We start from the raw sequence: 56066 nt of genomic DNA on the forward strand, positions 1-56066 counted from the left end.
CTGAGAAAACTGGACGGACATCGGAGGGGCCCGGGTGCGCTGAACGCACCCGGGCCCCTCCGATGTCGGTCCGCTGTCACCAGGACGTGCCGCCCGCCCGCTCCGCGGGAGCGATGAGCTGGTCGGTGAGGGAGGTGAGCCGCTGCTGGGTGTCGGCGCTGTAGGCGAGGCGGTGTGCCTTGGCCCGGCGGCTCTCGTTGTAGTACTGGCCGCTCGCGCCCCGTGCGCCCTCGTCGAGGGCGTGCAGCACGGCGGCCGTCCCCTCGGCCACCGAGGACCAGGGACGCACGCCGGCCTCGGTGACCATCGTGGTGTCCATGTAGTTCGCGGGGTGCACGCAGTTGACCCGGATGCCTTCGCGGGCGTAATCCTCCGCGATGGTGAACGTGAAGGCGGCGAGCGCGAACTTGCTGCGGGTGTACGCCTCCATGCCGTCGTAGCGTCGGGTGAACTGGACGTCGTCCGGGTCGAAGGGGCTCTGCCCGATCGACCCGATGTTGAGCACCTGTGCCGTACCCGCCGCACGCAGAGGTGAGCGCAGCGCGCGGGTGAGGAGCACCGGCGCCAGGTAGTTGACGGCGAACCTCAGTTCGTAGCCGTCCCGGCTCAGTTCGCGGCGGCGTGCGTCACGCCCTGCGCCCACTCCCGCGTTGTTCACGAGCAGCCCCAGCGAGGGGTGCTCCGCGGCCACCCGCCGGCCCAGCCCGGCGGCCTCCTCCAGGGAGGCGAGGTCCGCGACGTACGGGTAGGCCGTACCGCCCGCCGCGCGCAGCTCGTCGACGACGGCGGCGCACCTGTTCTCGTCCCTGCCGTGCACCAGGACGATCCAGCCCCGGTCGGCGAGGGCCCGCGCGAGGCTCCGGCCGAGACCGGAGGTGGCGCCGGTGACCAGGGCGGGGGCGCGCGGCGGCTGTTGTCCTGCTGAGCGCTCGTGTCGGCTCATGAGTTGGGTCCTTCCTCCGGCGCGGTGGGCGTGCGGAGTTCGATGGCGACCATGACGAGAGTCCGGTCGGAGAGGTTGTGGACGTAGTGCCGCATGGGCAGGGACTCGCCGCGGTTGTGCACCACCTGTCCCGTCTCCAGCGACACCGCTTTGATCAACTCGCCGTTCTCGTCCAGGGATTCACCGTGCGCCCCGGAGAGCACGACGGTCACCCAGGGGTGGCGGTGGGTGTGGGCGGGCCGCTGCTCGCCGGGGGGCACGGTCTCCACCCAGCATTTGACATGCTCCTCGTCGATGAGCAGTTCGGCCCCCAACTCCTCCCAGGGCTCAAGCGGCATCCCGCACCTCCGTGCGCTCGCCGGAGGGGCGGGGCGCGGCGATCCGCGACAGCAGCCGCCGCGGGTTGTCGACCAGGAGGGTGCGCACCGTCTCCTCGTCGACGCCCGGCTCCTTCAGGAGAAGCGGCAGGACGCGCTCGAAGAGATGGACGTAGCTCCAGCCCGGATACGTGCGTTCCCGCTGCTCGGCCGTCAGGTAGTCGATGTGCACCGGGTGGTCCTGCGAGACGAGCAACTGGGCCGTGTGGCCCGCCCGGACGAGCGCGGCCAGGGTGGCGTTGCGCTGCTCGTCGGCGGCGAAGGGTGTCATGCCGTAGCGGTCGTAGCCCAGGACGCAGCCGGTGTCCGCGAGGGCGCGCAGGCCCTTCAGGTCGGCCGAGTCCCCGGCGTGCGCGACGACCACGGAGCCCGCCGCCACGCCCTCCTTCTCCAGGAGCCGCACCAGGTGGACGCCGTTGCCCTCGAACGGGTCGCAGTGCACCACCACCGGTACGCCGGTGTGCCGGTGCACCTCGGCGACGACGGCGGCCATCCGGTGCGCGGACGCGTCCGGCGGGGTGCGCTCGCAGGCGAACTTCACCAGGCCCGCCCGGACTCCGCTGTCCGCGATGCCGGTGGTGACGTCCCGCAGGAGCAGCTCGATCAGCGGGTCGTCCGCCTCGATGGCGGCGCCGGGGCCCCGGAAGCGGGCGAAGAGCGGTATGCCGTCGACGCTGTAGACGCCGGTCGCGAGCACGATGTTCACCGGAGTGCGCTCGGCGACGGCACGGACCAGGCCGATGTCGCGCCCCTGTCCCAGCACCGTCATGTCCACCAGGGTCCGCACCCCGGCCGCGTACGCCTGCTCCAATTGACGCACGGCCTCGCGCACTCCGGCCTCACGGTCCCACAAGTGGGGGAAGTTCGCCTGGAATTCGGAACTCAGCACGAAGAGATGCTCGTGCGCGAGCGTGACACCCAGGTCCGCCGCGGCGACCGGCCCGCGCACCGTCGGTACGGGGTCGTGCGGGAGGGGACTTTCCGTACGCACAGGGAACCGCCTCGGAATATCGGAAGAACCGCCATGGTGCCGAGCAGGTCGATGCACCCGGCAACAACCCATGGTGGCCCGCCCGCGAAGGCCTAACCAGGTGGTGTTCCAACTAGCATGAAACCCCGTCTCCCTGCCTCTGGCGCGAGCTGGCAGCGTCGATTCCGGCCGGGCGGTCATCTCCGGGCCGGCCGACACGCATCCCGTTCGCTCGTCACCAGGAGACAACCTTGTCCGCTTCCCCCTCTTCCCTCTCCGGCGCCCGTGTCGTGGTGATCGGCGGCTCGTCCGGCATCGGCAAGGCGGTGGCCCGGCAGGCCGCCGCCGCGGGTGCCCAGGTCGTCGTCGGCTCCCGCTCCCAGGACAAGCTGGAGCAGACCGCCAAGGAGATCGACGGCATCACCACCGGTGTCGTGGACGTGACCGACGAGGAGAGCGTCGCCGCCTTCTTCGCGGACATCGACTCCCTCGACCACCTCGTCGTCTGCCCCGGCGACATGGCCGTCGGCTCCGTCTACGACGTGTCCCTCGACTCGGTACGCGCCGCCCTCGACACCAAGATCGTCGGCCAGCTGCTGAGTGTTCGGCACGCCGGCAAGAAGATCTCGGGCCAGGGCTCGATCGTGCTGATCGCCGGTGCGGCCGGCTTCAAGTCGTACGCCGACATGAGCGCGACCGCCGCAGCCAACGCGGGCATCGGCGGCATGGGCCGCTCCCTCGCCGTCGAACTCGCCCCGGTGCGCGTCAACGTCGTCGTCGGCGGTCTGATCGACACCCCGCTCTGGTCCTTCCTGCCCGAGGAGGCCCGCGCGGGCCTGTTCGAACAGACCGCGCAGAGCACCCCGGTGGGCCGCGTCGGACAGCCCGACGACGTCGCGGCGACGGTGCTCCACCTGCTGGAGAACACCTTCGTGACCGGCGCGGTGCTGCACGTCGATGGCGGCGGCACGCTGTGAGCGAGGCGGCGCACGGCGGCGCGACGGGCCTCGCGGGGCCTGCCGCGCCGCCGCGGCCGCGGGTCGGCCGGATCACCGTGCTGCTGCTCGCGGCCGCCTGCGGTCTGTGCGTGGCCAACCTGTACTATCTCCAGCCGATCCTGCCCGAGCTCGCGGCCTCGCTGCACCGCACGCCCGGCTCGCTCACCTCCTCCGTCTCGGCCACCCAGTTCGGTTACGCCCTCGGCCTGTTCGCGCTGGTACCGCTGGGCGACGCCGTCGACCGCAGACGGCTGCTCACCGTCCTGGTGACCACGGCGGCCGCGGTGCTCGCGGTGATTCCCTGGGCCGACGGCGGGCTCCTCGTCGGCCTGTTCTTCCTGCTCGGCCTGGTGAGCGTCGCCGCCATGGTGATCGTGCCGCAGGCCGCGGGCATGGCACCGCCCGAACGGCGCGGGCAGGTGGTGGGCACCGTGATGACCGGCGTCATCCTCGGCGCGCTGCTGTGCCGGACCTTCGCCGGAGTGGTGGCCGACCTCGTCGACTGGCGGGCCGTGTTCTGGGGTGCGGCGGCCCTGATGCTCGGGGTGGGCCTGATGCTGCGCCGCATCCTGCCCCCGCAGCCCGCCGGAACGCCCCTGACCGCGCGCGGGTACGGCCGGCTCATCGGCTCGCTGTTCTCCCTGGTCCGGGCACGGCCGGTGATCGTGGAGCGCTGCCTGTACGGCGCCCTGGGGTTCGCCGCCTTCACCGTGCTGTGGACCGCCGTGCCGCTCCGCCTGATCCAGGGGCCCTACCACTACGGCTCCGCCGCGATCGGCGCGATGGGGCTGCTCGGTGCGGGTGGTGCCCTCGGCGCCAACCTGGCGGGCCGGTTCGCCGACCGGGGACGTCAACGGGCCGTCACTGCCGCCGCGTTCGCGCTCATCGCCGTGTCGTTCGCCGTGGTGTCGGTCCTGTCCTCTTCACCGCTCATGCTCGGCGCGGCGATTCTCCTGATCGACTTCGCGGTCCAGGCCGCGCACATCTCCAACCAGACGACGGTCTTCGCCCAGGTCGACGACGAGATGCGCAGCCGCGTCACGACCGTCTACATGACCTGCTACTTCCTCGGCGGTGCAGCGGGCTCCGCGCTGACGGGTCCCCTCTGGGCGCACGGCGGCTGGCCGGACACCGCCCTGCTCGGCTGTGCCGCGGGCGCCTGCGCCCTGCTCCTGCTCCTCGGCCACGCGGCGGTGCGCCGCGCAGTGACCTCACGAAAGGCGACGGCCGCCACCGATGACTGACACATCCGATTCCGTCTTCGTTGTGCCCGGCATCCCGGCACAGGGCGTGTCGGCGATCACCCCCGCCGACCCCCGCTACCCCTCCCTCACCACGCGGTCACGCAACACGCGCTTCACCGGCCGGCCGGACCGGGTCCATGTGCCGCGTACCGCCGAAGAGGTACGCCGGGCTGTCACGGCCGCCGTCCACGGAGGGTCGCGGCTGGCGGTACGCGGCGGTGGCCACGGCCTGGAGGGCCTGGTGGACGACCCGGCGGTGCGCACCCTCGTCGACCTGTCCGAGCTCGACGACGTGACGTACGACGAAGGCCGGGCGGCTTTCGGCATCGGCGCGGGCGCGCTGCTCGGCTCCGTCTACCGCTCCCTGTACCTGAACTGGGGCGTGGCCCTGCCCGGCGGCACCTGCCCCTCGGTCGGGCTCGGCGGCTATGTCCAGGGCGGAGGCTTCGGCGCGCTGTGCCGACGACACGGGCTGATCGTGGACCACTTGGAGGCGGTGGAGGTCGTCGTCGCCGACGGCTCGGGTGAGGCCCGCACCGTGGTCGCCTCCCGGTCCCCCTCCGACCCGCACCACGATCTGTGGTGGGCGCACACCGGCGCGGGTGGCGGCAACTTCGGAGTGGTCACGCGCTATTGGTTCCGCTCCCCGGAAGCGGAATCGGACGCCCCGCGGGATGTGCTGCCCCGGCCTCCGAAGACGGTTCTCTTCGCTTCCGCGGAGTGGCCCTGGGAGTCGCTGAGCGAGCGGGACTTCGCCAGGCTCGTCCGCAACCATGGCGACTGGCACAGCACGGAGGACGGCACGGACCCGACGTACGAGAGTCTGTACAGCGCGTTGTACCTCAACCAGCACGCGGTCGGCCGGATCACTCTCAGCGCGCAGCTGGACGGCTCGGCTCCCGACGCACACGACCGGCTCGAGGAGTACATCGCTGCCATAGGCAGCGGCGTACGGACCCCGTGCCGGATCACCTGCACGGGCATGCCCTGGCTGAGGGCCACCCAGCGGGACGTGGAGAACCGAGGAGAGCTGACACGCTCCAAGAGCAAGGGCGCCTATCTGCGCCGGCCGTATTCGGCCGCGGAGACCGAGCTGCTCTTTCGGCGTCTCTCCGACCCGGACTACGACGGTCATACAACGGTGGTGCTGTTCTCCTACGGCCGGAAGGTCAACACCGTGGACCCCACGGCGACCGCCGTCGCCCAACGGGATTCGGTCCTCAAGAGCTATCTCGGCACGTATTGGACCGATCCCGCCGACGACGAGCGGCACATCCGCAGAATCCGGGAACTTTACCGGGATCTCTACTCGGAGACAGGCGGAGTGCCCGTCTCCGACGCACGTACCGACGGCTCGTACATCAACTATCCGGACGTGGATCTGGCCGATCCGCGCTGGAATACCTCAGGCGTTCCCTGGCACACGCTGTACTTCAAAGGGAATTACCCCCGACTCCAGCGGGCCAAGGCCGTATGGGATCCGCGGAATGTCTTCCGGCACGCTCTGTCGGTACGGGCGTCCGACTGCCTCCGGCCGAACGGAACCGCACCCTGATCCGCTCCTCGACCAGATCGCGGAAGCGGTCGATCAGCCGGCTGTCCAGAACGGGCTGGTAGACGACGAGGGTGGCGTCCACACCCGCGAGCCGCAGCTTCACATAACCGAGTTCAATCCGCCCCAGAGTCGGGTGGTCGAAGCAGCGTACGGACGGCACGGACGGAGCGAGGTCGAGCCGCTCCCACAGTTCCTGGAATTCCGGGTGCTCGACCTGTAGGTCTTCGATCATCCTCGCGTATGCGGGATGGGCGAGTTGATCGGCGGCCTGCGCGCGGAAAAGTGCCACCGCTTCAAGGGCGTCCTGCTCCCAGTTCGGGTACATTTCCCGGGCCTGCTCGTCGAACATCATCAAGAGAGTGTTGCGACGACTGTGCCCCAAGGATTCGAAATAGGGAAACAGTGCGCAGAATCCCTGATTCCAGGCCAGTACATCGAACCGGTGATTCACGATGAAGGCGGGCAGTGGATCCTGGAATTCGAGGAAGGTCAGATACTGCTCCGGAATATGCTCCCGAGAGCAGGGCGCCCGCCCCGCCGGCGGTAACTCACCGGCCAGTCGGAACAGATGCCCGGTCTCCGTCGTATTGAGCTGCAAGGCCCGCGCGAGACCGTTCAGGACCTGGCTCGACACTCTGATCCTGCGGGCCTGTTCGAGCCATGTATACCACGTCACACTCACCCCGGCGAGCTGGGCGAGCTCCTCTCTGCGCAGGCCCGGCGTACGGCGGCGCCCGTACGAGTTCTTGATACCGACAGCCTCCGGCGCAACCCGTTCGCGTCGGTTACGAAGGAAGGCGGCGAGCTCTTTTCTTTGCTGTTCGGTGATTGTCATAATGCGCTCCCCCTCAGCATCATCCTCCCCATCGGATTGCAACGGGGCACCCCGACCCTACATCCTTCAGTCATTACGTGGGTGCAATGGACACGGATCGCGACGCCCAGTAGGCATTCCACTTTTGCGGGCTCTTTTGGAAGATTTTTGACTTGCCGCCCGGTGGAACTCCGTCTTAACGCTCCCGACATCTTCGATTCTCGCGGAGCGAGATTCATGTTCGAGATCTGAGACAAGATTTTACGCACACGGGGACCGGCACCCGAGCCGTTCGCCGGCCAGGGCTCCGGCGTCTTCCTCGGGTGTCCGGTTGATCATGTGATGCCGTAGCGGCAAAGGGTGCGATGGCGTTCGGCGTGGGCTCGGCGTCCGGCGGCGGTGTTGACGTGCCCGGCGGTGATGGCCGCCGCCGCACGCCTCTGGCAAGAGGACGCCCACCACAGACCGGACCACCCCCAGTCTGGACGGCATTGGTCCGGTCGTGGAAGCCCTGATCGGGACCCCGGTGCCGATGGGATCGCACGTGACATCGCTGCCACGGCCATGCTCCGGTGGGCGCCGTCGGCCCGGCCCGGTCAGCCCGTCCCGCGGCCGCGGTTGCCGGGGCGGGAGGCGACCCAGGCGAGGACGGTGTCGACGTACCAGTAGCGTCTGCCGCCCTCGACGCGGTCGGGCGGGGGCAGCAGCCCGTGCTTGCGGTAGGAGCGCACGGTGTCCGGCTGCACGTTGATGTGCGCCGCGATCTCCTTGTAGGACCAGAGCCGTCGGTCGGGCATGGATGTACCTCCCCGTGTGGCCGGGCGGCGGCCGGGAGGCCGTCCGGGGGAGCCCGGCGTCACGCTGGTGATCATCCGGTCCCTTGCCCGGCGGACGACCCGGACGTGACCTTCCGGAGGCGCTTGTTGACGGAACGTGACGTCGGGCTCGCGCATCCGTGACGTCCGTGACGGACGTGTCACGCCCCGCAGGACCGCAGGAAGGCCCGGGTCCGCTGGGCGATCGGCAGGGGCCGGTCCGGCTCGCACGGGTACATGTCCTGCTCGACGATCGCGAACAGGTCGACGTCCAGCTTCCGCGCGGCCTCCAGTACCGGGCCCAGCTCCGGCACCCCGGACGGCGGTTCGCACATCACGCCCTGGGCGACCGCGGGCCCGAACGGGGTCCCCTTCGCCCGCACGTCCGCCAGGATCTCCGGGTCCACCTGCTTGAGGTGCAGGTAGCCGATGCGTTCCCCGTAGGTCTCGATCAGCTTGACGCTGTCGCCGCCGCAGTACGCGTAGTGCCCGGTGTCGAGGCAGAGCGACACCGAGCCGGAGTCCGTGCCGTCCAGGAAGCGGGCGACGTTCTCCTCGCTGTCGATGTGGGTGTCGGCGTGTGGGTGGACGACGATCCGCAGGCCGTACCGCTCGCGCACCTCCCGCCCCAGCCGTTCGGTGAGCGAGGTGAGGTCGCGCCACTGCTCGGGCGTGAGCGTGTCCGGCTCGAGCACCTCGCCGGTCTTGTCGTCCCGCCAGAAGGAGGGGATGACCACCAGGTGGGAGGCGCCCACCGCCTGGGCCAGGGCCGCGTTGTCGGCGACGTGCGCCCAGGTCCGGTCCCAGACCGCCGCGCCGTGGTGCAGCCCGGTGAAGACCGTGCCCGCGGACACCTTCAGTCCGCGCCTCGTCGTCTCCTCGGTGAGGACGGCCGGGTCGGTCGGCAGGTACCCGTAGGGGCCCAGTTCGATCCACTCGTAGCCGGAGAGCGCCACCTCGTCGAGGAAACGCCGCCAGGGCACCTGCCGCGGGTCGTCGGGGAACCAGACGCCCCAGCTGTCGGGGGCCGAGCCGATCCGGATACGGGACAGTGGGGGCTGAGGTGACAACGACGTCATGGGCGTCAGCGTGCGGTCTCCCCGAAAGGGTGTCAAGCGCTGGTCCGAATGTCCGGACAAAGCATTGACAGGGTCCACCGCGGGGGACTACAAAGCCGTGAGGAGCCGGTACGGCGGCACGCCCGGCAGGCGCGAAGGCGTGCAGCCGACACGAAGGGATCTCGATGGCGTACGACCTGATCACCATGGGGCGGATCGGAGTGGACCTCTATCCGCTGCAGACGGGGGTCCCGCTGCCGCAGGTCACGTCCTTCGGGAAGTTCCTCGGCGGGTCCGCGACCAATGTCGCCGTCGCCGCCGCCCGCCTCGGCCGGCGCACCGCGGTGATCACCCGTACCGGTGACGACCCGTTCGGCACCTATCTGCACCAGGCCCTGCGCGACTTCGGCGTCGACGACCGCTGGGTCACCCCCGTCCCCGGCCTGCCGACCCCGGTCACCTTCTGCGAGGTCTTCCCGCCGGACGACTTCCCGCTGTACTTCTACCGGCAGCCCAAGGCGCCCGACCTGGAGATCGACGCCCACGACCTCGACCTCGACGCCGTCCGCGACGCCCGCGTCTTCTGGGTGACGGGCACCGGCCTGAGCCAGGAACCGAGCCGCACGGCGACGCTGGCGGCCCTCGCCCACCGTGCCAAGGCCGGCACCACCGTCTTCGACCTCGACTGGCGGCCCATGTTCTGGACCGACCCGGACGCGGCCCGCCCCTTCTACGCCGAGGCCCTGAAACACGCCACCGTCGCCGTCGGCAACCTCGACGAGGTGGAGGTCGCCACCGGCGTGCGCGAACCGCACGCCGCCGCCCGCGCCCTCCTCGACGCGGGCGTCGACATCGCCGTCGTCAAACAGGGGCCCCAGGGCGTCCTGGCCGTCAGCCGCGCGGGCGAACACGCCGAGGTCCCCCCGCTCCCGGTGACCGTCCTCAACGGCCTCGGCGCCGGGGACGCCTTCGGCGGCGCCCTCTGCCACGGCCTCCTCGCGGGCCGCGACCTGGAGACGGTCATGCGGTACGCCAACGCCGCCGGCGCCATCGTCGCCTCCCGCCTGGAGTGCTCCTCGGCCATGCCGACCCCCGACGAGATCGAGGCGGCGCTCACGGCGGGAGCCGTGCGGTGAGCGTCGACGTCGCGGAACTCGTGCACACCCGCACCCACCACCCCGAGGCGATCGCCGAGGCCGCCGCCCGCCGCACCCGACGGCCCCTGCTGGGCACGAGCGGCCGACTGATGATCGTCGCCGCCGACCACCCCGCCCGCGGCGCGCTCGGCGCCGGCGGCCGCTCCCTGGCCATGGCCAACCGCGCCGACCTGCTCGAACGCCTCTGCCTGGCGCTGTCCCGGCCCGGCGTCGACGGCGTCCTCGCCACCGCCGACATCCTCGACGACCTGCTTCTGCTCGGCGCCCTCGACGGCAAGGTCGTCATGGGCTCGATGAACCGCGGCGGCCTCCAGGGCGCCCGCTTCGAACTCGACGACCGCTTCACCGGCCACCGCGCCGAGGACATCGAACGGCTCGGCTTCGACGCGGGCAAACTGCTCCTGCGCATCGACTACGACGACACGGGCTCCCTCACCACCCTGGAGTCCACCGCCCGCGCGATCGACGGCATGGCCGCACGCCGGCTCCCCGTCTTCGTCGAGCCGTTCATCTCCCGCCGCGCCCCCGACGGCGGGCTCCGCAACGACCTGTCCGCCGAGGCCGTCACCCGGTCCATCGCCATCGCCTCCGGCCTCGGCGGCACCTCCGCCTACACCTGGCTCAAGGTGCCGGTCACCGACAACCCCGACGACATGGCCGAGGTCATGGAGACCTCCACCCTGCCGGCGGTCCTGCTGGGCGGCGAGGTCGGGGGCTCCGCCGAGGACCAGGCCGGCGCGTACGAGAAGTGGCGGGGCGCGCTGCGCCTGCCCACCGTCCGCGGCCTGGTGGTCGGCCGTTCGCTGCTGTACCCGGCGGACGGGGACGTGGCCGCCGCCGTCGACACCGCCGTAGGACTGCTGTGAGGGCCGCCGCATGACACACACCGAGCCGCAGCGCCCGTCGCGCACCGAGCCGCAGCGCCCGTCGGGCACCGAGCCGCACCACCGCCCGTCGGCCACCGAGCCGCAGCGCCCGTCGCGCACCGAGCCGCAGCGCCCGTCGGCCACCGAGCCGCACCACCGCCCGCCGGCCACCGAGCCGCAGCGCCCCGCGGACCACGACCTGTACGTCCCGCGCGGCGCCACCGCCGACGCGCAGCACGTCCTCGACATCGGCCCGGAGCGGGCCGGCTGGACCCACAGCAGTCTGCGCGTCGTCGAGCTGGCGCCCGGCGGCACGCACACCCTCACCGCCGGGGACAGCGAGTGGATCGTGCTTCCGCTGGAAGGCGCATGTACCGTGCGAACGGCTGATGAAGAGTTCCAACTCCTGGGCAGGGAGAGCGTTTTCGCGGCGGTCACCGACTTCGCGTACGTTCCCCGGGACGCCCGGGCACAGATCGCCTCCGGCGCGGGAGGCCGCTTCGCCCTGGCAGGAGCGAAGTGCGAGCGACGACTCCCCGCCCGCTACGGCCCCGCGCCGGAGGTACCCGTCGAGGAACGCGGCAGCGGCACCTGCGCCCGCCTGGTGCGCAACTTCGCCTCCGCCGACGCCTTCGACTGCGACAAGCTGATCGCCGTCGAGGTCGTCACCCCCGGCGGGAACTGGTCCTCGTACCCGCCGCACAAGCACGACGAGCACCGGCCCGGCGAGGAGTCGGAGCTCGAGGAGATCTACTACTTCGAGATCGACGGGCCGAACGGGTTCGGCTACCAGCGCGTGTCCCCCTCCCGTGCGGGCGGATCCGACGTCCTCGCCGAGGTCCGCTCCGGCGACGCCGTCCTCGTCCCCGACGGATGGCACGGCCCGTCGATCGCCCAGCCCGGCCACACCATGTACTACCTGAACGTCATGGCGGGGCCCGGCGGGACACGGGAGTGGCGGATCTGCTTCCACCCGGACCACGTCGAAAGCACAGGGGGTTACCGATGACCACGAGGCTCACCGTGGCCCAGGCGCTGGTGCGCTTCCTCGCCGCCCAGTACACCGAACGCGACGGCGTACGGCAGCGGCTGATCGGCGCGACCTGGGGCATCTTCGGCCACGGCAACGTCGCCGGCCTCGGCCAGGCGCTCGTCGAGTACGCCGACGTCATGCCGTACCACCAGGGCCGCAACGAGCAGTCGATGGTCCACGCGGCCGTCGGCTACGCCCGCCAGTCGAACCGCCTGTCCACCCACGCGGTGACGACGTCGATCGGCCCCGGCGCGACGAACCTGGTCACCGGTGCTGCCCTCGCCACGATCAACCACCTCCCGGTCCTCCTCCTCCCCGGCGACGTCTTCGCCACCCGCCCGGCCGACCCGGTGCTCCAGCAGCTGGAGCTCCCTTACGCCGGTGACGTGTCCGTCAACGACACCCTGCGCCCGGTCTCGAAGTACTTCGACCGCGTCACCCGCCCCGAGGCGCTCGTCCCGGCCGCGCTCCAGGCGATGCGCGTGCTGACGGACCCCGTGGAGACGGGCGCGGTGACCCTGGCGCTGCCGCAGGACGTCCAGGCCGAGGCGTACGACTGGCCCGAGGCGTTCTTCGCCGAGCGCACCTGGGCCGTCCGCCGGCCGGGCGCCGACCCGGCCGAGCTCGCCGAGGCGGTCCGGGCGATCCGGGCGGCCCGGCGGCCCCTGGTCGTGGCGGGCGGCGGCGTCCACCACAGCCGCGCCGAGGCGGCCCTCGCCGAGTTCGCCGAGGCCACCGGCGTCCCGGTCGCCTCCACCCAGGCCGGCAAGGGCTCCCTGCGCCACGACCACCCCCAGGACGTCGGCGGCGTCGGCCACACCGGCACCGCGACCGCCGACGAACTGGCCCGCACCGCCGACCTGGTGATCGGCGTCGGCACCCGGTACACCGACTTCACCACCGCCTCCCACACCCTGTTCGCCGGCGAGGGCGTCCGTTTCCTCAACCTCAACATCGCCGCCCACGACGCTCACAAGATGGCCGGCCTCCCGCTCGTCGCGGACGCCCGCAGCGGCCTGACGGAGCTGACGCAGGCCCTCGAACTCCACGCCCACCGCGTCGCGGACGCCTACGTCGCCGAGTACACCGACGGCAAGGAGCGCTGGGAGCAGCGCGTCGACGCCTGCTACGAGGCCGACGAGGTCGACGTACCCCCCACCCAGCCGCAGGTGCTGGGCGCGCTGGACGCGATCGTCGACGAGACGGACGTCATCGTCAACGCGGCCGGCTCGCTCCCCGGCGACCTGCACAAACTGTGGCGGACGCGCTCGCGGGACCAGTACCACCTGGAGTACGGCTACTCCTGCATGGGCTACGAGATCCCGGCCGCGCTCGGGGTGAAGCTGGCGGCGCCCGACCGGCCGGTGTGGGCGCTGGTCGGCGACGGCACGTACCTGATGATGCCGACGGAGATCGTCACGGCCGTGCAGGAGGGCATCGCGATCAAGGTCGTCCTCGTGCAGAACCACGGGTACGCCTCCATCGGCGGGCTGTCGGAGGAGACCGGCGGCGAACGCTACGGCACCGCCTACCGCCACCGGGCCGACGACGGCACCTTCACGGGCGCCCCCCTCCCCGTCGACCTGGCCGCCAACGCCGCCAGCCTCGGGATGCGCGTGCTGCGCGCCCGGACCGTGCGCGACCTGCGCGCGGCCCTCGCCGAGGCCCGGACGGCCGACACCCCCACATGTGTCTACGTCGAGACCCGAACGGCAGACACAGTGTCGGGCGCGCCCGAGGCACAGGCCTGGTGGGATGTACCCGTGGCCGAGACCGCGACCCGCCCGTCGGCGGTCAAGGCCCGTGAGCTGTACGAACGGCACGTCTCCACCCGACGCCGCCATCTGTGAAGGAGCAACTGGGCATGACGAAGATCGTCAACCACTGGATCGGCGGCAAGACCGTCGAGGGCGCGTCGGGAACGTTCGGGCCGGTCACCGACCCGGCGACCGGCGCGGTCACCACGAAGGTCGCGTTCGCCTCGGTCGACGAGGTCGACGCGGCGGTCGCGGCCGCCAAGGACGCCTTCGCGGCCTGGGGCCAGTCCTCGCTGGCCCAGCGCACCTCGATCCTGTTCCGGTTCCGCGCGCTGCTCGACGCCCACCGTGACGACATCGCCGGGCTGATCACCGCCGAGCACGGCAAGGTGCACTCCGACGCGCTCGGCGAGGTTGCCCGCGGCCTGGAGATCGTCGACCTGGCCTGCGGCATCAGCGTGCAGCTGAAGGGCGAGCTGTCCACGCAGGTCGCGAGCCGCGTGGACGTGGCGTCGATCCGCCAGCCGCTCGGTGTCGTCGCGGGCATCACGCCGTTCAACTTTCCGGCGATGGTCCCGATGTGGATGTTCCCGATCGCCATCGCGACCGGCAACACCTTCGTGCTGAAGCCGTCCGAGAAGGACCCGTCGGCGTCGGTGCGGCTCGCCGAACTGCTGGCCGAGGCCGGTCTGCCCGACGGCGTCTTCAACGTCGTCCACGGTGACAAGGTGGCCGTCGACCGCCTCCTGGAGCACCCGGACGTCAAGGCCGTCTCCTTCGTCGGCTCCACCCCGATCGCCCGCCACATCCACGCCACCGCCTCCGCGCACGGCAAGCGGGTCCAGGCCCTGGGCGGGGCCAAGAACCACATGCTGGTCCTCCCGGACGCCGACCTGGACGCGGCAGCGGACGCCGCCGTGTCCGCCGCCTACGGCTCGGCGGGCGAGCGCTGCATGGCCATCTCGGCCGTGGTCGCGGTCGGTTCGATCGGCGACGAGCTGGTGGAGAAGATCCGCGAGCGCGCCGAGAAGATCAAGATCGGCCCCGGCAACGACCCGGCCTCCGAGATGGGCCCGCTGATCACCGCCGCCCACCGCGACAAGGTCGCCTCCTACGTCACGGGCGCGGCGGCCGAGGGCGCCGAGGTGGTCCTCGACGGCACCGGCCACACGGTCGACGGCTTCGAGGACGGCCACTGGATCGGCATCTCGCTGCTGGACAAGGTGCCCACGTCGGCCAAGGCCTACCAGGACGAGATCTTCGGTCCGGTGCTGTGCGTGCTGCGCGCGGACACCTACGAGGAGGGCGTGGCGCTCATCAACACCTCCCCCTTCGGCAACGGCACCGCGATCTTCACCCGGGACGGCGGCGCCGCCCGCCGCTTCCAGCTGGAGGTCGAGGCGGGCATGGTCGGCGTGAACGTCCCGATCCCGGTCCCCGTCGGCTACCACAGCTTCGGCGGCTGGAAGGACTCCCTCTTCGGCGACCACCACATCTACGGCAACGACGGCACGCACTTCTACACCCGCGGCAAGGTCGTCACCACCCGCTGGCCGGACCCTGCCGAGGCCCCGGCGGGCGTGGACCTGGGATTCCCGCGCAACCACTGAGGACCACCGGGTCCGTCGGCGCCCGGCCCCTCCACGGGGGCAGGGCGCCGACGTGTTCACCGCGTGCTGCCGGTCAGCTCCTGGACCCGCTCGGTGCGGTCGCCGGTCCGAGCGGCCGGACTCCAGCAGCCCCCACCGACACGTCCGCCTGCCGGACGGCCGCACCTTTTTCGGAGCACGTCCTGCGGTTCCCGCACCTCCCAAGGCGGCCGAACGGCTTGCGGGAAACCGCCGTAAACGCCATTACAGGCCCTTGGCGGCTACGGATTCCGTACTCAAACACCTATTGACGCGCTGCTTTTCGTCGGGGTTCGATGCACCGCCGGGAGCGACCAGGAGAACGTACAGCGATCCGCCGGAGGCGATAGCGCTCCCGACCCCACCTCTGCCGCACGAGTCGATCGGAACCGCCGCATGACCGACACGCTCCGCCCTGTCGAAACCGCCCTTCCCCAGGCGCCGGACAGTCCCCAGAAGCTGAAGCGCTCCATCGGTGTCGTCGGCGGCACCCTCCTCACCCTCTCGTGCGTGACGCCCGCCTCCACCCTCTTCGTCGTCGTCCCCGACCTGTTCGGCTCGCTCGGCACCGCGACCGCCCTCACGATCGCGATCGGCTCGCTCCTCTGTATCGCGGTGGCGTTCTGCTACTCGGAGCTGGGCACCCTCATCCCCAGCGCGGGCGGCGAGTACGCCATGGTGTCGACGATGGCCGGACGGCTCGCGGGCTGGCTCGTCTTCGTCCTGTCGCTCCTGGTCGTGATGATCGTCCCGCCGGTGATCGCCATGGGCACGGCCGACTACCTGGCCCCGGTCGTCCACCTCGACCCGTCGCTCGCCGGCGCCGGCGTCATGCTGCTGGCCACTCTCGCCGGCCTGCTCGACCTGCGGGCCAACGCCTGGATCACCGGTGTCTTCCTGGTCCTGGAGGTCATCGCGGCGGCCGTCGTGGCGGTGCTGGGCTTCGCCCACGCCGAGCGCGGTCCGGGCAGCCTGGTGTCGATGGAGGTCGCCGGTGCCGACGGCCGGCCGGACACCGTCACCGCCCTGCTGGTCGTCTCCGGTCTCGCCATCGCCCTCTTCGTCACCCAGGGCTTCTCCACCGCCGTCTACCTCTCCGAGGAACTGGAGCACCCGCGCCGCACCGTCGCCCGCACGGTCCTCGCCACCCTCGCCATCTCCACCGTGATCATCCTGGTCCCGGTCGCCGCGATCACCCTGGGCGCCTCCGACCTCGCCGAGCTGACCGGCGGCGACATCGGCTCCATGGTCACCGCCTGGTCCAGCTCCGCCGTCGGCACCTTCGTCAGCCTCTGCGTGGCCCTCGCGATCATCAACGCCGGCATCGTCATGGTCATCCAGAACTCCCGCGTCCTGTTCGCCTCGGCCCGCGACAAGGCCTGGCCCCAGCCGGTCAACGACGCCTTCGCCCGGCTCGGCCGCTTCGGCTCCCCCTGGGTCGCCACCCTCGCCGTCGGCGTCCCCGGCGCGGCCCTGTGCTTCGTCGACCTCGACACGCTGTACGGCGTGACGGGCGTCTCCGTGACCGGCATGTACCTGCTCGTCGCCATCGCCGCCCTGCTCGGCCGCCGCGGCGCCCACCGCCACACCCCGGCCTGGCGCATGCCGTTCTGGCCGGTCGTCCCGGCCCTGCTGATCGTGGTCCTCGCCTACATCCTCACCCAGCAGGAGACCGCCTACCTCCTGTGGACCGGCGGCATCACCGCCGTCGCCACCCTCTACTGGGCCCTCTACCTCCGCCCCCGCCGCGACACCCGCTGGCTGGTGTCGATCCCGGAGGACGCGCGGGCCTGACACGTACGGCGGCGGGGTCGCGTACCGCGTCCGCGGTACGCGACCCGGCCGCCGTACGCCGGAGGTAGGCCGGGCGGTTCCGCCTCCGGTCGACATCTCCCCGACAGTTTCACCCCGTACCGTTGCAGCATGGATCTTCGACTGCCCCGGCTGCGGGGACTGCGGCGGCCGCGGCGGCTGGTGGCCGCCGCGGCCGCCGTCGTCGTCCTCGCGGGCGCCGGGACATGGACGGCCGTCGCCTCAGACGACCCGCCGCCCGTCAAGCGCAGTGACCGGGTGCTGGCCGTGGACGGGGTGCGCCTGGACACCTCGTACTTCACGTCCGGGACCGGCCGCCGCCCCGCCGTCCTGCTGGGGCACGGCTTCGGCGGGAGCAAGGACGACGTCCGGCAGCAGGCCGAGGAACTGGCCCGCGCCGGATACGCCGTGCTGACCTGGTCGGCGCGCGGCTTCGGCAAGTCCACCGGGAAGATCGGGCTGAACGACCCGCAGGGCGAGGTCGCCGACGTCTCGAAGCTGATCGACTGGCTGGCGAAGCGCCCCGAGGTGCAGCTCGACAAGGCCGGCGACCCGCGCGTGGGCATGACCGGCGCCTCCTACGGCGGCGCGATCTCCCTGCTGGGCGCCGGCTACGACGACCGGGTCGACGCCATCGCCCCGTCCATCACGTACTGGAACCTCGCGGACGCCCTGTTCCCCGACGGCGTCTTCAAGAAGCTGTGGGCCGGCATCTTCTTCAACACCGGGGGCGGCTGCGCGAACTTCGAGCCCGCGCTGTGCGCGATGTACCAGCGGGTCGCCGAGTCCGGCACGCCCGACGACGCCGCCCGCGCGATACTCCAGGCGCGTTCGCCGTCCGCCGTCGCCGACCGCATCGACGTCCCCACCCTCCTGATCCAGGGGCAGACCGACTCCCTCTTCACGCTCGCCCAGTCCGACGCCGCCGAGAAGGCGATCAGCGCGGGCGGCGCCCCCGTCGACGTCGACTGGATCGCGGGCGGCCACGACGGCGGAGACCTGGAGACCGACCGGGTGCGAGCCCGGGTGACCTCCTGGTTCGACCGCTACCTCAAGGAGGACGAGGCCGCCGACACCGGCCCGGCCTTCCGTGTCACCCGCACCCTCGGTACCGGCACCAACGACGGCGAGACCCGCCTCAGCGGAGCGAGCGCCGACACCTACCCCGGTCTGGAGAGCGCCGGCCGCTCCCTCGCCCTCAGCGGCCGCGAGCAGAGCGTCGACAACCCGGCCGGCGCCACCCCGCCCGCCGTGTCCGCCCTGCCCGGCCTCGGCGGCTCCGGCCTCTCCCAGCTGTCGAGCCTCGGCGTCGGCGTCTCCCTCGACTTCCCCGGCCAGTACGCGGCCTTCGAGACCGCCCCCGTCCGCGAGGACCTGCGGATCACCGGCTCGCCCACGGTCACCGTGCACGTGACGTCCACGACCGACGACGCCGTCCTCTTCGCCAAGGTGTACGACGTCGGCCCCGGCGGCGGTGCCCAGCAGGTGCTGCCGTCCCAGCTGGTCCAGCCCGTCCGGGTGGAGGGCTCCAAGACCGGCAAGGACGTCACGGTCACCCTGCCCGCCATCGACCACGAGGTGGAGGACGGCCACCGGCTGCGCCTGGTCCTCGCCTCCACGGACCTCGGCTACGCCTCCCCGGCGGCCCCGGCGACGTACACGGTCTCCGTGAAGGGCGATCTGACGGTGCCGACGGCCCTGAGCGGCACGGACGCGGCGGCCCCGCTGCCCGCCCGCGTATGGTGGCTCCCGCTCGCCGGTGCCGTCCTCGCCGCGGCGCTGCTGCTGACCGCCCGCCGCCGCACGAAGGCCCCCGCCGCCCCGGACCCGGCCCTCGCCGACGTCCCGCTCCAGATCACCGGCCTGACCAAGCGGTACGCGAAGTCCGCCGACCGGTACGCGGTCCAGGACCTGTCCTTCCGCGTCGAGAAGGGCCAGGTGCTCGGCCTGCTCGGCCCCAACGGCGCGGGCAAGACGACGACCCTGCGCATGCTGATGGGCCTGATCACCCCGGACGGCGGCGAGATCCGCGTCTTCGGCCACGCCATCGCGCCCGGCGCCCCGGTGCTGTCCCGCGTCGGCGCCTTCGTCGAGGGCGCGGGCTTCCTCCCGCACCTGTCCGGCCGGGAGAACCTGGAGCTGTACTGGCGGGCCACCGGCCGCCCGCCGCAGGACGCCCACCTGGACGAGGCTCTGGAGATCGCGGGCCTCGGCGACGCGCTCGCCCGCGCGGTCCGCACCTACTCGCAGGGCATGCGCCAGCGCCTCGCCATCGCCCAGGCCATGCTCGGCCTGCCCGACCTGCTCATCCTCGACGAGCCGACCAACGGCCTCGACCCGCCCCAGATCCGCGAGATGCGCGAGGTGATGATCCGCTACGCGGCGGCCGGCCGCACGGTGATCGTCTCCAGCCACCTGCTGTCCGAGGTCGAGCAGTCCTGCACCCACCTCGTGGTGATGGACCACGGGCAGCTCGTCCAGGCGGGCCCGGTCCGGGAGATCGTCGGCTCCGGCGACACCCTGCTCGTCGGCACCTCCGCGCCGGTGGACGATCCCGTCGTCGAGAAGGTCGCCGCGCTGCCCGGCGTGGCCTCGGCCGACCGCGCCGACGACGGACTGCTGGTCCGCCTCGACCCCGACGGCACCCCGGCCCGCCTGGTCGCCGACCTGGTCCGCCTGGAGGTCCCCGTGGAGTCGGTCGGCCCGCACCGCCGCCTCGAAGACGCCTTCCTCACCCTGATCGGAGACTCCGCATGAGCACGCTCACCGACCGCGCGGAGGTCGCCGACGGCTACCGCGCCGGCCGTACGCTGCCCGTCCGGGTCGAGCTGGTCCGGCAGCTGAAGCGGCGCCGCACGCTGGTCATGGGCGGCGTCCTGTTCGCCCTGCCGTTCGTGCTGCTCGTCGCCTTCCAGGTGGGCGGCGGTCCCGGCGCGGGCAACGACCGGGTGAACCTGATGGACACCGCCACGCTGTCCGGCGCGAACTTCGCCGCGGTGAACCTCTTCGCCTCCGCGGGCTTCCTGCTGGTCATCCCGGTGGCCCTGTTCTGCGGCGACACCGTGGCGTCGGAGGCCGGCTGGTCCTCCCTGCGCTACCTCCTCGCCGCGCCCGTGCCCCGCGCCCGCCTGCTGTGGTCCAAGCTCGTCGTCGGACTCGGCCTCAGCCTGGCCGCGATGGTGCTGCTGCCGGTCGTCGCCCTCGCCGTCGGCACGGCCGCGTACGGCTGGGGGCCGCTGCAACTGCCCACCGGCGGTCTGCTGCCGGCGGGCACCGCCGCCCAGCGCCTGCTGATCACCGTCGCGTATCTCTTCCTGTCCCAACTGGTCACCGCCGCCCTGGCGTTCTGGCTCTCCACCCGCACCGACGCCCCGCTCGGCGCGGTCGGCGGCGCGGTGGGCCTGACCATCGTCGGCAACGTCCTCGACGAGGTCACCGCCCTCGGCGACTGGCGCGAACTCCTGCCCTCGCACTGGCAGTACGCCTGGCTCGACGCCGTCCAGCCGACGCTCCAGTGGACCGACATGATCCAGGGCGTCTCGGTGTCGGTGACGTACGCGCTCGTGCTGTTCGCCCTGGCCTTCCGGGGGTTCGCCCGCAAGGACGTGGTGTCGTAGGGGAAGAAGGAGGCTCGCCCCACGGCCCCGACGCACCCGCGCCGTGCCCGCTCGTCCGGACCGTCCCGGTCCGTGACGGCCTCGGGCACGGCGCTTCGCCGTGTTGCCGCGGCACCCCTGGTGCAAGTTCTTACTCGTGAGTAAGGTGCCGTCCACCGCCTGCCAGCCCCCTCTTCCTCCCAGGAGCCGCCATGGGCATGCGCAAGGACCTGAAACGGGCCGCACGCCGTACCGATCTGGCCGCCCGCACCCACGTGGACCTCGTCAGGGACGGGACCGGCACCGTGCGGGAGGCCCGCACCGCCCCCCTCGTACCGCTCCTCACCGGCGGCAGCACCGCCGACCTGCCCTTCACCAACGCGGCCGAGGCCCCCGACGCCGTCGTCCTGCGCCGCAGGGACCCGGGCGGCGACTGGCGGCCGGTGACGGCGGCCGCCTTCGCCCGCGAGGTCACCGCCGTCGCCAAGGGACTGATCGCCGCCGGCCTGGAACCGGGCGGCCGCGTCGCGGTGATGTCCCGCACCCGCTACGAGTGGACCGTCCTGGACTTCGCGATCTGGGCGGCCGGCGGCCAGAGCGTCCCCGTCTACGCCACCTCCGCCGCCCACCAGGTGGAGTGGATCGTCCGCGACTCCGGCGCCCGCTTCGTCGTCACCGAGACCGCGGCCAACACCGCCACGGTCACCACGGCCACGGCCGGCCACCCCGGCCGGCCCCGCGTCTGGGAACTGGACGCGGACGCCCTCACCGGCCTCACCGCCCTCGGCCGCGACCTCCCCGACGAGGAGGTCGCCAAACGCCGCGCCGCCCTCACCCCCGACACCCCCGCGACCCTCTGCTACACCTCCGGCACCACCGGCCGCCCCAAGGGCTGCGTCCTCACCCACGCCAACCTGCACGCCGAGGCCGCCAACACCCTCGAACTCCTCCACCCCGTCTTCCAGGAGGTCACCGGCCAGACCGCCTCCACCCTCCTCTTCCTCCCCCTGGCCCACATCCTCGGCCGCACCCTCCAGATCGCCTGTCTGACGGCCCGCATCGAGACCGGCCACTTCCCGAGCGTCAGGCCCGACGAACTCCGCCCCGCCCTCAGGGAGTTCCGCCCCACCTTCGTCGTCGGCGTGCCCTACCTCTTCGAGCGCATCCACGACACGGGCCGCGCCACCGCCGAGAAGATCGGCCGCGCCGCCTCCTTCGACCGTGCCGAACGCGTCGCCGTCCGCTTCGCCGAGGCACACCTGCGGCGCTTCCTCGGCACCGGCAAGGGCCCCGGCCCCGGCCTCCGGGCCGCGTGGGCCCTGTACGACCTGCTGGTCTACCGCCGCATCCGCACGGAGCTCGGCGGCCGCCTGCGCTACGCCATCAGCGGCGGCTCCCCCCTCGACCGCTCCCTCAACCTCTTCTTCTACGCCGCCGGCATCATGGTCTACGAGGGCTACGGCCTCACCGAGACCACCGCCGCCGCCACCGTCGTACCCCCGCTGGGGCCCCGCCCGGGCACGGTCGGCCGCCCGGTCCCCGGCACATCCGTCCGCATCGCCGACGACGGCGAGGTCCTCATCCGCGGCGGTGTGGTCTTCGGCGGCTACTGGAACGCCCCCGACGCCACGGACGCCGTCCTCACCGACGGCTGGTTCGCCACCGGCGACCTCGGCTCCCTCGACGAGGACGGCTACCTCACCATCACCGGCCGCAAGAAGGACCTCATCGTCACCTCCGGCGGCAAGAACGTCTCCCCGGCCGTCCTCGAGGACCGGCTGCGCAGCCGCACCCCGGTCGGCCAGTGCATGGTCGTCGGCGACAACCGCCCCTTCGTCGCCGCCCTGATCACCCTGGACCCCGACGCGGTCGCCCACTGGCTCGCCGTACGCGGACGCCCCGCCGGCACCCCGCTCGCCGAGGTGATCCACGACCCCCTGCTGCGCGCCGACGTCCAGAAGGCGGTCGACTACGCCAACGAGGCCGTATCCCGCGCCGAGTCGATCCGCGCCTTCACCCTCGTCGAGGGCGAGTTCACCGAGGACAACGACCTGCTCACGCCCTCCCTGAAGGTCAAGCGCCACACGGTGGCGGCCCGCTACCGCGCGGAGATCGACGAGCTGTACGGCGTGTGACAGCACGACGGCGGGCCACCGGGGGAACCGGTGACCCGCCGCGGCGGTACGTCAGACCGAGGATCAGCCGTTGCCCGTGCCGTTGCCCGCCAGGACGGAGATGTCGTCCAGGATGTGCGACAGCGGCTCGTCGCCCTTGGCCTGGGTGCTGTTCTCGACGCACTGCTGGTTCTGCGGGGCCGACAGGATCGGGATGTCCTGGACGCCGATGTTGATGAGCCCGACGAGGGACTGGGCGTTGACCTTGGCCGGCAGGCCGACGCACGGCTTGTTCAGCGAACCCTGCACCAGCGAGAGCTGCGGGCTCATGTCGCCGAACGTGGCCGAGTTGCCGAACGCCTGGGAGGCGCCGTTGCCGCTGGCGGACGTGGTGCCGCTGTCGTCACCGATGGCCAGGGCCGGCGACGCGGACGCGACCGCGAGACCGGCCATGGAGGCGGCGACGGCGGCGGTGGCCCACAGCTTCTTCATGTTTTCGTTCCCTTCGAAAAGCGCACTCCGGAGGAGGAGTTGCGTGACCGTCAACGGGCCGCGCCGTGCGGGGGTTGCGGACCGTACCCCGATCGGCGCAGCGCACCGGGCCGACGCCGCACGCCCCCTCGCCGGTACGCGCACGCCCTCCTCGTCCCGTCGACGGACGCGGCGAGCAGAGACGTTTCTCTTCAGTTCAGTGGTGCGGGCACACGACGGAACGGCGGGCCGCCGGTGGTCCGGCGGCCCGCCGCAGGGAGGGGGCCGTTCCGAGGGATCGGGGAACGACCCCGTTCACCTCGTCCTGGCTCAGCCGTTGCCGTCGCCGTTGCCCGACAGGGCCGAGATGTCGTCCAGGATGTGCGACAGCGGCTCGTCGCCCTTGGCCTGGGTGCTGTTCTCGACGCACTGCTGGTTCTGCGGGGCCGACAGGATCGGGACGTCCTGGACGCCGATGTTGAGGAGCCCGACGAGGGACTGGGCGTTGACCTTGGCCGGCAGACCGATGCAGGGCTTGTTGAGGGAGCCCTGGATGAGCGCCATCTGCGGGCTCATGTTCCCGTACGTGGCCGAGTTGCCGAACGCCTGGGAGGCGCCGTTGCCGCTGGCGGACGTGGTGCCGCTGTCGTTGCCGATCGCGACCGCCGGAACAGCGGCGGCGGCGGAGACGCCGACGACGGAGGCGGCGACCGCGGCGCCGGCCAGTACCTTCTTGATCACTTGCTAGTCCCTTCTGAGGAAACCCCGTCCACCGGAGCGCCCTGGTCAACTCCCCCCACCGTGTTTGGTTCCCCCCGTTCACTCCGATGGCCCAGTGGGCGCGGGCGGCGGGGAAAGCGCGGCTCCTATCGGGTGAAGCGCCGCAACCATTCCCGGAGTGCCGGGTTGAGCCGTGGCAGGCACGTGGTCCCGGTGTCGGAGCCGGGACGGGGAAAGGAAAGCGACATGCTGAAGAAGGCAATGGCCGTGGCGGCGGTCGCCGTTTCCGCCGTCGGTGCGTCGGCGGCGGCCGCCCCTGAGGCGCTTGCCATCGGGGACGACAGCAAAACGACGTCCGCCAGCGGCAACGGCGCCTCCCAGGCGTTCGGCAACTCGGCCACGTTCGGCGACATGAGCCCGCAGCTCTCGCTGGTGCAGGGTTCGCTGAACAAGCCGTGCGTCGGCCTGCCGGCCAAGGTCAACGCCCAGTCCCTCGTCGGGCTCATCAACATCGGCGTCCAGGACATCCCGATCCTGTCGGCCCCGCAGAACCAGCAGTGCGTCGAGAACAGCACCCAGGCCAAGGGCGACGAGCCGCTGTCGCACATCCTGGACGACATCTCCGTCCTGGCGGGCAACGGCACGGGCAACGGCTGACGCCCGCGGCTCCCGGCCCGTCCGGCGGCCTTCTCCTCCCTGTCACCGGCGACACGCGTTCATCTGACGGCGTGCCCCTCCCGGCCGCACGGCCGGGCCCCTGGCCGGCCTTGGACCACCGTTCCGCGTCCCGAGGCCGGCCTTTCCCACTTCTTCAAGCAGGAAGACCACGAGATTGCGACAGACCCTGAGCAAGGGAGTGGTCGCGGCTGCCGCCGCGACGAGCATCCTGTCCCTGTGCGGCGGCGGTTCCGCACTCGCCGACACACACGCGGACGGGGCCGCGAGGAACTCGCCCGGCGTCGCCTCGGGCAATGACATCCAGGTCCCGGTGACCGTCCCGGTGAACGCCTGCGGCAACTCGGTCGACGTCGTCGCCGCGCTGAACCCGGCCTTCGGCAACGTCTGCGCCACCGCCTCCGACGCGGACGGGGACCGCGCCAGGCCCGGCGCACCCCACGGCCACGACGACCCCGACGGCTACGGCCACGACGACCCCGACGGCTACGGCTACGGCGACTCCCACGGCTACGGCTACGGCGACGACTCCGACGGCTATGGCTATGGCGACTCCGGCTACGGGGACGACGACTCGGGGTACGGATCCACACCGCCCCCGGGGGGCGGGGATCACACGCCGCCTCCGGGGGACGGGGGCCACACGCCTCCCCCTCCGGGCGATGGGGGCCACACGACCCCGCCTCCCGGTGACGGCGATCACACGCCTCCCCCGCCGGGCGACGGCGGTCACACGACCCCGCCTCCGGGAGACGGGAGCCACACGACCCCGCCGCCGGGCGACGGCGATCACACGCCTCCCCCGCCGGGCGACGGCGGTCACACGACCCCGCCTCCGGGGGACGGGAGCCACACGACCCCGCCTCCGGGCGACGGCGGTCACACCACCCCGCCCCGCACCGGGGGCGAGCCGCCCCAGCTGCCCCACACCGGCAGCGAGGGTCTGTGGGCCGCCTCGGGGGCCAGTGTCGCGCTGGTCGCCGCGGGCGCGGTCCTGTACCGGCGGGGCAGGATCGCGACGCGTCGGTGAACGCACGGGTGCCGGACGCCCCGCGCCCGGCACCCGTATGCCTCACCCGCACACCCCGTCAGGCGGAAGGGGGCGGCGGGAGAGGGCCGTGCGTCAGAGCCTGGTCCTGGTCCTGGTCCTGGTCCTGGTCGTCGCTCGGGTCGGTCGGGTCCGGTGCGCCCGGTGCGGCGGACAGGCCGGTCACGGACGGCGGGGGCGGTGCCGTCCGGCGGACGGACCGGGCGGCTGCGGCGGGGGTGCCGACGGAAGCGCCGGCGGGGGTGCCGGCGGGGCCGGGCCGGCGCAGGCGGCCCAGCAGGCGGCGGGTGACATGGGCGGTCCACAGGCCCCACATCGCCAGGCCGGGAGCGGTGTCGTCACCGGCGTACCAGGCGAGTTCGCGGCCGTGCGGCGCCGGACGCAGGGCGGCCGGCAGCGCGTAGTTCTCCACCACGAACGACCGCCCCGGCCGCGGCGCCCCCTCCGGCAGCGGACGGTGCGTCAGGTCCAGGTGCTGGGCGCGTACGACGTCCAGTCCGGCGGTGTCGGCGAAGAGACGGAACTGGGCGCCGGGGCGCGGGTTGAAGTCGAGCAGGTGGTAGCGGCCGCTCGCACCGCACCGGCGGAAGTCGAGGTCGAAGATGCCGCGGTAGTCCAGTGCGGCGGCGAGCCGCTCGGACTGTGCCTGCACCTGGGGGTTCGCGGTCCACTCGCCCACCGCCGTCAGACCCGCTCCGCGCGGCCAGGAGCACAGCTTGCGCCCGGGACCGCCGCCGCGCACCCGCCCCGAGCGGTCGGCGTACCCGTGGAAGAACCAGTCGCGGTCGGGGCCGGGCGGCAGGAACTCCTGGAGCAGCAGCCGGCTGCCGGCCTCCGCGGAGCGCGCGTACAGGTCGCGCGCCTCCTGGGGGGAACGCACCACGACGGTGCTGCGCAGCCCCGAACCGGCCGGGAGCAGCCAGGGCCTGCTCCACTTCGCCACCACCGGCAGGCCGAGCCGCCGGGCGGCGGAGGCGGCCTGCGCGGCGCTCTCCGGGACCACCGTGTCCGGGTGCGGCAGGTCCGCCGCCGCGCACAGCCCGGCCAGTTCCGCCTTGTCGGCGACCCGCTCGGGCAGCGTGCCGGGCTGCTGCGGCAGCAGGTAGGCGGGCGCCAGCTCCGCGCGCAGCCGGCTCACCGCGACCGCGCCCGCGTCGTCCATCGCGATCAGCACGGCGGGCCGCTCGATGCGGGAGGCCACCCCCAGCAGTACGGCGGCGATGTCGGCGGGGGAGGCGCCGGGCGGCGGCGGAGGATGCAGCCGGCGCGCGAAACGGGACCTGCGGAGGGGACTGCCCGTCACATCGGCGACGACGTGGACGTCGACCCCGGCTCTGCCGAGCGAGCGCACGGCCCCCAGCGTTCCGTGGTGAAAGGGGTTCCGGTCGATCCGCAGCAGTACGGCGGGGACGCGGGTGTCGAGCAGCGACACGGGCTCTTCCTTCGGTTCGGTTCACCGGTGCGGACGATCAGGGCACTCGAAAGCCGTAACGGCGGTGGCGTGCTTCCTTCGCGTGTGACTCTCATATGACTGTGTGTCGGCCACGCGTGGAGGAAGGAGCAGGCATGACCCCACAGCGACGACGCGTCCGGTCGCGGCGGCCGGTCGTCGTGGCGGCGGCCGCCGCGGTGTCGGCGGCGCTCGCGGCCGGTTCCGGATGCGCCGCGGGCGCGGGCGCGGGCGCGGGCGTGGGCGTGGGCACGGGGGCGGGCGTGGGCGTGGGCACGGGGGCGGCGCGGACCGCCGGACCTGCCGTTCCGCTGCCGGCCGTGCCGGCCGTGCCGGCCGCCGGGGGACTGCCCGCGCCCGCCGCCGTCACGCGTCCCGCCGATCCCGGTCCCGCCTTCGGCGCCTACCTCGACTACGGCGCCCGGGGCGTGGCCCGGATGGCGCTGCTCAGCCAGTGGCTGGGCGGCGCCGACCTGCGGGTCGGCCACACCTACCTGCCGGGCGACCGGTGGAGCAACATCGAGGGCCGCTCCGGGTTCCTCGGTGTGTGGGCCGACTGGCGGCGCGAGCGGAGCGACCGGATGCTCGTCCTCAACGTCCCCATGCTGGAGCGCAACGAGGAGGGGCTGCCGGACGCCGAGGTGCGCGCGCTGCTGCGCCAGGGCGCGGCCGGACGGTTCGACCACCACTTCCGCGCGCTGGCCGAGCGGCTGGTCGCGCTGCGGGTGCCGGACACGGTGATCGTGCTCGGCTGGGAGATGAACGGCGTCACGTACACCCATCGCTGCGGACCGGACCCCGAGGCGTGGACGGCGTACTGGCGGCGGATCGTCACCGCCATGCGGGCCGTGCCGGGGCAGCGGTTCCGGTTCGACTTCACGCCGAGCCGCGGGCGGGACGCCATCCCGTGGACCCGGTGCTACCCGGGGGACGACACGGTCGACATCGTCGGCATGGACTCCTACGACCAGCCGGCCGGCCGCTCGTTCGACGAGCAGGTGACGGAACCGTACGGGCTCCGGTTCCACGTCGACTTCGCGAAGAGCCACGGCAAAGCCCTCTCGTACCCCGAGTGGGGACTGTTCCGCAACGGTGACAACCCCGTGTACATGCGGCGGATGCTCGACTGGATGGACCGGCACCGGCCGCTGTACAACACGCTGACCGACTACTGCCCGCACGGTGTGTGGCAGTGCACGCGCAACCCCGAGGCGTCGCGGGTCTACCGCTCGGTGCTCTACGGCCGCACCGACGGGCCGGCCGGGCCGACGGCACCGCAGCCCCCGGGGAGCTGTTCGCCGCTGGGCCTCGGCGGCTGGATCGAGCACTGGATCGGCGGCCGGCCCTGCGTCCGCCCCGACCGGTGGCCGCGCGTCCGCTGACCGGCCCGCCCGCGGCGGCGGGCTCGCGTCAGGTCCCGCCGCCACCGGCACGCCGTTCACCCCCCTGGTGCGCCGTGTGCCCCCCGTCCGCTCCGGCGTCCTTGCGCTCCTCCCAGCGGCGCCGCAGCTCCTTGCCCCGCCGGCGCGCGGCCACGTCGCACACCACGGCCGACATCAGCGGGGCCGTGGGCCGGCGGGCGAGCAGCAGCCGCTGGTTGACGACCGGCTCGGGACGCCAGTGGTGCTTGTACGGCTCGTTGCCGCGCAGCAGGCTCAGCGTGCCGCGCCCGCCGTCGCGGCTGTGCTCGCAGCACGCGTCGAGCAGCATCACCGCCACGTCCGCCTTGCGCTCCCGCAGCCGCGGATGGGCGCCGTACAGGTAGCCGCCCGCCAGGCGGTGGGAGAGCAGCGTCAGGTCGACGGCGACCACGTCGTCGTCGAGCCGGAACTCGGTGACCACCGCGTCCCCGGAGCGCACCATCGGTCCGACGGAGCGCACCAGGTGCTCGGAGAACCGGGCCTGGAGGTGTTCGCCCGTCACCTTCCGGCCCTGCCACTGCAACCGGTGCAGGTCGAGCAGGCGCCGCAGCGCCGGGTCCACCTCGTCGCCGCGGACGACCTGGCGTTCGACGCCGAGCGCGGTCAGCTTGCGCAGCTTGGCCCGCACCCGCTGGGCCTTCGCCGAGGGCAGCCGGGCCACCAGTTCGTCCATCGGGACGGCCGGCAGTTCCAGGCACACCGAGTCGCTCACCCGTCGGCGCGGTCCGTGCCAGCGCTCGTACACCCGCTCCGCCGCGCCGCCCGGCCGGACCTCGCGGAAGTCGATCAGCGCGGTGCGGGCGGCGGCCTCGAGCCCCTCGGTGAGCGCGGCGACGGCCCGCTCCCCGTGCTCGTCGTCGACCAGCACGTCCCCGTAGTCGGAGATCGCCCCGCCGAGCGGCACCAGCGCGGGCAGCGGTCCGCGGACGGCCATCAGCGGGGCGGCCGCGACGAGCTCGCCGCCGGAGCGCACCAGCAGCAGCCGCAGCCGGCCGCGCCTGCCGTACGACAGCCACCACGAGTGCAGCCAGGCGTGGCTCTGGAACGGGGTGGCCGTCCCGCACCGCCGGTACAGCCGCCCCCAGACGGGTGCGAGGGCGGCGAACTCCTCCTCGTCGGTGACGAGTTCGATGGTGTACGCCGGCATCACGGCGCTGGGCGGGCGTCGACGGCGACGGCGACGGCCGGTCCGGGCACGGCGGCGGTACGGCCGGACTCCTCCCGGTCGCCCCTGGGCCGCACGAGCAGGGCCAGCGCGCCGAGCAGTCCGCCCGCGCTCGCGCCGACCAGCCCGGTCACCGCGGGGGACGCCGACGACGGCTCGGCCGGCTCGACCGCCCGGGCGAACTGCTGGAGTTCGACGTGGGTGGTGGCCTGGGAGTCCCTGGCGTGCCGGGTCAGGGCACGGGAGACCGCGTTGGCCATGTCGGCGGCCGTGTCGGCGCGCGAGGACGTCCCCGTGATCGCGACCATCGGGGCGTCCGGCGAGGTCGCCGTCCGTACGCCGCTCCGCAGCGTCTCCACCGGCACGCCCGCCCACACCTGCGCGTCCCCGAGCACCGCGAGCTGGGTGGCGACCCGGCCGTAGGCCTGGGCGAAGCCCAGGGCGGACGCCGTGTCGGACTGCTCCGTCGGCACGGCGACGACGTAGGCCGTGGCCGAGTAGACGGGCGGCTGGAGGACGCCGTACGCGCCGCCGAGGAGGCCGCCGGCGAGGGTGCCGGCGGCGACCAGGGACCACGGCGGGAGCGCCCTGACGCGGTGCGCGGGGCCGGACGGCCGGTGCGGCCGGTGCTGCCGGTGCGGCCGGGCGGAGGTCTCGGTCATGACGGAGTGACTCCCTGAGGTGAGGGGGACGACGGGGCCGGCAGGGGCTGCCGGGACAGGGTGGCCGCGTACACGTCCATGAGCCGGGCGGCACTGCGGGCGATGTCGTAGTGGTGGGCGGCCTCGGGCGCGGTGCGCGGGCGCGGCCCCCGCGCGCGCGTCTCGGCCAGCGCCCGCGCGAACGCCGCCGCGCCGCCGGACACGCGGCGTGCGCCGGGCGCGGCGTGCGCGGGCAGGTCCTCGATCGCGGGGCAGGAGGCGTACACCACGGGCAGACCGCAGGCGAGCGCCTCCACGACCGCCAGGCCGAACGACTCCTCCGGGGACGGCGAGACGAGCACGTCCATCGCGCAGGCGAGGGAGGGCAGGTCGGGGCCGGGGCCGCCGTCGGGGAGGTAGGGGCGTTCACCCGTGAACAGGACGCGGTCGGCGACCCCGGCGTCCCGGGCGGTGCGGCGCAGCGCGTCCTCCTCGGGGCCGGCCCCGACCAGCAGCAGCCGGTGGTCGGCGGGGAGGGCGGCCAGGGCGCGGACGGCGACGTCCAGGCGTTTGCCGGGGTGCAGACGGCCGACCGCGCCGACGACGTGGGCGTGGTCCGGCAGACCGAGCCGGCGGCGGACGAGGTGGCGCCGGGCCGGGTCGAAGCGGAAGCGGGCCAGGTCGATGCCGTTGGGGACGACCTGGACGCGGGCGGCGGGGACGCCCCAGCGCACGAGGCGGCCGGCGACCGCCGGGGAGACGGCGACGGTGGCCCGGCCCAGGCGCTCGCCGGCGAGGTAGAGGGCGCGGACGCCCGCGGTGAGCGGGCGGCCCTCCAGCCGCGACGCGTTCAGGGAGTGCTCGGTGGCGACGATCGCGCGCACGCCCGCGAGCCGCGCGGCGAGACGGCCGTACAGGCAGGCCCGGTACAGGTGGGTGTGGACGAGGTCGTAGCCGCCGGAGCGGATCAGGCGGACCAGGCGGGGCAGGGCGGCCAGGTCGCGGTTGCCGGCCATGCCGAGGTGGACCACGCGCACCCCGTCCGCGGCCAGCCCGTCGGCCACCGCCCCCGGGTTGGTCAGCGTCACGACGTCGCAGTCGGCCGGCAGGTGCCGCAGCAGCAGCCGCAGCTGCTGCTCGGCGCCGCCCACGCCGAGCCCCGTGATGATGTGCAGCACCCTCACCGCAGCCCCTCCACGGGCCGTCGGCGCAGCCGGTGCAGCCGGTACTTCAGGAACAGGCGCGGCGCGGTGTCGTTCTGTCCGACGTGCACGCGGGGGAGGGTGAGCGGGCCGTTCAGCGGACCGGGGTCGATGGCGCAGGCGTAGGCGTATCCGGCGTCGCGCACGGCGTCCACGGCCCGCCGGTCGACGGTCCCGTACGGGTAGCAGAAGCCGTCGGGTTCCGTGCCGAGCAGCTCGGCGAGCGCGGCCCGGCTGCCGGCGGTCTCCGCCTTCAGGGTGAGGTCGTCGGCCCGGGTCAGGTCGACGTGGGTCAGGCCGTGCGAGCCGATCTCGACGCCCTCGGCGGCCGCCCGCCGGACGCCGTCGGCGGTCAGCAGCGGTCTGCGCGGGCCCAGCGGGTCCCAGGCGTTGTCGCCGCCGAGCCGGCCGGGCAGCACGAACAGGGTGGCCGTGCAGCCGTGGCGGCGCAGTACGGGAAGGGCGCCGGTGAGGAAGTCGGCGTACCCGTCGTCGAAGGTGAGGCCGATCAGGTCGCGGCCCTCGCCCCGGGCGCGCGCCGCGAGCAGCTCGGCCACGGACACGCCCCGCAGGCCGCGCCGCGACAGCCAGAGCAGCTGCCGCTCCAGCCGCTCGGGGGTGACCGTGATGCGGTACGGGTCGTCGGAGCAGTCGCCCACGGAGTGGTACATCGCCACCCAGGGGACGGGGCCGGGGGCGGCGTCAACGGGAACGGACATACGGCAGCCTTCGGATCGCGGAACGGACGGAACTCGAAGCGGTGGCGATGCCCCGGTCGCCCAGGGCCCAGCCGAGCAGGACGAAGACGGCGGCCGCGGTGAGCGTTCCGGCGGCGAGGCCGGGAACGGGGCGGGTGATGCCGTCCGCCACCAGCGTTCCGGCGAGCGTCGCGGCCACGGCCGCCCGCAGCGGCCGGCTCAGGTCGCGCAGCACGAGCCGGACGCGGACCGGCACCGTGCGCGGGCCCGTCCCGGCCAGCAGCACCAGCGCGGTGACGGTGATGCCGGCCGCGTTGGCGGCGGCGATCCCGTACACGCCGAAGGGCCGTACGGCCGCCGCGCCCAGGACGCAGGTGACGACGATCCCGACGGTCATCGCGCCGAACGGGTACCAGGACGGGCGGGCGCCCGAGAAGTACGAGCGGGCCAGCGCGCCGACCAGGGTCTGGCCGAGCAGCCCCAGCGCGTACACCCGCATCACCCCGGCCGTCGCCGCCGTGTCCCGGGCGGTGAACGCGCCCCGCTGGAAGAGCAGTTCGATGATCTGCGGCGCACAGGCGACGACCGTGGCCGTGCCGAGCAGCACCACGCACGCGGCGAGCGCCACGTCGCGCTCCACGCGGTCCCGGGCCCGCTCGGTGTCGCCCTCGGCGAGCGCCCGCGCCACCACCGGGAACGTCACCGTGCACAGCATCAGCGAGAGGATCATCGGCATCTGCGCGACCTTCTGCGCGTAGTTCAGGTGCGAGATCGCCCCGGACGGCAGGTGCGAGGCGAGGAACCGCTCCACGAGGACCTGCGACTGCCGGCACAGCGCGAACAGCAGCACGGTCGCCACGACGGCCGTACCGAGCGGCCGCGGCTCCTCACCGCCCGCCTCCGGCACCCCGGCCGGACGCCTCGCCAACCGCCCGGCCAGCGACGGCAGTTGGACGACGACCATCAGGCACCCGCCGACCGCGACGCCGACCGCCGCCGACCGCACCCCCCACCGCCCGGCGAGGACGAACATCCCCGTCACGATGCCGACGTTGTACGCCACGTAGATCGCGGCCGGTGCCACGAACCGCCGGTGCGCGCGCAGGGCCGCGCTGCAGTACCCGGCGAGCCCGAAGCTCACCACACAGGTGGCGGTGAGCCGGGTGCAGTCGACGGCGAGCCGGGGGTCGGGCAGGCCGGGCGCGAGGACCTCGACCAGCTGGGGGGCGAGGAGCGCGACGAGGACGCCGACCGCGACGAACGCCGCCGACAGGCGCGGGAGCGTTCCGGCGACCAGGGCGCGGACCGGATCGCCGGGAACCCCCTGGGCGCGCCGGGCCAGGGCCACGCTGAACGCCGGGATCAGCGCGAACGCCAGCCCGTCCTCGATGAGCAGCGTCGCCGCGAACTCGGGCACGGTCCACGCCACGAGGAACGCGTCCGTGTCGCTGCCCGCCCCGAACAGCCGGGCCAGCGCCTGGTCGCGCACCAGCCCGAGCAGCGACCCGGCGACCGACAGCACGGCGGTGACGAGGGCGGCCTTGGCGAGGAACCGCCGGGAGGGAGCGGGGAGTTCGGGGTCCGCCTTCCCGGCCCCGGACCGCGCCCCGGCCCCGGAACGCGCCCCGGCCCCGGACCGCGCGGCGGCGCCCCCGGACGGCACGCCGGCGCCGCCGCGCGGGCGGGCGCCCGCACCGCTGCGCGCGCGGTCGTGCGCGCGGTCGTGCGTGCGGCGGTCCGACGTGCGATCGGGCGCGGGAGAGCACGCGCCGCTGTTGCCTGCCCTGGCGTCTGCCGCGCCGCCGCGTTCTGCCCTGCTGTCTGCCGCGCCGCTGTTCCCTGCTCTGCCCTCCGCCGCGCCGCTGTCGCCCGCCCCGCCTTCCGCCGTGCCGCGGTGCAGGCCGTTCGCCCTGCCGCCGTCCGTGCGCGCCGGGTGCGGTGTTCCGTTCTCCGGGGGTGCGGGTCTGCGGGGGCTGCCGTCCGCGCAGGCCCGGTCCTGCGCCTCGCTGTCCGCCGGTGCGGCTCCGCGCGGGTCGCCGTCCGTGCGCGCCGGGTGCGGTGTTCCGTTCTCCGGGGGTGCGGGTCTGCGGGGGCTGCCGTCCGCGCAGGCCCGGTCCTGCGCCTCGCTGTCCGCCGGTGCGGCTCCGCGCGGGTCGCCGTCCGCGTGCGCGGGGTCCTCCGCGCGGCCGTCCGCGCGAGAGGCCCGGGAAGGCGTCACCGTCATCGGGCGAGCGCCTCCTCGCGCCCGTCGCCGCCGACCAGCGCCCACCAGGCCGCGAGCCCCAGACACACGGCGGTCAGCACCGTCGAGGGCCCGCCGATGTCGGCGTACAGGAAGTCGGTGAGCTGCCAGAGCAGCAGACCGCAGGCGACGAGGGCGCAGTCGGGGCCGGGAGCCCCGGCCCGGCGTACCCGTGCCCAGCCGCGCACCGCGCACACCAGCAGGGCCAGCCAGCCGCCCGCCAGCCCGAGCAGTCCGACGAGTCCCTGCTCCCCGAGGACCAGCAGGTACATGTTGTGCGGGGAGAGCAGCGGCTGCCTGCGGAAGCCGGCGCCGGCGCCGTCGGTGTCGCTGCCCGCGGACAGGGCCACCGAGGCGTGCGCGTCCCGGTTCTCGGGGAAGCCCTTCAGGCCGACGCCGGTGAGCGGCCGGTCGCGCCACATGCCGGTCGCGGCCGCCCACATGGTGTACCGGTCGGTGACCGACTGGTCGGGGGCGTCCGCGACCCGGGTGATGCTGCCGACGCGTTCCTGGAGCATCGCCGAGCCCACACCGAAGCCGCCCACCAGGACGATCCCGGCGGCGACGGCGACCGCGCCCACCGTCAGCGCCCGCCGCACCCCGGCCAGCGCGAGCTGCGCCGAACAGGCCACCGCCGTCGCGATCCACGCGCCCCGGCTGAAGGACAGCGCGAGGGGCAGGAGCAGGCCGAGGGCACAGGCGGTGGCGATCGCCCGCTGCCGTACGGGGGCCCGGCCGAGCGCCAGCCCCACCGCGCAGACCAGGCCGAAGGACACGACCGTCGCCATGCCCATCACGTCCTGCGGCCCGAAGGTACCGACCGCCCGGATCGTCTCGCCCTGGTAGGAGGCGCCGGTCCCGGTGGCGAACTGGTGCACCCCGACCGCGCCCTGCCACCCCGCGAGCCCCACGAACGACCAGGCCAGCAGCCGGAAGTCGGACCGGTCGCGGATCAGCAGCAGCACCGCCGCGGGGACCAGGACGAAGACCTGGAGGTAGCGGCCCAGGCCGGTGATCCCGGCCCCCGGCGAGGACGCGCCCACCGCCGCGAGCGCGAGCCCGACGACGGGGAGCCCGAGGACCACCGCCGCGGTACGGGACAGGGGGCGCCGCCGCTGCCGCAGCAGCCGGACCGCGCAGTACAGCACCACCAGCGCCGACAGCGCGTCGGCCGGACCGGCGCCGCCCTCGCCGCTGGGGGAGACCGGCAGCGCGAGCAGGGCCACCACGGCGACGACGGGCAGCACCGGCGACAGCGCCCGGGCGCGGGGCAGGGACAGGGCGAGGCTCATCGGACGGTTCAGCTCCCGGTCGGTCGCACGAGGGCGGCCGCGGTGCGCAGCAGGATGCAGACGTCCTGCCAGAGCGACCAGTTGTCGATGTACGCGTTGTCGAAGCGGGCCCGGTCCTCGATGGAGGTGTCGCCGCGCAGCCCGTGCACCTGGGCGAGTCCCGTGACCCCGGTCCGCATCCGGTGCCGGGCCGCGTAACCGGGGTACGTCCGGCTGAACTCGTCGACGAAGTGCGGGCGTTCGGGCCGGGGGCCGACGAGGCTCATGTCACCGCGGAAGACGTTCCACAGCTGGAGCAGCTCGTCCAGCGAGGTCCGCCGCAGGAAGCGGCCGAAGGGGCTCATCCGCGGCTCGCCGGCCACGCTCCACCGGGTCGCGGACTCGTGCTCGTCGACCGGGCGGTAGGTGCGGAACTTCAGCAGCGTGAACGGCCGCCCGTCCTTGCCGACGCGTTCCTGCCGGAACACCACGCCCGGCCCGGTGGCCCGCCGCAGCACCACGGCGCACACCAGCAGCAGCGGGCCGAGCAGCGCCAGCAGCGTCCCGGAGACCGCGAGGTCCAGCAGCCGCTTGCCGAGGCTGTCCGGGCGCCGCGGCCCCAGGTCCATGCGCCGGCAGGCGAACCCGGCGAGCTGCTCATGGCTCGCGTACGACGGGCTGTCGGCGTCGACCTCCCACACCGTGCACCCCGACTCGGCGAGCGCCCGCAGCAGCGGCTCCTGGGCGGTGCGCACCGAGGGGTGGACGCACAGCACGTCCAGAACGCCGTTCTGGACGATCGCCCGCTGCACCTCCTCGCCGGTGGTGAGGACGGGCAGCAGCCCCTCGGAACCGTCCGGGTGCGCGGCCACGACACCGACCGGCCGCACCCCGTACCGGGGGTGGCGCAGGACGGCGGCGGCCACGCGCTGCGCGGTCGCCGCCGGGCCGATGACGAGCGCGGCGCGCGGGTGGCGCAGCAGCGCCCGACGCCGCCGCAGGTGGACGACCGCGCGGCCGGAGCAGGCGGCCACGGTCTGCGCCGCCCACCCCAGGAACAGCGTGCGCGCGGAGAGGGCGTGGGCCGGCGTGTGCGCCGCGACGAGCGCCCCCAGCGACACCCAGGCCACCGCGGTCCGGCCGCAGACGGCGGGCAGTTCGTCCAGCACGCCGTGCACCCCGTGCACCGGCCGGGACCGGCGCGGGCGCAGCAGTGCCGTCGCCACCAGCAGCAGGGCGGCCAGCAGCGGGCGGCGCTGCGCCCCGGTGAGCGCGAGCGCGCCCACGAGGACGGCGAGGCAGTCGGCGAGCAGCAGCGGCAGCGAGGAGGCGGGCCGGGCGGGGGACCGCCGGGCCGGGAGACGGAATCCCGCCGCGCTCTCGGGCCGCGGCATCACCGTGACCGGTGGGTGTCCGGGCTGGACTCCGGGGGCTCCGGGGGAGGGGACGGTGCTTTCCGCGGTCACGAGTGGATGGACTCCCTGCCTTCGGTGGGTACGACGGATGCCTGCGCTCCGGCCTCGGGCGGCCGGCCGCCGAGCAGTTCGCGGTACAGGGCCGCGACGGCCCCGGCCGTGCGCCGTACGTCGTGCGTGGACAGGACGTGGCGGCGCCCCTGCCGGCCGAGCGAGGCGCGCAGCGGCGGGTCGAGCAGCAGCCCGGCGACGGCCGCGGCCAGCGCCGCCGGGTCCTCGGGGGGCACCAGGCAGCGGGACGCGAGCGCGGCCGGCAGGCTCTCCCGGGCACCGTCCACGTCGGTCACCACCACGGGCCGTTCGCAGGCCAGCGCCTCCAGCGGGGCGAGGGCCATGCCCTCCCAGCGCGAGGGCAGCACCACCAGGTCGGCGGCCCGGTACCAGGGGACGACGTCGGCGACGGCCCCGGTGAACAGGACGGACGCCGGGGCGCGGGAGCGCAGCCGCACATGGTCGGGACCGTCCCCGACCAGCACGAGCCGGGCGCCGGGCACCTCGCCGGCGACCGCCTCCCACGCCTTCAGCAGCACGTCCTGTCCCTTCTGCCTGCACAGCCGCCCCACGCACACCACCAGCGGGGCGGCGGGGTCGGCGTCCGGCAGGAGCGCGGCGCGTACGGCCGTCGCGGGCGCCGGGTGGAAACGCTCGGTGTCGATGCCGTTGGGGACGACGCTCCACTGTCCGGCGATCCCGGCGCGTTCGCCGGTGACGCGCTCGGCCTCGCTCACGCACACCAGCCGGTCGGCCCACCGGGCGGCGAACCGCTCCCAGGTGAGGGCCAGCTCCGCGGTGGTCCCGCCGACCGCCTCGAACGACCAGGCGTGCGGCTGGAAGACGGTGGGGATCCGCCCCCGTACGGCGAGCCGGCCCGCGAGCCCGGCCTTCGCGCTGTGCGCGTGCACCAGGTCGGGGCGCACCTGTGCCAGGACCCGCGCCAGCCGCCGCACCTCGCCCGGGAGCGAGCGCCCCGGCGTCCGCGAGGCCTCCCACCGCCGTACGTCCGCGCCCAGGGACCGCAGATCCGCGGCGAGGGCGCTCTGGGGACAGGCCACGGTGACGTGCAGTCCGGCGGCGAGCTGGGCCCGCGCCAGATCCGTCACGACGCGGGCGACCCCGCCGTCCACGGGCTGGGTGAGGTGCAGGACCCGGGACCCGACGTCGGGTTCTGGCTGGTGCATCGCGCGGTTTCCTCGCTCACGGTGTCGCTCGGGACGGGCGGGAACGCGCTGCTTGCGGCCGACGGCGGCGAAGCGCGCCGGCCCGCGTGGCGTCCCGCTGGGAAACGAGCCGACAGCCCGGCTGGTCACCGCCGAGCCGAAAAACCGCGCCCGGATCGAACAAGCGGGAGAGGCCGCCGACGGTGCGCGCGTACGCCGGGACACGCGCCGCCGGAGCCGCCCCGGCGCGTTGATCTCGGCGTTCGTGTCCCGTTCCGATCGGAGGGCGGTTGCCGGAGGGCGCGGGGACGGCCTCGGGGGTCCGTCGAAGGGGTGAGCGATAACAAGCAGATCATCCGAACAGCACGACGGTCACGGACGGTCGCCGACGACCCGGCGTACGGGCAATCGTGGTCATACGACGTGAAAATGTGAACAGGGAGCGCGTCACTCCATCGGCGGCACAACCCCCGGCGGTGTCGCGCGTTGACACAGCGCCGGGCATCCCCGCCCGGGTGTTCGTGTCAAACCCCAAGGAGCACCTCTCCATGTCGCGTATCGCGAAGGGCCTGGTCCTGACCTCCGTTGCCGCCGCGGCCGTCGCCGGCACCTCCGGCATCGCCGCCGCCGACAGCGGCGCGAACGGCATCGCCGAGCACTCCCCGGGCGTGCTGTCGGGCAACGTCGTCCAGGTTCCCCTCCACATTCCGGTCAACGTCTGCGGCAACACCATCAACGTGGTCGGCCTGCTGAACCCGGCGTTCGGCAACACCTGCGTCAACGACTGACGTCACGCGACCGACGCCACGCGACCGCCGTCGCGACGCCGGTACGCCGTCGGACGGCCGTCCTCCCGCCGGAGGGCGGCCGTTCGCGTTGCCCCGGACGGGGCAGGCCGGACGGTTCCGCCGACACGGCCGGAGGGGCTCCCCACCAGCGGACACGGCCGGCGGAGGTGCGGCGCGGGGTGTTCTCTCTGTTGCGGGGGGTGACGTGCGCTTCCACGGTGGTGGTGCGACCCGACGCACTTCGAAAGGAACCCTCATGCGTGGTCTGCCCGTCCGGCGTATCGCTTCCACCGCACTGTGCGCCACCCTCGTCGTCGGCACCGCCGTCCCCCTCGCCCTCGCGGCAGAGGGTGACACGGCTGCCCGTGTGCGCACCCCTGCGGCGTCCCGGGCGCCCGTCCCCGGTTCGGACACGGTCACCGCGCAGCTCGAGGCCCTCAACGCGCTCGGCATCGTCCTCACCCCGGTCACCGAGCTCCTCGGCACCGCGATGAAGGCCGACGGCGGCCGGTTGACCGCCGACCAGGCCAAGCAGCTCGGCGACGCCGTCAAGCAAGCAGTCGCCACCATCACGACCGTGATCCCGCCGGCCCCGCCGACCACGACCACGCCGGACACCGCCACGACGCCGGACACCCCCACGACGCCGGACACCGCCACGACCACGGACACGGGCGCCGCGGCTACGGGCACCGCCACCACGACGGACACCGCCGCGCCGACGGACACGACCGCCACGGACACGACCGCCACGGACACGGCGCCGACGGGCACGACCGCCACGGACACGGCGCCGACGGGCACGACCGCCACGGACACGGCGCCGACGGGCACGACCGCCACGGACACGGCGCCGACGACCACGATCACCACGGACCCGGCCACGGCCGGCACCCTGCCCCTGCTCACCCGAGGCGGTGACGGGACGAAGGCGCGGACCGCGGCCGCCGACCTCAAGAGGGACGCGCTCACCTCCCTCCAGCAGGCGCTCGACACGCTGCTCGCGGCCATCACCTCCGGCGACGCCGGCCAGGTCCTCCCGGCGACCACGGCCGTGGTCGCCGGCCTGGTCGACCTGGTCGCGGCGACACTGCTGGGCGGCGACCTGCCCGCCCCGACCCTGGCCGGCCTGCCGCAGCCGGCCTCCGCACCGGCAACGGCCGCCACCCCGGCGACGCCCGTCACCCCGGCGACGCCCGTCACTCCAGCGGCGCCCGCCCTGTCGGCCATCACGCCGTCGGCCCGCACCGGCGCGCTGCTTCCCGCCCCCTGACGGGCGGACCTCCCCCTCCGCACCCCGGCGCACGCACAGCCCCCGCCCCCCGGCCGGGTGGCCCGCGCCGGGGTGCGGACATTTTGCGCCCTCGGGGTTTCCGCAACCGACGGGGATCGTTAGGCACGGCGTCAGACAGTCCCCGGGCGACCTGAGCCGCCGCGCGGCCGAGCCGTCGAGCCGCCGGAGCCGCCGGAGTCGCCGAAGAAAGGAAACCCGATGAAGTCGCTGAAGGCCGCCGCCGTCGTCGCCGGATCCATGGTGATCGCCGGTACCGCCGCACCCGCGTTCGCCCACACCCCCGCCGACCTCACCCCCACCAGCCTCAACGGCGCCGTCGACACGCTCACCCGGGGGCCCGCCCTCGACGTCATGCCGCTGCGGCAGCAGTCCGACGCCCTCGACACCGAGAACGAGAACTCCCCGCTCAACACCGTGAAGGACGCGACCGCAGCCCTCAACAAGACCCACGCCCCGCTCCTCGGCGGGCTGCCCCTGAAGGGGTGACGCCCCGTTCGGGGCTTCTCCGGAGGGCCGGTCCCGTACCGCACGGGACCGGCCCTCGGCGCTGTCCGACCCGCCGTTTCCCGGCGCCGTTCGAGGCGGCGCCCCCGGCGCGTCCCTCGTTCGTGTGGAGCACCCGCGTGGCGTCCTCCTCCCGGGTGAGAAGCCGCCCGGACGGCCTCCGGTACGCCGATAGGGTCGCGCGGTGACCTCAACCACCAGCACCACCCTCCCCGTCGGCGCGGCCGAACCGGGCACCCTCGTCGTGATGCCGTGGAGCGGCGAGGCCCCCGACGGCGGCGACATGCCCTACCTCCTGGCGTACTCCCTCGGCGACGCCGCGGCCGGTCCCGAGGCCTCGGCCGCCGCCATCGAGCGCCTGCTGAACGACAACGGCCTGTCCGTCGGCGGCGACCTCGTCGACGGCACCGAGCGGCCCGGCCTGCCGGTCGGTCTGCTCGTCGAGTCCGGTGCCGCCGTCCTGACGCTGCCGGGCCTCACCGCCCAGTGCGTGCCGCCGCCCGAGTGGATCGCCGCCGTCGGCGAACGCGGCTACGCCTACCTCGTCTTCACCACCCGCCCATGGCCCGAGGCCGTCCCCGGCCGGCCGGTCGAGGCCGAGGCGCTGGCCGCGTTCGCCGGCGCCGACGAGACCCTCCGGGCCGCCGCACACATCGTCCTGCCCGCCCGCAGTCTGCGCGGCTGACACCGCCGGCCGCCCGGGAGCGGTCGGCAGGCCGGCCCCGACCCGCCGGTGGGATTTCTGGACGAGCCGACCTTCGTCCGTCGCACTACTGCTGCACCCGGGCGATTTGCGCGGTGATGCGCTCTGACGGCGTTTTCCGGCTCGTTACTCGGTACGCACACACCGCCCCCTCCCCTGACTCCGAAAGGGCCGCACCGAGATGAAGACGAAGCCGACCACCCGAGGAGCCCTCGCCGCCGTGCTCACCTGTGTGGCCGCCGCGGCCGGTGCCGTCGCCGCGACCCCCGCCGCCGCGATCGGCACGGTCCCCGTCCCCGTACCGCTGAACGGCGTCGAGAACTCCCTCCACATGGAACTGCCGGAGGCCGCCGGCGAGATCCCGCTGCCGGCCACGGGCACGCCCGACGGCCCGCGGTACGCCGAGGGCCGGCTCCTCCCCGAGCGGGTCCCGCCGCAGGTACCGGTCCGCGCCGGGCTGCCCGGCGCGGACCTGGACGCGCCCCTGCCGGAGGCCCTAGGGGACGACGCCCAGCTGGCCGGCCTCGAAGCACCCGCCTCCGAGCTGCGCACCCCCAGCCCCGGACCGGCCCTGGACGTCCCGCTCACCGCCCCCGACGCCGACGGCCTGCCGGGCCTGCGACTGCCGCGGGCCGGCGTGGTCGCCCCGGTCCTGGAGCGGGTGCGGGCCGGGGACCCCGCACCGGGCCAGGGCCGGTAGGAGCCGGCCCGGGAGCACGGCCACGGGCCCGGACGGCCGTCCGGGCCCGTCGTCATGCCGTGAGGTCGTGACCAGGAGGGCCGCCGGACGGTTACGGCTGTGGAAGATCCGAACCGGACGAGGAGCACACCATGGTCGTCAGCCCCGACGGAACAGCAGTGAACGCGGTACCGGTGCCCGCGGCAAGACGCAGGATCCGGCGTGACGTGCTGCGCGGGCTGCTCGGCGCGACCGCCGCGCTGGCACTCGCCCCGGTCGTCGCCGCCTCCCGGCCCGGGCGCCGCCAGGACGGCCCGCCGGACGCAGGCTTCGACGAGACCTACCGCGGCAGGCGCCTGCGGGGCGTCCCGCTCCCCGCGACCCGTGCCGCCGGTGGCGGCGAGCGCTGGCGGGTCACGGTCGACGGCCGCCCCCTGCACCTCATGCGCCGGGCCGACGGCACCTGGCTGAGCATGGTCGACCACTACCAGTCGTACGCCACACCGCTGGAGGCGACCCGTGCCGCCGTGGACGAGCTGGGCCCGGGGCAGACGCTGCGCGACACCGGCTCGGCCGGCGGCCGCACGCACGAGGGGCACACCCGGCCGGGGGAGCACCGTGGTCTACACCCGTAAGGACGTCAGTACGCTCACCGGCACCGAGCGGCGCCGCTTCGTGGCGGCCCTGCTCGACATCAAACGGAGCGGCGAGTACGACGAGTTCGTGCGCATGCACATCGACTACTACGTCTCCGACGGCGAGGGCGGCCTGCGGACGGCCCACATGGCACCCTCCTTCCTGCCCTGGCACCGCCGGTTCCTGCTGGACCTGGAGACGGCGCTGCGCCGGGTCGACCCGTCGGTCACCCTGCCGTACTGGGACTGGACGCGCGACCGCGGCAAGACCTCCGTCCCCTGGACCGAGGACCTCCTCGGCGGCGACGGACGCGGCTCCGACCGCCAGGTGACGACCGGGCCGTTCGCCTACGCCACCGGCAACTGGACGCTCAAGGAGGGCGTGACCGACACCGAGTTCCTCACCCGCGACCTCGGCCGCGCCCGCGACCCGATCGAGCTGCCCCTCGAGAGCGACGTGGAGTGGGCGCTGGAGGACCCCCTCTACGACGCCTCGCCCTGGAACTCCACCTCACCGCAGGGCTTCCGCAACAAGCTGGAGGGCTGGGGGACCGGCCGGGGCAGCGCCGCCTGGCGCAACCACAACCGGGTGCACCGGTGGGTCGGCGGGGCCATGGTCGGCGGCGCCTCCGTCAACGACCCCGTGTTCTGGCTGCACCACGCCTACATCGACCTGCTGTGGACCCGCTGGCAGCAGCGGCACCACGACCACCGCTACCAGCCGGCCGAACCGCCGGCGGCGGGCAGCGGGCAGTACCGCCGGATCGTCGCCCGGCACGAGAAGCTGCCGCCGTGGGACGTGACACCGGACCAGTTGGAGGACGCCGGGCGGATCTACCGCTACGCGTGAGCCGTCCCGTGTGCGGCCCTTCGCCGTTCCGCGGCGGGCCGCACACGGGCAGAGCCCCGGCGCTCGAGGTGCCGGGGCTCTGCCGTGGGGTGTGCGCGGACGGCGTCAGTCGCCGTAGCTGCCGCCCGACTTGTGGCCGCCGCCCGAGTGGCCGCCACCGGCGTGCTCGCCACTCTTGCCGTCCTCGCCGTGCTCGCCGTCCTTGCCGTAGTCGCCGTGGTGGTCGCCGTTGGCGCACTTGTTCCCGAAGGCCGGGTTCAGCAGGGCGATGACGTTGACCGTGTTGCCGCAGACATTGACCGGCACGTGCACCGGAACCTGGACGACGTTGCCGGACAGGACGCCCGGCGAGCCCACGGCCGCGCCCTGCGCCCCCGCGTCCGCCATGGCCAGACCGCCCCCGCTGACCACCATGGCACCCGTGCCCAGGGCGACGGCCGTTGCCTTCGCGATGCGAGACATCACGTTCTCCTTAGTGAATCGGTTCGCGCGACAGCAGAAGGCGCCGCCGCACTCCCCGTTCAACGCCGGGGCACGGGGCCGGTCACGGCGCGTTCGGGCGGATCACCCTTTCCTCAGCCCCGCCAGCCGGTCCCACAGTGTCGAGGGCGTCGCGAAGGTCTCCATCACCAGCAGTTCGTCCGGGAGTTCGACGGCGAACCGGTCCTCCAGCTCCGCGACCAGTCCGAGCAACGTCAGGGAGTCCAGGCCGAGTTCGGTGAGGCTGGCGTCCGCGTCGAGGGGTGAGTCCGCGTCGAGGAAGGGGAGCGTCTGCCGCAGGACGGATTCGAAGTCGCGGTAGGAAGGATCGTTCACGCCTGCTCCTCGATGCTGTGCGGCCTTCGGGTGACGGGTGTGCTCCGTACGGGTCACAGTAGTGCGTGGACGATCACCCGTCAGGGGCGCTGCCGGTGCGCGGAGACGAAGTCGGTGAGCGTGGCGATGGACTCCAGGCTGTCCAGGCTCAGGTCCAGGGCTGCCACGTCGACTCCGTAGCGCTCGTCGATCGTGCCCAGGAGCGTCACGCCCGCCAGCGAGGTGAGGCCGATCCGCGGGCCGAACAGCTCGGTGCCGGCGGGGAGTTCCGCGATCACGGCGGCGTCCAGACGGGCGGCCTCGGCGATCATCGACCGCAGCTCCCGTTCCACCGCCGCCCGGTCGTCGTCACAGGAGGGGGTGCGGGGGTCCGTCACGCTTCGGCGTCCTTTCGGGTGGAGACGTGCAGCCAGGCGGGAGGTGCCGGCAGGTCGCCGTGCAGGGTGCGCGCCAGGACGGCCGGCTCGGCGGCGGTCCCGGGAGTCCCGGCGGTGTCCGGGGCGGTGTCCGCGGTCCGGGCGCGGCGTAGTCCCGCCTGGCGCAGCAGGATGCGCATCTCGAGGTTGGCGTCGGTCGGGCGCAGGGTCACCCGGAACTCGTCCGCGCCGGCCTCCCGGGCCCGTTCCATCAGCCAGAACAGGAAGGCGGCGGCGGCCCCCCGGCCGGCGACCCGGCAGGAGAGCGCCAGCAGCGGGACCGACCGGACGCCCGGCGTGCTCCGGTCGACCAGCGCGGCCCCGATGACGCCGTACTCGCCGAAGCGGTCGGCCATCCGGGCGGTGTACAGCGTGTGCCCCTCGGTGGCGGCGAGGTCGCGCAGCCGCTCGGGCGTCAGGCCGGAGGAGTTCAGGCGGTGGGTCCGGGCGGCCAGTTCGAGCGCGCGCGGAACCTCCTCCGCCACGGCCTCGCCGACGGTGAGCCGCATCGCGCACCAGCGCAGGAACTCCTCCCGCGTGCCCTGGAAGCGCTCGCCCTCGGCGCGGCGGGTCTCCTCGGTTCGGTAGCGGTGCACCCGCTCCCGCGACTCGGGGGTGACGTCGCGGCCCTCGAACGCCGCCAGCAGCGCGGGCACCTCCTGCGGGCCGAGCGTGCGCACGCCGGGCAGCAGGGCCTCCACCTCGGCGCGCTCGTACGCCGAGTCGTCGACCAGGACGAGCGCCTCCACGGCGATCCCGAGGTCCTTGGCGATCCGGCGCAGCGACTCGCTCTTGTCCTGCCAGGACACCTGCGGGGCGAGGAAACGGCTCCGCAGCCGCGGTACGGCGTCGATCCGTTCGAGGACCGCGGGCGCGCTGCGGCTGGCGAGGCTGCTGAGCACACCGCGGGCCGCCAGCGCGTCGATCGCGGCGAGCATCTCGGGGCGGGGGACGGGGAGGTCGTCGGTGGGCGCCTCCACCGCGATCTCGTCCCACAGGGTGCCGTCCAGGTCCCAGACGACGCACTTGATCCGGTCGGGGTCGTACCCGCCGGGCCGGTCCGGCCCGGTCGTCCCCGTCGTCCCCGTCGTCCCGGTCATCGGGCGTCCTGTCGCGGGAGCCGCAGCTTCATCGTCAGGGTGGCGGGGTCGAAGCCGAACTTGCGGTAGACCGTGCGCATCGGGACGTTGCCGACGTGGACGCGTCCGACGACCTCCGTGATCCCCTGCTCCAGGCAGAACTCCAGGCCTGCGGTGAGGAGCAGTTCGGCGACGTCGCCGCGGTTGTCCAGCGGGGCGACGGCGAGGGAGCGGAAGTTGGCGTAGCGGTCGCCGGTCATCGCGTTCTGGTTGACGCTCACCCACAGCCAGCCGACGGGCTCCCCGCCCGGACGGCCGGCGACGAGCATGCCCTCCTTGGACTTCTCCATGGCGCGGCCCAGCCGGGACGCCCAACGCGCGGGGTCGTCGATGGCGTCCTCGCCGAAGGAGACACGGGCGATCTCGGCCTCGAACTCGCCGATGGCCGGCAGGTCCCTCTCCTCCGCCGGACGGATGACGAAGGGCGCCGCCCGCCGCTCCAGCTCCGCGCGGTCGTCGGCGCTCGGTGCGTCCCAGCCGGACCGCGGGGCCTGCGGCCGCCCGGCGGGCTCGGGTGCTCCGGCGGGCGCGGGTGCCCCGGTGGGCGCGGGTGCCCCGGTGGGGGTGGACACCCCGGTGGGGGCCGCCGCCTGTGCCGGGACCGGCGTCTGAGCCGAAACGGAAGCCGGTGCAGAAACGGAAGCCGGTGCAGAAACGGAAGCCGGTGCCGAAACGGAAGCCGGTGCCGAAACGGAAGCCGGTGCCGAAACGGAAGCCGGTGCCGAAACGGAAGCCGGTGCCGCATCCGGTGCCTGAGCCGGGGCAGGCGTCTCGCCCCGGGCCTCGGCCGGTGTCTCCTCTGCCGCGACCAGGCGGCCCGGGCGGAAGGGGCCCTGCCCGCACCGCGGGCAGCCCTCGTCGCGCAGGGCGGCGACCGAGGCCCAGCGGGCGCCGGGGCCGACGCGGACCCGGGTGCCGCAGGCCACGCACTCGTACTCGCGCTGCCGGGTGCGCTTGTCGCCGGTGTAGAGGGGGCCGCCGTACTCGCCCTGCCGCGAGGCGGTCGAGGTGGTGGTGAGCAGGTGCTGGAAGAAGCCGACACCGCCGAGGATGCCGCTGCCCTCGTACTCGTTGAAGTTGCGGACGTAGCCGTTGGTGACCAGGCCGAGGGCCTGGATCTCGCGCTGGACCTCCAGCATCTCGTCGGGGCTCTTGCCGCCGAAGGAGAAGAAGACGCTGTGCGCGGGTCCGGGGCGCAGGCCCTCCACGGCGCGGGACAGGAACAGCCGGGCGCCCTCCGGGGTGTAGGGCGGGTCGGTCATCGCGACGTCGAAGCCGTCGTGCAGCTCGGCGGGCAGCGGACGGCGCAGATCGTGCTCGACGGTCTCGACGCGGGTGCCGAGGCCGGCCGACACCTTCCTGATGTGGGCGAGGATCTCGGGGGAGATGTCGACGACGGTCACCCGCTCGACGATCGGCGCCCCGAGGACGTCGCCGACGACCGCGACGGCCAGCGAGACGAGGTCGTCGTCGCCGATCAGCAGCAGCGAGCCGCCCGGCAGGGCGCCCGCGGTGAGCAGCGCGAGGACCCGGCGCACCTTGGTCTCGGCCGTGCAGTGGGACTGGTCGATCGCCATGTCGGCGGCCGGGCCCGTCTCCATGACGGCGCGCAGCCGCTCCACGGCCTCGTCGAGGACCGACGGGATGACCAGCTCACGGCCGTCGCACGTGGTGCAGGTGGCGTCGAGGGTGAGGTCCATGCCGAGCCGGGCGACGACGTCGAGTCCGGCCGGGGTCAGCCGGGAGGGGCGCTCCTTGGTGACGAGGTCCCGGCGGCGCAGCTCGTTGCCCACGGCGGCCACGATGGGGACGGGCAGGCCGGTGGCGCGGCTGAGGTCCTTGGTGGAGGCGGGGGCCAGGCGGCGCAGGGCGCGGAGGACGGACCGCACTCCGGGCGGGCCCTCCTGGAGCCTGACGGCGTCCGCGACTTCCGTGAGCACGTGATCGGCGTGGGTACTCCGACGGTGTCGAGGCGCGTTCTTCACAAGGGAGCTCCGGGCGGGACCGAGGTGAGCAGGACCCTCCAGTATAGGTCGGGGGGTCCGGGCTCCGGCCCGCCGAGGGGCGGCTGGGGGGCCGCTGGGGGGCCGCCGGGAGCCCGCCGGGAGCCTGCCGGGGGGCTGGCGAGGGGCCGCCGGGAGCCCGCCGGGAGCCCTCCGGGGCCCGCTAAGCCCGCCGAGGGGCCGCCGGGGGGCCCGCGGAGGGGCCGCCGGGGGGCCGCCGGGGGGCCGCCGGGGGGCCGCCGGGAGCCTGCCGGGGGGCTGGCGAGGGGCCGCCGGGAGCCCTCCGGGGCCCGCTAAGCCCGCCGAGGGCCCGCCGAGGACCCGCGGAGGGGCCGCCGAGGGCCCGCCGAGGGGCCGCCGAGGGGCCGCCGGGGCCCGCTCGGGCTGACAAGGGCCCCGGCGAGGGCCCGCCGGGAGCCCGCCGAGGCCTGCGATCACGCGGGCCCCTCGTGACGCGGGCCCCTCGTGACGCGGGCCGCTCGTGACGCGGGCCGCTCGTGACGCGGGCCGTCGATCGGCCCGCTCAGCCGAGCGCCGCCCCCACCCTCTCGTTCCACTCCTTCTCCAGGACCGCCGTCTGCGTCATGAGGTCGGCGATGCGGACGACCGTGGCGGCGCCCTTGCGGAACCGCAGGAAGAAGGTGTTGCGGGTCATCTCCCAGCGCCGGGACAGGGCGTCGGCGTCGGCCGCCCGGTCGAGCAGCGCGGGGAGGGCGCACGCCCCGGCCGCCGCCCGCAGGAAGCGGGCGTTGAGGGCACGCCGGCTGGCCAGCTCCCCGAACCAGGCGCTGACCTCGATCATGCCCACGGGGCTCAGGGCCGCGAAGGCGTCCGGGGCGGCGCGCAGTTCGTCCGCGCAGTCGGTGAGCAGGTCGGTGCCGCCGGACTCCCGGACGTTGCGGGCGAGTGCGGCGCGGTGGCGCTCCCCGTCCGGCTCCCCGGGGCGGTGTCCGGCCCGCACGACGACGGTGCGGTTGCGCCAGTCGGGATCGCCCCTGCGGGCCTCGCCCAGGGCGTCCGAGGACATCGCCGCCGACAGCGCGCGGGCGTCGAGGGGGCCGTCGTAGAGGGAGCCCTGGTAGCGGTCGACGACACGGAACACGGTGCCGCCGTCGCCGTCCGCCCCGCCCGTTCCCTCGCCCTCGCCCTCGGCGCGGGAACGGATCACGATCCGGTGCGCGTGGTGCTGCTGGCCGTGGAAGGAACTGTGCGGGACATGGAAGGTGTCCACCCAGGCGATCACCGGAATTCCGTCACGCACCTGCGCGTGAATGTATTGCCCGGCTTTTTCCGGGGTTTCGTGCCGACGCAGTTCGGTGGTCGTCCCGTGCCATGCGTGGAGGATTTCCTCCGGTGTGCTCCGATGAATTCCAAGGTGTTCCACGGGCCATTCGGTCTCGACCGCGTCCGGCCTCCGGTGATAGCCCCACTCGCTGCCCAGTACGCTCGGGTCATGGCCGAGCCAGGCCGTCGTGATGCCGTAGGTCGCCGAAATGCAGTCCAGTGCCGAGAATTCCGCGTCCGCCGTGCCCCGCTTTTCCAAGAACCCCGCTCCCTCGCTGTCCCCGCCGGAGCCGTCGCTTTCCGGCCGATCCCATGTGACCTTCGAAAACCCCCTTGACGCAGGGCGCGCGCGAGCCCTAGGGCGCCCCGGATGCTACGCTGGGCACCACCGAGCGCCAGTGACCGGCCTCGTCGACCTTCCGCTTCTGCCGCGCAGACCAGCACAGATCTATGAAAGGAGACGGGGGCAGCGGTTCGCGTCCCCCGGTTCCCCATGACCAACTCCTCCGAGCTCGCCACCGAGGGCATAAACGTCGACGATTTGTGCTCGTACGCCGTCGACGTATGGGTGAGCGACCACAGCATCCTGACCGATGAACAGCGCCTTCTCCAGGTTCTTCGCACGGCCGCGGAAAAGGGGAACGCCACGGTCCTCGGTGAAGCGTCGCACGTGTTCCCCAACGGTGCCGTCACCGCAATTCTCCTGCTCTCCGCCTCGCACCTGAGCATCCACACCTGGCCGGAATTCAGCCTCGCCAACGTCGACCTGCTCGCCTACGGCCGGCTGAACGGCGAGCGGATGATGCAGAGCGTCGAGCTGGGCCTCTCGCCGACGAAGATCAACGTCACCCGGATGCTGCGCGCGGTGCACTGACCCGCGCCGCGGACGGCGATCACAGCCACCCCGCCAGCGACGTCAGGAACGCGTCGAATCCGTCCCGGTGGATGGCGTGCGTCGCACCCGGCACCGTCCGCACCTCGAAGCCCCGCCGGACCAGGTCCGTCCGCATCTCCCCGCTCACCAGCGAACTCGGTTCCGCCGTCTGGACGAGCGAGGGGACCAGGGGCTTCTCGGGGGTGTGGTCGACCGTCCGGTACGCGGAGAGGGCGAGCGCCGAGCGCTCGTCCCAGGCGCGCAGCGCCGCCACCTCCGCCGCGACCCGCCGCTCCCCCCAGTCCGGCCGCAGCCCCCTGATCAGCAGCCGGGGCGCCCGTTTGAACAGGGCGAACGACGCCGGGTCGACGGTGCCGTGCGGGCCGCCGAGCCGCCACGCGGGCTCGGAGTAGACGGCGCGCCCCGGCTGGAGTTCCGCCACCGCCAGCGCCAGGGCCAGCGCGCCCAGCGAGTGGCCCAGCGCCAGCTCGGGACGGCGCGGCAGCGTCTCCAGCAGATCCTCCGCGAACAGGTGCGGGGCGTAGGCGCCCCGGCCGCTCGCGCCGTGGCCGCGCAGATCGACGGCGACGACGCGGTACCCGCGGCCCGTCAGGGCCGGCACCAGCTCCTGCCAGGTGCGGTGATCGGACATCAGGCCGTGGACGAGGACGGCGAGGCGGTCGCCCGAGCCCCACTCCCGGGTGTGCAGTCGCATACGGCCCACCTCAGCAGGCCGGACCGGCGGACGCCAGTTCCGCCACGGCCCCGGCCGATTCCGGCAGCGCCCACAGCCGCTCCGCGAACCCCGCCGCGCCCAGCCCCCGCCCGTACCGGACGATCCGCCGCGTGACCGCCTCCAGCACCTGGAGCCGGTACGGCCACAGCGCCTCCTGCTTCGTCAGCGCCGCCTCCTCCGAGCCGGGCACCACCACCGGGCGCAGACCGGCGGGCAGCCGGCCGGCCACGGCCCAGGCGTCCGCGAAGAGCGAGTACGGCATGTCCTCGTAGAACGCGACCCGTCCCGGTTCCAGCTCGCCCCGGACGAGCAGCTCCAGGGCCGCCCGCCGGGTCAGGACGTGGTCGACGTGACCGCCCACGCCGAGCGGCACGAGGACGAGGTCCGCGCCGGACACCTCGGCCGCCAGGTCCGCCGTGACCCGGCCGAACAGCTCCGGCTCGCCGGCCGCGGCCGCGTCCTCGGCGTCCGGCTCCAGGAAGAAGTTCTCCCGCCGGGCCGCCCGGTCGGCGGCGTCGGTGTGGCCGAGCACGGTCAGGCCCACGCCGAGCACCCCGCACGCCACCCGCTCCTCCGCCAGCAGCAGCCGCGAGGAGAGCGCGGGACGGCTCTGGTAGTAGGGGCGGCGGGTCCAGGTCTCGTGCGAGAACACGTCCACCACGCGGCCGCCGCACCGGGCGAGCAGCCCGCCCAGGGCCAGTTGGGCGTCGTCCGGGTGCGGCGAGAGCACGACCGGCGCCCGGGACGGCGCCGTGCGCGGCGGCGGCGCCGCGACCACCAGGCCCGCCGCGTGCCATCGGCCGATCAACTCCCGCTGCGGGGACGGCCAGGAGCGGTACGGACGGGTGCCGTCGCAGGCCTCCCACACGTCGGCCGCTTCCGGCGGCAGCAGGTCACGGGCGACCGGCTCACCGAGGAAGCGCGCCTCGGGACCGTCGAACTCGGCGTGCGGCAGCCGTACCGGCCGGTCGTCCGCCGTGAGGGCTCTCGGCGTCCGCCGCACGAGCGGGCCGGCTGAGGGGCGCTCGGACATGCGCAGGAGTGTAGGGCAAGGGGCAGTCATGGAACGATGGGACGAGCACGTGACAGGGCTGTGATCGGCACGCGACGGAAGGCTCGAACAGCATGTACGTACTCGCCCGGGGACTTGCCGCGACGGAGACCGAGAACCTGCGGGAGGCCTGCGAACGCACCGCGCTCCCGCTGCGGCCCGTTCCCGACGGGGACGGTGTCGCCGAGCACGTCGCCGCCGACCTCCTCGTGGCCTTCGTGGCCGCCGCCGACGACGGCACCGCCCCCCTCGACCTGCGCGACCTCACCCACGGCGGCGCCTACGCGGTGCTCGTGCAGCCGGCGCCGACCGCGCGGACGACGCTGGCGGCGGTGCGCTCCGGCGCCGGCTTCGTCATGGCCGCGCCGCTCGACGTGGACCGGCTGGTGCCCTTCCTGACCTACCTGCGCGACGTCGCCGCTCCCGCCGCGGCCCAGGTCCTCGACCTGGACGAGGCCGGCGTGCTGGCCACGCCCTCCGGCTCCGTGCGGCTGTCCGAGGCCGAGGCGCGGGCGCTGCGCGCGCTCGCCGACCGCCGGGCCACCATCGTCGGACGGCCCGATCTGATGCGGCTGACCGGCGAGGACCCGCGGGACGTCGTCGCATCCCTGCGCGCCCGGTTCCGGGAGGTCGGCTCGGGCGCCCAGATCCTCAAGGTGCCCCACATGGGCTTCCGGCTCGTCGGGGAAGTGCGGCTGAAGGCGACCGCGTGACGGGCACGGCGCCGCCCGAGGCCGCGCCGGGACGCACCGTCGACCTCTGGTGGGCCCGTTCCGACGACGCGTCGGCCCGCCTCGCCGCCCTGCTCGACCCCGTGGAGCGCGGCCGGTACGAGGCGACCGCCGACCCCGTCAACGCGGCGCACTTCCTGGTGGGTTGCGCCCTGACCCGCGTCGTCCTCGGTGAACTGCTCGGCCTGGCGCCCGCCGCGGTGCCGCTGCGGCGGGTGTGCCCCCGCTGCGGCGGACCGCACGGCAAGGTCACGCTCGCCACCGCGACCGAGACCGAGACCGAGACCGAGACCGCGACGGCCACCGCCACCGCGGCCGCCCCCGACGTCCGCTTCAACGTCTCGCACAGCGGCGGCGTCGTCGGGCTCGCCGTCTGCCGCGGCGCCGACGTCGGCCTCGACGTCGAGGACGCGGCCACCGCCGTCGACGTGGACAAGGTGGCGCCCCGCGCCCTCACCGGCACCGAACTCGCCGCCCTCCGCGCCCGCCCGCCCGCCGGACGACCTGCCGCGTTCCTGCGCTACTGGACGCGCAAGGAGTCCGTCCTCAAGGCGCTCGGCGTCGGGCTGCGCGTGCCGCTGCGACGGCTCGAAGTGACCGATCCCGCGCTGCCGCCCGCCGTAGTGAGCCTGCCGGAACAGATCACCACCTGCCGCGAACTGCGCATGGCCGATACGGTGGTCGGCATGACGCACCCCGCGTCCGTCTCGGTGGCAGGACCTACGGAGGTGACTCTCGTCCAGCACCGGGCGTCGGCGCTCCTCGGGGCATGGCGGTGACCGGACCACACCGCAACCCCGCACACCCGGCGCCGACTTGATTCGACGTGTTGCGCACAACGGGGAAGGGCAGAGCCAGATGTCGGACGTCGTGCTGTTGACTCCGCGGGAGATCACCACCGGGGCGACCAGCCTCAACAACCAGAACGTGACCGTCACCGACGAGGAGTACGTCCAACTCGACCCCGCCCTGCGGATCTTCTACGAGAAGGTCCGGGAGAACCTGGGGCTCGCCTGCATCACCGGCTACCTCCGCGACGCCGGATACTCGGTCACCTCGCTCAACCTGCACGGCCGCAACCCCGGCGACGAGGCGATCATCGACCTCATCCGCCGCGAACGCCCCCGCTTCGTGGGCATCAGCATCATGTACGACCTGCACATCATCGACGCCATCCGGCTCATCCGGTGCGCCCGCGCCGCCGACCCGGACGTGTTCATCGCGATCGGCGGCGCGTTCTGCACGTACAACGCCAAACTGATCGCGGAGCGGGTGCCCGAGGCCGACTGCGTCACCTTCGGCGAGGGCGAGCTGACCGTCGTCGGGATCATGGACGCGCTGACCTCGGGAGCCGACTGGCGCCGGACACCCGGACTGTTCCACCGGGACGGCGACCGGGTGCGCAGCAGCGGCATGCCCGTCCTGCCCGACCTCGGCAACCTCGTCTGGCCCGCCCGTGACGTGCTGGAGTACCACCGGGCGGCCGGCATCGCGACACCCGTGGCGTCCACGTTCACCAGCCGCGGCTGCCACGCCAAGTGCACCTTCTGCTACGCGCCCCGCCAGCCCGGAGTGGTCGACGGGTTCTGGCGGATGCGGCCCCCCGCCGACGTCGTCGACGAGATCGAGTACCTCCAGCGGGAGTTCGGCACCCGCTTCATCTGGTTCAACGACGACAACTTCGGCGGCGCCTTCGGCGACGGCTTCGCGCACGCCGTCGAGTTCGCCGAGACCGTCCTGCGGCGCGGCCTGAAGTTCCAGTTCCACTGCGAGTTCCGCGTCGACTCCGGGCTGATCGACCACGAGGCCCTCGACCTGCTGCACCGCGCCGGGCTCTCCTCCGCGCTGCTCGGCATCGAGTCCGGCTCGCCCGGCATGCTGCGCCGGTTCAAGAAGGGCACGACCGTCGCGTACAACCTGGACGCGGCCCGCATGTTCAAACGCAAGGGCCTCGGCCTGGACCCGGGCTGGATCATGATCGAGCCGAAGACCTCGGTGGCCGAACTCTGGGAGAACCTGGAGTTCATCGTCGCCGCCCGCATCCACGAGGCCGACAACCCGTTCTTCCTCATCAACCGTGCCATCGCGCTGCGCGGCACCGAGATGTACGACAAGATCGAGGAACCGCTGCCGCTGGCCGACATCGACGGCCTGGAGGGCGATGCCTATGAGATCCTGCGCACCGCCCGCCGCGACTACCGGGTGCCGGACCCGCGCGTCGAGGCGCTGTGGGCCGCCTGGAGCGAGGTCGGCGAGGAGATCAGCGACCGCAAGGAGAACGTCCTGCCGTTCGTCGCGCAGAAGATCGCCCTGGGCGCCCGCCGGCTGCGCGGCACCGAGCACAACCCGCGCGCCCTGCTCAGCAGGCTGCGCGCCTGGCGCAACGGCCTGCCGGAGCTGTTCCTCGCGTTCATGAACTACGGCCTCGTCCTCGCCGAGAGCGGCCCGCCCGACCTCGCCGCCCGGCTCACCGCCGACCTGCGCGACCTGGTCGCCGACTACGACGCCGAGCACCTCGGCGAGTCCTTCGACGACTTCGGCGAGCGGGTGGAGCGCATGTGCGGCGCCGAGGCGCTGACGGCGGCGGGAGCGGGCCGATGACCCTGCGGTACGGAGTGGTCGGGTGCGGCCGCGTCTTCCAGCGCTACCACCTGCCCGTCGTCACGGAACACCGGGACTACACGCTCGTCGCCGCCTGCGACACCGACGCCGACAGCGCCCGCACGGTGCTCGGCGCGGCGGCGGAGGGCGTGCTGGTCACCACGAGCCTGAAGGAGTTCCTCACCGTCGGGCGGCCGGACGTGGTGGCGGTGTGCACGCCGAACGACGCGCACACCGGGCCCGTCCTGGCCGCGCTCGCGGCCGGCGCGCACGTCCTGTGCGAGAAGCCGCTGGCCGCCGACATCACCGAGGCCCGCCTGCTGGCGGGGGCGCCGGGTGCCGCCGACCGGCTCGCGGTCAACCTGCCCTACCGCTTCCACGAACTGGTCCCGGTCTTCGGCAAGGCGCTCCCCGACGGCCCCTGCGAGATCACGCTGACCTTCACCACCGCCGGTCAGCGCCTGTGGCGGCCGGTGACGAACTGGTACGGCGACGCGGCCCGGGCCGGCGGCGGTGCGCTGGTCGACCTCGGGGCGCACGCCCTGGACCTGATGATCACCGTCTTCGGCGCGCCCCGCCCGGCCGGCTG

The 56066-nt window shown here is 73.9% G+C and carries 52 protein-coding genes and 1 pseudogene (2 of these 53 only partly in view); 28 read left to right on the forward strand and 25 right to left on the reverse strand.

Annotated elements, in window-relative coordinates; genetic code table 11:
* A protein-coding gene (locus tag ACIP67_RS07715; protein WP_401688887.1) for an aldo/keto reductase crosses the window boundary here: on the forward strand, positions 1 to 4 show its end. 995 nt of this gene lie to the left of the window's left edge; the window shows 4 of its 999 coding nt (coding positions 996-999); the start codon falls outside the window, past its left edge; its stop codon occupies positions 2 to 4.
* A gap of 72 nt (positions 5 to 76) precedes the next feature.
* On the opposite strand, the gene ACIP67_RS07720 is transcribed toward ACIP67_RS07715, so the two are convergent.
* From ACIP67_RS07720 to ACIP67_RS07730, 3 genes are read right to left on the reverse strand one after another with little or no spacing between them, the layout of a single operon-like run.
* Positions 77 to 943: an SDR family NAD(P)-dependent oxidoreductase gene (locus tag ACIP67_RS07720; RefSeq protein WP_401688890.1), complete on the reverse strand. Its 867-nt coding sequence runs from the start codon at positions 941 to 943 to the stop codon at positions 77 to 79.
* A complete protein-coding gene (locus ACIP67_RS07725; RefSeq protein ID WP_401688893.1) occupies positions 940 to 1281 on the reverse strand; it encodes a cupin domain-containing protein in 342 nt (113 codons plus the stop codon). Before ACIP67_RS07725 ends, ACIP67_RS07720 begins: the two co-directional genes overlap by 4 nt.
* Entirely contained in the window at positions 1271 to 2491 is a 1221-nt protein-coding gene (locus ACIP67_RS07730; RefSeq protein ID WP_401688896.1) for a phosphotriesterase, read from the reverse strand. Before ACIP67_RS07730 ends, ACIP67_RS07725 begins: the two co-directional genes overlap by 11 nt.
* A 50-nt stretch (positions 2492 to 2541) precedes the next feature.
* Here ACIP67_RS07730 and ACIP67_RS07735 point away from each other — a divergent pair, with 50 nt between their 5' ends.
* From ACIP67_RS07735 to ACIP67_RS07745, 3 genes are read left to right on the forward strand one after another with little or no spacing between them, the layout of a single operon-like run.
* The gene (locus ACIP67_RS07735) at positions 2542 to 3267 is read left to right on the forward strand and encodes an SDR family oxidoreductase (protein WP_401688899.1); all 726 of its coding nucleotides are present in this window, start codon (positions 2542 to 2544) and stop codon (positions 3265 to 3267) included.
* Positions 3264 to 4532, forward strand: coding sequence for an MFS transporter (locus ACIP67_RS07740; protein ID WP_401688902.1), 1269 nt, complete (start codon positions 3264 to 3266; stop codon positions 4530 to 4532). The genes ACIP67_RS07735 and ACIP67_RS07740 overlap by 4 nt, the downstream gene beginning before the upstream one ends.
* The gene (locus tag ACIP67_RS07745) at positions 4525 to 6087 is read left to right on the forward strand and encodes an FAD-binding oxidoreductase (protein ID WP_401688905.1); all 1563 of its coding nucleotides are present in this window, start codon (positions 4525 to 4527) and stop codon (positions 6085 to 6087) included. The genes ACIP67_RS07740 and ACIP67_RS07745 overlap by 8 nt, the downstream gene beginning before the upstream one ends.
* Positions 6088 to 6148: 61 nt before the next feature.
* Here ACIP67_RS07745 and ACIP67_RS07750 read toward each other — a convergent pair.
* From ACIP67_RS07750 to ACIP67_RS07760, 3 genes and pseudogenes are all read right to left on the reverse strand, one after another.
* Positions 6149 to 6922: pseudogene (locus ACIP67_RS07750) on the reverse strand (helix-turn-helix transcriptional regulator); the annotation flags it as partial.
* A 575-nt stretch (positions 6923 to 7497) separates the two neighbouring features.
* Positions 7498 to 7698 (reverse strand): MerR family DNA-binding transcriptional regulator, encoded by a 201-nt coding sequence (locus ACIP67_RS07755; protein WP_401688908.1) that lies wholly within the window; start codon positions 7696 to 7698, stop codon positions 7498 to 7500.
* 179 nt (positions 7699 to 7877) lie between these two features.
* Positions 7878 to 8795 carry a sugar phosphate isomerase/epimerase family protein gene (locus tag ACIP67_RS07760; RefSeq protein ID WP_401688911.1) on the reverse strand — a complete coding sequence of 306 codons (918 nt, stop codon included), beginning with the start codon at positions 8793 to 8795 and terminating at the stop codon, positions 7878 to 7880.
* A gap of 164 nt (positions 8796 to 8959) precedes the next feature.
* On the opposite strand from ACIP67_RS07760, the gene iolC reads away from it, so the two are divergent.
* From iolC to ACIP67_RS07805, 9 genes are all read left to right on the forward strand, one after another.
* Positions 8960 to 9910, forward strand: coding sequence for a 5-dehydro-2-deoxygluconokinase (iolC, locus tag ACIP67_RS07765; RefSeq protein WP_401688914.1), 951 nt, complete (start codon positions 8960 to 8962; stop codon positions 9908 to 9910).
* The gene (locus ACIP67_RS07770; RefSeq protein WP_401688917.1) at positions 9907 to 10797 is read left to right on the forward strand and encodes a deoxyribose-phosphate aldolase; all 891 of its coding nucleotides are present in this window, start codon (positions 9907 to 9909) and stop codon (positions 10795 to 10797) included. The genes iolC and ACIP67_RS07770 overlap by 4 nt, the downstream gene beginning before the upstream one ends.
* Positions 10798 to 10807: 10 nt before the next feature.
* Positions 10808 to 11806 (forward strand): 5-deoxy-glucuronate isomerase, encoded by a 999-nt coding sequence (gene iolB / locus ACIP67_RS07775; protein WP_401688920.1) that lies wholly within the window; start codon positions 10808 to 10810, stop codon positions 11804 to 11806.
* Positions 11803 to 13680 carry a 3D-(3,5/4)-trihydroxycyclohexane-1,2-dione acylhydrolase (decyclizing) gene (gene iolD / locus ACIP67_RS07780; protein ID WP_401688923.1) on the forward strand — a complete coding sequence of 626 codons (1878 nt, stop codon included), beginning with the start codon at positions 11803 to 11805 and terminating at the stop codon, positions 13678 to 13680. The genes iolB and iolD overlap by 4 nt, the downstream gene beginning before the upstream one ends.
* A 14-nt stretch (positions 13681 to 13694) precedes the next feature.
* Positions 13695 to 15197 (forward strand): CoA-acylating methylmalonate-semialdehyde dehydrogenase, encoded by a 1503-nt coding sequence (gene mmsA, locus ACIP67_RS07785; RefSeq protein ID WP_401688926.1) that lies wholly within the window; start codon positions 13695 to 13697, stop codon positions 15195 to 15197.
* Positions 15198 to 15611: 414 nt separating this feature from the next.
* Positions 15612 to 17009 (forward strand): APC family permease, encoded by a 1398-nt coding sequence (locus ACIP67_RS07790; protein WP_401688929.1) that lies wholly within the window; start codon positions 15612 to 15614, stop codon positions 17007 to 17009.
* A gap of 129 nt (positions 17010 to 17138) precedes the next feature.
* On the forward strand, positions 17139 to 19784 hold the full coding sequence (locus ACIP67_RS07795) for an alpha/beta fold hydrolase (protein WP_401688932.1): 2646 nt from the start codon (positions 17139 to 17141) through the stop codon (positions 19782 to 19784).
* Entirely contained in the window at positions 19781 to 20644 is an 864-nt protein-coding gene (locus ACIP67_RS07800) for an ABC transporter permease (protein ID WP_401688935.1), read from the forward strand. The genes ACIP67_RS07795 and ACIP67_RS07800 overlap by 4 nt, the downstream gene beginning before the upstream one ends.
* A 191-nt stretch (positions 20645 to 20835) precedes the next feature.
* On the forward strand, positions 20836 to 22758 hold the full coding sequence (locus ACIP67_RS07805; RefSeq protein ID WP_401688938.1) for an AMP-dependent synthetase/ligase: 1923 nt from the start codon (positions 20836 to 20838) through the stop codon (positions 22756 to 22758).
* 63 nt (positions 22759 to 22821) lie between these two features.
* Here ACIP67_RS07805 and ACIP67_RS07810 read toward each other — a convergent pair whose 3' ends face one another.
* Positions 22822 to 23229 carry a rodlin gene (locus ACIP67_RS07810; protein WP_401688941.1) on the reverse strand — a complete coding sequence of 136 codons (408 nt, stop codon included), beginning with the start codon at positions 23227 to 23229 and terminating at the stop codon, positions 22822 to 22824.
* Between the two features lie 309 nt (positions 23230 to 23538).
* Positions 23539 to 23949: a rodlin gene (locus ACIP67_RS07815; RefSeq protein WP_401688944.1), complete on the reverse strand. Its 411-nt coding sequence runs from the start codon at positions 23947 to 23949 to the stop codon at positions 23539 to 23541.
* Positions 23950 to 24174: 225 nt separating this feature from the next.
* On the opposite strand from ACIP67_RS07815, the gene ACIP67_RS07820 reads away from it, so the two are divergent.
* Together ACIP67_RS07820 and ACIP67_RS07825 are read left to right on the forward strand one after the other, a co-directional pair.
* A complete protein-coding gene (locus ACIP67_RS07820) occupies positions 24175 to 24585 on the forward strand; it encodes a rodlin (RefSeq protein WP_401688947.1) in 411 nt (136 codons plus the stop codon).
* A 175-nt stretch (positions 24586 to 24760) separates the two neighbouring features.
* Positions 24761 to 25633 (forward strand): chaplin family protein, encoded by an 873-nt coding sequence (locus tag ACIP67_RS07825; protein ID WP_401688950.1) that lies wholly within the window; start codon positions 24761 to 24763, stop codon positions 25631 to 25633.
* Between the two features lie 58 nt (positions 25634 to 25691).
* Here the strand turns inward: ACIP67_RS07825 and ACIP67_RS07830 are convergent, their stop codons facing one another.
* Complete coding sequence (locus ACIP67_RS07830; protein ID WP_401688953.1) at positions 25692 to 27083, reverse strand: ATP-grasp domain-containing protein; 1392 nt, start codon at positions 27081 to 27083, stop codon at positions 25692 to 25694.
* Positions 27084 to 27217: 134 nt separating this feature from the next.
* Between ACIP67_RS07830 and ACIP67_RS07835 the strand changes: the two genes are divergently transcribed.
* Positions 27218 to 28483 (forward strand): glycoside hydrolase family 26 protein, encoded by a 1266-nt coding sequence (locus ACIP67_RS07835; protein WP_401688956.1) that lies wholly within the window; start codon positions 27218 to 27220, stop codon positions 28481 to 28483.
* 28 nt (positions 28484 to 28511) lie between these two features.
* On the opposite strand, the gene ACIP67_RS07840 is transcribed toward ACIP67_RS07835, so the two are convergent.
* From ACIP67_RS07840 to ACIP67_RS07875, 8 genes are all read right to left on the reverse strand, one after another.
* On the reverse strand, positions 28512 to 29669 hold the full coding sequence (locus ACIP67_RS07840) for a GNAT family N-acetyltransferase (RefSeq protein WP_401688959.1): 1158 nt from the start codon (positions 29667 to 29669) through the stop codon (positions 28512 to 28514).
* Positions 29669 to 30349: a lipopolysaccharide biosynthesis protein gene (locus ACIP67_RS07845; RefSeq protein WP_401688962.1), complete on the reverse strand. Its 681-nt coding sequence runs from the start codon at positions 30347 to 30349 to the stop codon at positions 29669 to 29671. Before ACIP67_RS07845 ends, ACIP67_RS07840 begins: the two co-directional genes overlap by 1 nt.
* The gene (locus ACIP67_RS07850) at positions 30346 to 31512 is read right to left on the reverse strand and encodes a glycosyltransferase (RefSeq protein WP_401688965.1); all 1167 of its coding nucleotides are present in this window, start codon (positions 31510 to 31512) and stop codon (positions 30346 to 30348) included. Before ACIP67_RS07850 ends, ACIP67_RS07845 begins: the two co-directional genes overlap by 4 nt.
* A complete protein-coding gene (locus ACIP67_RS07855) occupies positions 31509 to 32249 on the reverse strand; it encodes a polysaccharide deacetylase family protein (protein ID WP_401688968.1) in 741 nt (246 codons plus the stop codon). Before ACIP67_RS07855 ends, ACIP67_RS07850 begins: the two co-directional genes overlap by 4 nt.
* The gene (gene murJ / locus ACIP67_RS07860; protein WP_401689284.1) at positions 32233 to 33891 is read right to left on the reverse strand and encodes a murein biosynthesis integral membrane protein MurJ; all 1659 of its coding nucleotides are present in this window, start codon (positions 33889 to 33891) and stop codon (positions 32233 to 32235) included. Before murJ ends, ACIP67_RS07855 begins: the two co-directional genes overlap by 17 nt.
* 557 nt (positions 33892 to 34448) lie before the next feature.
* Positions 34449 to 35762, reverse strand: coding sequence for an O-antigen ligase family protein (locus ACIP67_RS07865; RefSeq protein ID WP_401688972.1), 1314 nt, complete (start codon positions 35760 to 35762; stop codon positions 34449 to 34451).
* Between the two features lie 8 nt (positions 35763 to 35770).
* On the reverse strand, positions 35771 to 37207 hold the full coding sequence (locus ACIP67_RS07870) for a sugar transferase (protein ID WP_401688974.1): 1437 nt from the start codon (positions 37205 to 37207) through the stop codon (positions 35771 to 35773).
* Positions 37204 to 38394 carry a glycosyltransferase gene (locus tag ACIP67_RS07875; RefSeq protein WP_401688977.1) on the reverse strand — a complete coding sequence of 397 codons (1191 nt, stop codon included), beginning with the start codon at positions 38392 to 38394 and terminating at the stop codon, positions 37204 to 37206. Before ACIP67_RS07875 ends, ACIP67_RS07870 begins: the two co-directional genes overlap by 4 nt.
* 527 nt (positions 38395 to 38921) lie before the next feature.
* On the opposite strand from ACIP67_RS07875, the gene ACIP67_RS07880 reads away from it, so the two are divergent.
* The 7 genes from ACIP67_RS07880 (at position 38922) to ACIP67_RS07910 (ending at position 43826) form a co-directional block, all read left to right on the forward strand.
* A complete protein-coding gene (locus ACIP67_RS07880) occupies positions 38922 to 39161 on the forward strand; it encodes a chaplin (protein WP_401688980.1) in 240 nt (79 codons plus the stop codon).
* 256 nt (positions 39162 to 39417) lie between these two features.
* Entirely contained in the window at positions 39418 to 40434 is a 1017-nt protein-coding gene (locus tag ACIP67_RS07885) for a hypothetical protein (RefSeq protein WP_401688983.1), read from the forward strand.
* Between the two features lie 219 nt (positions 40435 to 40653).
* Positions 40654 to 40941 (forward strand): hypothetical protein, encoded by a 288-nt coding sequence (locus tag ACIP67_RS07890; protein WP_401688985.1) that lies wholly within the window; start codon positions 40654 to 40656, stop codon positions 40939 to 40941.
* A gap of 202 nt (positions 40942 to 41143) precedes the next feature.
* Positions 41144 to 41644, forward strand: a complete 501-nt coding sequence (locus ACIP67_RS07895; RefSeq protein ID WP_401688988.1) for a DUF5949 family protein — start codon at positions 41144 to 41146, stop codon at positions 41642 to 41644.
* 199 nt (positions 41645 to 41843) lie between these two features.
* Entirely contained in the window at positions 41844 to 42362 is a 519-nt protein-coding gene (locus tag ACIP67_RS07900; protein ID WP_401688990.1) for a hypothetical protein, read from the forward strand.
* 131 nt (positions 42363 to 42493) lie between these two features.
* Positions 42494 to 42976: a tyrosinase family oxidase copper chaperone gene (locus ACIP67_RS07905; protein ID WP_401688993.1), complete on the forward strand. Its 483-nt coding sequence runs from the start codon at positions 42494 to 42496 to the stop codon at positions 42974 to 42976.
* Positions 42960 to 43826, forward strand: a complete 867-nt coding sequence (locus ACIP67_RS07910) for a tyrosinase family protein (RefSeq protein ID WP_401688996.1) — start codon at positions 42960 to 42962, stop codon at positions 43824 to 43826. Before ACIP67_RS07905 ends, ACIP67_RS07910 begins: the two co-directional genes overlap by 17 nt.
* Positions 43827 to 43931: 105 nt before the next feature.
* Here ACIP67_RS07910 and ACIP67_RS07915 read toward each other — a convergent pair whose 3' ends face one another.
* From ACIP67_RS07915 to ACIP67_RS07940, 6 genes are all read right to left on the reverse strand, one after another.
* Complete coding sequence (locus ACIP67_RS07915) at positions 43932 to 44288, reverse strand: chaplin (RefSeq protein WP_401688999.1); 357 nt, start codon at positions 44286 to 44288, stop codon at positions 43932 to 43934.
* 102 nt (positions 44289 to 44390) lie between these two features.
* Positions 44391 to 44642 (reverse strand): acyl carrier protein, encoded by a 252-nt coding sequence (locus ACIP67_RS07920; RefSeq protein WP_401689001.1) that lies wholly within the window; start codon positions 44640 to 44642, stop codon positions 44391 to 44393.
* 80 nt (positions 44643 to 44722) lie between these two features.
* Positions 44723 to 45019 carry an acyl carrier protein gene (locus ACIP67_RS07925; protein WP_401689004.1) on the reverse strand — a complete coding sequence of 99 codons (297 nt, stop codon included), beginning with the start codon at positions 45017 to 45019 and terminating at the stop codon, positions 44723 to 44725.
* Positions 45016 to 46158, reverse strand: a complete 1143-nt coding sequence (locus ACIP67_RS07930) for an HAD-IIIC family phosphatase (protein ID WP_401689007.1) — start codon at positions 46156 to 46158, stop codon at positions 45016 to 45018. Before ACIP67_RS07930 ends, ACIP67_RS07925 begins: the two co-directional genes overlap by 4 nt.
* Entirely contained in the window at positions 46155 to 48137 is a 1983-nt protein-coding gene (locus ACIP67_RS07935; protein WP_401689010.1) for a GNAT family N-acetyltransferase, read from the reverse strand. The genes ACIP67_RS07930 and ACIP67_RS07935 overlap by 4 nt, the downstream gene beginning before the upstream one ends.
* A gap of 586 nt (positions 48138 to 48723) precedes the next feature.
* A complete protein-coding gene (locus tag ACIP67_RS07940; protein WP_401689013.1) occupies positions 48724 to 49743 on the reverse strand; it encodes a BtrH N-terminal domain-containing protein in 1020 nt (339 codons plus the stop codon).
* A 234-nt stretch (positions 49744 to 49977) separates the two neighbouring features.
* On the opposite strand from ACIP67_RS07940, the gene ACIP67_RS07945 reads away from it, so the two are divergent.
* A complete protein-coding gene (locus ACIP67_RS07945) occupies positions 49978 to 50358 on the forward strand; it encodes an S-adenosylmethionine decarboxylase family protein (protein ID WP_385068105.1) in 381 nt (126 codons plus the stop codon).
* A gap of 19 nt (positions 50359 to 50377) precedes the next feature.
* Here the strand turns inward: ACIP67_RS07945 and ACIP67_RS07950 are convergent, their stop codons facing one another.
* Both ACIP67_RS07950 and ACIP67_RS07955 read right to left on the reverse strand, forming a co-directional pair.
* Positions 50378 to 51073 carry an alpha/beta fold hydrolase gene (locus ACIP67_RS07950; protein WP_401689016.1) on the reverse strand — a complete coding sequence of 232 codons (696 nt, stop codon included), beginning with the start codon at positions 51071 to 51073 and terminating at the stop codon, positions 50378 to 50380.
* 10 nt (positions 51074 to 51083) lie between these two features.
* Entirely contained in the window at positions 51084 to 52127 is a 1044-nt protein-coding gene (locus tag ACIP67_RS07955; RefSeq protein ID WP_401689019.1) for a PIG-L deacetylase family protein, read from the reverse strand.
* A 92-nt stretch (positions 52128 to 52219) separates the two neighbouring features.
* On the opposite strand from ACIP67_RS07955, the gene ACIP67_RS07960 reads away from it, so the two are divergent.
* The 4 genes from ACIP67_RS07960 to ACIP67_RS07975 form a co-directional block, all read left to right on the forward strand.
* The gene (locus tag ACIP67_RS07960) at positions 52220 to 52858 is read left to right on the forward strand and encodes a hypothetical protein (protein WP_401689022.1); all 639 of its coding nucleotides are present in this window, start codon (positions 52220 to 52222) and stop codon (positions 52856 to 52858) included.
* The gene (locus tag ACIP67_RS07965) at positions 52855 to 53655 is read left to right on the forward strand and encodes a 4'-phosphopantetheinyl transferase family protein (protein WP_401689025.1); all 801 of its coding nucleotides are present in this window, start codon (positions 52855 to 52857) and stop codon (positions 53653 to 53655) included. Before ACIP67_RS07960 ends, ACIP67_RS07965 begins: the two co-directional genes overlap by 4 nt.
* Positions 53656 to 53734: 79 nt before the next feature.
* Positions 53735 to 55477, forward strand: coding sequence for a B12-binding domain-containing radical SAM protein (locus tag ACIP67_RS07970; protein ID WP_401689027.1), 1743 nt, complete (start codon positions 53735 to 53737; stop codon positions 55475 to 55477).
* Positions 55474 to 56066, forward strand: partial view of a Gfo/Idh/MocA family protein gene (locus ACIP67_RS07975; RefSeq protein ID WP_401689030.1) — the 5' portion only. 358 nt of this gene lie beyond the right edge of the window; the window shows 593 of its 951 coding nt (coding positions 1-593); it begins with the start codon at positions 55474 to 55476; the stop codon falls past the right edge of the window. Before ACIP67_RS07970 ends, ACIP67_RS07975 begins: the two co-directional genes overlap by 4 nt.

This window comes from Streptomyces sp. NPDC088812 (assembly GCF_044750285.1).
In the GTDB taxonomy this organism is placed as follows: domain Bacteria; phylum Actinomycetota; class Actinomycetes; order Streptomycetales; family Streptomycetaceae; genus Streptomyces.

Excerpts from the sequence above, each read along its gene's own strand:
- ACIP67_RS07720 (WP_401688890.1), bottom strand. The coding sequence starts at position 943 with ATGAGCCGACACGAGCGCTCAGCAGGACAACAGCCGCCGCGCGCCCCC.
- ACIP67_RS07725 (WP_401688893.1), bottom strand. The coding sequence starts at position 1,281 with ATGCCGCTTGAGCCCTGGGAGGAGTTGGGGGCCGAACTGCTCATCGAC.
- ACIP67_RS07730 (WP_401688896.1), bottom strand. The coding sequence starts at position 2,491 with ATGACCGCCCGGCCGGAATCGACGCTGCCAGCTCGCGCCAGAGGCAGG.
- ACIP67_RS07745 (WP_401688905.1), top strand. The coding sequence starts at position 4,525 with ATGACTGACACATCCGATTCCGTCTTCGTTGTGCCCGGCATCCCGGCA.
- ACIP67_RS07755 (WP_401688908.1), bottom strand. The coding sequence starts at position 7,698 with ATGCCCGACCGACGGCTCTGGTCCTACAAGGAGATCGCGGCGCACATC.
- ACIP67_RS07760 (WP_401688911.1), bottom strand. The coding sequence starts at position 8,795 with ATGACGTCGTTGTCACCTCAGCCCCCACTGTCCCGTATCCGGATCGGC.
- iolC (WP_401688914.1), top strand. The coding sequence starts at position 8,960 with ATGGCGTACGACCTGATCACCATGGGGCGGATCGGAGTGGACCTCTAT.
- iolB (WP_401688920.1), top strand. The coding sequence starts at position 10,808 with ATGACACACACCGAGCCGCAGCGCCCGTCGCGCACCGAGCCGCAGCGC.
- iolD (WP_401688923.1), top strand. The coding sequence starts at position 11,803 with ATGACCACGAGGCTCACCGTGGCCCAGGCGCTGGTGCGCTTCCTCGCC.
- mmsA (WP_401688926.1), top strand. The coding sequence starts at position 13,695 with ATGACGAAGATCGTCAACCACTGGATCGGCGGCAAGACCGTCGAGGGC.
- ACIP67_RS07790 (WP_401688929.1), top strand. The coding sequence starts at position 15,612 with ATGACCGACACGCTCCGCCCTGTCGAAACCGCCCTTCCCCAGGCGCCG.
- ACIP67_RS07795 (WP_401688932.1), top strand. The coding sequence starts at position 17,139 with ATGGATCTTCGACTGCCCCGGCTGCGGGGACTGCGGCGGCCGCGGCGG.
- ACIP67_RS07800 (WP_401688935.1), top strand. The coding sequence starts at position 19,781 with ATGAGCACGCTCACCGACCGCGCGGAGGTCGCCGACGGCTACCGCGCC.
- ACIP67_RS07805 (WP_401688938.1), top strand. The coding sequence starts at position 20,836 with ATGGGCATGCGCAAGGACCTGAAACGGGCCGCACGCCGTACCGATCTG.
- ACIP67_RS07810 (WP_401688941.1), bottom strand. The coding sequence starts at position 23,229 with ATGAAGAAGCTGTGGGCCACCGCCGCCGTCGCCGCCTCCATGGCCGGT.
- ACIP67_RS07820 (WP_401688947.1), top strand. The coding sequence starts at position 24,175 with ATGCTGAAGAAGGCAATGGCCGTGGCGGCGGTCGCCGTTTCCGCCGTC.
- ACIP67_RS07835 (WP_401688956.1), top strand. The coding sequence starts at position 27,218 with ATGACCCCACAGCGACGACGCGTCCGGTCGCGGCGGCCGGTCGTCGTG.
- ACIP67_RS07840 (WP_401688959.1), bottom strand. The coding sequence starts at position 29,669 with ATGCCGGCGTACACCATCGAACTCGTCACCGACGAGGAGGAGTTCGCC.
- ACIP67_RS07845 (WP_401688962.1), bottom strand. The coding sequence starts at position 30,349 with ATGACCGAGACCTCCGCCCGGCCGCACCGGCAGCACCGGCCGCACCGG.
- ACIP67_RS07855 (WP_401688968.1), bottom strand. The coding sequence starts at position 32,249 with ATGTCCGTTCCCGTTGACGCCGCCCCCGGCCCCGTCCCCTGGGTGGCG.
- ACIP67_RS07865 (WP_401688972.1), bottom strand. The coding sequence starts at position 35,762 with ATGAGCCTCGCCCTGTCCCTGCCCCGCGCCCGGGCGCTGTCGCCGGTG.
- ACIP67_RS07875 (WP_401688977.1), bottom strand. The coding sequence starts at position 38,394 with ATGCACCAGCCAGAACCCGACGTCGGGTCCCGGGTCCTGCACCTCACC.
- ACIP67_RS07880 (WP_401688980.1), top strand. The coding sequence starts at position 38,922 with ATGTCGCGTATCGCGAAGGGCCTGGTCCTGACCTCCGTTGCCGCCGCG.
- ACIP67_RS07885 (WP_401688983.1), top strand. The coding sequence starts at position 39,418 with ATGCGTGGTCTGCCCGTCCGGCGTATCGCTTCCACCGCACTGTGCGCC.
- ACIP67_RS07890 (WP_401688985.1), top strand. The coding sequence starts at position 40,654 with ATGAAGTCGCTGAAGGCCGCCGCCGTCGTCGCCGGATCCATGGTGATC.
- ACIP67_RS07900 (WP_401688990.1), top strand. The coding sequence starts at position 41,844 with ATGAAGACGAAGCCGACCACCCGAGGAGCCCTCGCCGCCGTGCTCACC.
- ACIP67_RS07905 (WP_401688993.1), top strand. The coding sequence starts at position 42,494 with ATGGTCGTCAGCCCCGACGGAACAGCAGTGAACGCGGTACCGGTGCCC.
- ACIP67_RS07915 (WP_401688999.1), bottom strand. The coding sequence starts at position 44,288 with ATGTCTCGCATCGCGAAGGCAACGGCCGTCGCCCTGGGCACGGGTGCC.
- ACIP67_RS07930 (WP_401689007.1), bottom strand. The coding sequence starts at position 46,158 with ATGACCGGGACGACGGGGACGACGGGGACGACCGGGCCGGACCGGCCC.
- ACIP67_RS07945 (WP_385068105.1), top strand. The coding sequence starts at position 49,978 with ATGACCAACTCCTCCGAGCTCGCCACCGAGGGCATAAACGTCGACGAT.
- ACIP67_RS07950 (WP_401689016.1), bottom strand. The coding sequence starts at position 51,073 with ATGCGACTGCACACCCGGGAGTGGGGCTCGGGCGACCGCCTCGCCGTC.
- ACIP67_RS07955 (WP_401689019.1), bottom strand. The coding sequence starts at position 52,127 with ATGTCCGAGCGCCCCTCAGCCGGCCCGCTCGTGCGGCGGACGCCGAGA.
- ACIP67_RS07960 (WP_401689022.1), top strand. The coding sequence starts at position 52,220 with ATGTACGTACTCGCCCGGGGACTTGCCGCGACGGAGACCGAGAACCTG.
- ACIP67_RS07970 (WP_401689027.1), top strand. The coding sequence starts at position 53,735 with ATGTCGGACGTCGTGCTGTTGACTCCGCGGGAGATCACCACCGGGGCG.